This window comes from Streptomyces sp. RLA131 (assembly GCF_056270125.1).
Genome location: NZ_JBWDOQ010000002.1, coordinates 5891638 through 5949308 on the forward strand (window position 1 = coordinate 5891638; position 57671 = coordinate 5949308).

Here is a 57671-nt window from a genome sequence, read left to right on the forward strand (position 1 = left end):
CGCCCTGATGCTTTACGTGGTCGCCCTCGCTCAGACAACTCTCATTCCAGTCGCTTCCGCGGCGGATGTCACATACAACAACGTCGTGCCCGGCCGCACGATCCGCTTCTACATCGACCACTCGTCGATCTCGACCTTCCTCCTGGAGGTCGGTGGAAACCTGCTGCTCTGCGCCCCGCTCGGAATCCTGCTCCCGCTCTTCTCCCGCCGCCTTGACGGCGTGCGTCAGGTCACCCTCGTGACCGGAGCGGTGATGCTCGTCGTCGAGACCGTCCAGGGCCTGCTGCTGACCGGCCGCAGCTTCGACGTGGACGACCTCATCCTCAACACGGCGGGGGCCACGCTCGCGTACCTGCTGTACGCGGCCGTCAGACGATACGGCTGGCGAAGGCCGCGAAGGCCGACCACGCTTGCGGTGTGAAGGTCAGCGTCCCCACGGCCGGGTCCTTCGAATCACGGACATGCACGGCGGCGGGATGGGCGGCGACCTCGACGCAGGCGCCGCCCTCGTCACCGCTGTAGGTCGACTTGCGCCAGGCGTAGGCGACTTCGACGCAGGCGCCGCCCTCGTCGCTGCTGTGGCTGGACTTGAACCACTCCAGTGCGTCGTTCATCGCTCTCCTAGCAGCCGGTTCAACAGCCCCCTGGTGTCCTCGGGGTTGAGGGCCTGCGACCGCAGCATCGCATATTTCTGACCCAGGATGCTGACCTCGTCGGGGTCGGAGGTGAGCTGGCTGCCGCGCTGTGCCTCGGTGTAGACAAAGAGCAGATGGTCGGGGGTCTCCAGGAGAACGAAGGGGCCGTTGAGACCGGCATGGCTCTGGCGTCCGAACGGCATCACCTGGAGCGAGAGCCCCGGCAGGGTGGCGCATTCCCGCAGGTGGCGGAGCTGTTCCGCGTACACCTCCGGGCCGCCGAGGTGGTCCATGAGGATGGCCTGCGAGATGACGAAGCTGGCGGTCCTGGGCACCTTGCGGTGAAGGATGCCCTGCCGTGCGAGCCGGGCCGCGACCTGCTGCTCGATCTCGTCCTCGCTGAGGACGGGGACCCGGCTCCGGAACGTCGCGCGGGCGTAGGCCTCGGTCTGGAGCAGCCCTGGGAGGACCTGGTTCTCGTACCAGGAAAGGGCGATGGCCTCCCGTTCCAGGTCGATGAACTCCATCGCCCACACCGGGAATCTGTCGATCTCCGGCATGTTGTCGACGGCGACCTCCAAAGCGCGTTTGGTGTCCAGCAGTTCGTCCAGCTGCTCGGCCAGATCGCGCTTGAGGGGCCGCCGTCCCTGCTCGATGGACGCGACCAACTGCTCCGACACGCGCAGCCGCTCCGCCAGCTCACGCTGCGTAAGTCCGGCCGCCCGGCGGAAGTTACCCATTTGGGCGCCGACGACCCCGATGCTGGAGCCGAGCCTCTTCTTCGGTTTCTGCGAGGGGTGCATACGCGCTGAACTCCCCACCCCGACTCGTACCGGACCCCGAACGCACCCGTACGTCCCATCCGTACGGGCTGACGCACTGCTTCATCCTAGTGACAGAGAGCGACCCTTGATGCATGACCGGCGAATGTGAGTACTTCTACCCCCGCACCCGCAGGGCCGTCCCCGCTGCCCGCGAGTTCACCCGGCGCGCGCTGAAGGACTGGGGTGTCGCGGACCGGGTGGACGACATCATGGTCTGCGTCAGCGAGCTGGCCACGAACGCCGTGCTGCACGGCGTCCCGCCCGGCCGGGGCTTCCGCCTCCACCTGCGCCTGGACGCGTACGGTCTGCTGCGGATCGAGCTGCACGACAGTGGTTCCGGCGAGCCGCGCATCCCTGCGGCTGCAGACGACGAGTCCGGCCGGGGCCTGATCCTGGTCGAGGCGCTCTCCGACAAGTGGGGGGTCGGTCCGCGCCACCCGGGCAAGATCGTCTGGTGCGAGTTCGCCCTTTAGGTGGCGGCTCGCGCGGCCAGTCCGTGAGTCCATCGCCAGGGCCGGTATACCACCCATCCCGACCGGCGATGCCCGTGGACCTTGTCCATGGTTGTGGGCACTTCCTACGCTCCGAGCATTCCAGTCGGGCCTTTTGCCTCCGGGCCCCGGCACAGGCTCAAAGGAGAGTCCCCACGATGACCGCAAGACCGGCCACCGCGGCCACCGCCGGCCAGCACCGCACCCGTACGATCCGAGTCGCGGGCGCTCTCTGTGCCGCAGCCATGCTGACGCTCACAGCGGCGGCCTGCGACAAGTCCAGCTCCGACGCAGGCAGCGCCGGCACCGGTTCGTCCTCCTCGTCCGCCTGCGGAACCGTTCCGACGGCGAAGTTCACGGACCCGGCCGGCCTGGTCAAGGCGCTCGGCTCGGAGTACACGGCCGCGTACAGCGGCTACTCCGGGACCGTCCAGAAGAGCGCCTGGGCCAACTGGGAGGGCAAGCAGTCCGGGACGATCACCGTCGGGATCTCGGAATCGCAGCTGAGCAACCCGTACCAGACGCTGATCAACACGGCGCTGCAGAAGTACCTCAAGGCGCAGGGCTACAAGGTCGTCGACCTGGTGTCGACGAACGAGGTCACCAACCAGATCTCGCAGTTCAACCAGCTGATCACCGACAAGGTCGACCTGATCATCTACCAGCCGCTGGCGTCGGGCTTCGAGTCGGTGGTCGACAAGGCCGCCAAGGCCGGCATCCCCTCCATATCGGTGCTGAACAACGTGACGGACGCCAACACCGTCAACGTCGTCCCGAACGCCTTCGCCGCCGGTGAGGCGCAGGGCGCGGCGGTGGCCAAGGCCATGGGCGGCAAGGGCACCATCCTCGGCGTGCACGGGATCAAGGGCGTGCCGATCGACACGGACACCTTCAAGGGGGCGAAGGCGGCCCTGGCGAAGTGCTCGGGCATCACGCTGGACGACTCGATCTACACCGACTTCTCGCCCACCACCGCGCAGACCAAGGTCCAGCAGTACCTGGCGGCCAACCCGACCAAGACCGTCGGCGGCGTCCTGGAGGGCGGCCCGATGACCACCGGGATCATCTCCGCCTTCCAGAAGTCCAACGTCACCGTGCCCACCGTCTCCGACAACGGCCTGACCAAGGGCGGCGTGGCGTACTGGACCGCCAACAAGGCCAAGTACCAGGGCGTCGGCCTGTTCAACCCGGCCGACGGACTGGCCAAGGCCGTGGTCCAGGTCGCGAAGCACATGCTCGACGGTGACGGGGTCAAGGTCTCGGACATCGTCATCAACCCGCCGCTGGTCACGAGCGACAACCTGTCGAAGTTCTCCAAGTCGGCCTTCAAGACCGGCGACGCCTCCACGATCACCGTGGGCGATGTGGGCCAGACGTTCGCGGAGACCGGCTACATCGACGGGTTCTTCGGTTCATAGCCCGTCAGGCCGTCGAGCTGTCACACGAACGGAGAGCAGTACGTTGAGCGAGCAGAGCCAGGTGACGCTGGAAGTCACCGGCCTCGCGAAGTCGTTCGGGGCGACCAGGGCCTTGCGGTCCTGTTCGCTCCGGCTTCTCGCGGGTGAGGTGCACGCCCTGATGGGCGAGAACGGATCCGGGAAGAGCACCCTGGTCAAGATCCTGACCGGAGTCCACACCCCGGACACCGGCGGCCTCCAGGTCGGTGGCCACGCGGTCCGCTTCACCGGGCCGGCGGCGGCGATCAGCGCCGGTGTGATGGCCGTCTACCAGGAGGTCCTGGTCGTCGGGCCGCGCTCGGTACTGGAGAACATCTGGCTCGGGGCCGACGGGGTGTTCCGGCGCAGGGTGTCCGAGGCCGACAAGCGCGCGAAGGCCGCCGCCGTACTGGGCGAACTGCTGGAGCGGGTACCGGACCTGGACACCCCCGTGGAACATCTGTCGCTCAGCGACCGGCAGGCCTGCGGCATCGCCCGCGCCCTCGTACGGGAGCCCGGGGTGCTGATCCTCGACGAGGCCACCAGTGCCCTGGACGTGGCCACCCGGGACCGGCTGTTCGCCGCCGTCGCCCGCCGCAAGGCGGCCGGCATGTCGGTGCTGTTCGTCTCCCACCGGATGGACGAGGTCGACGCGATCTCCGACCGGGTCTCCGTGCTGCGCTCCGGCGAGTCCGTCGCCACCCTGGACGCCGCCGAGGCCACCACGGCGGAACTCGTACGGCTCATGACCGGTGCCGAGCACCTCACCGTCACCCCGGACGGCGGCAGCCTCGCCCACCGTTGCGGACCGCCCGCCGACGCGCCCGTACTGCTGAGGGTCCGCGGGCTGCGCCTGCGGCCGGACGCGGAACCGGTCGACTTCGAACTGCGGGCCGGTGAACTCGTCGGCCTGGCAGGACTGGAGGGCCACGGGCAGGACGCCTTCATCAAGGCCCTGTGGGAGGGCCCGTCCGGCGAGGGCTCCGTACAGCGGACGACGCAGGACGGAGCCGAGACCGAGATCCGGTCCTCGCAGCGCGCCGCGGCGGCCGGCATCGGCTACGTACCGCGTGACCGCCGGGCCGAGGCACTCTTCGGCACGCTGTCCATCCGGGAGAACTTCGCCGCCGCGACACCCGCCCGCGACGCCCGCTTCGGACTGCTGTCCCGCCGATCCGCACTGGCCCGCTTCTCGGACTACCGGGCGAGCCTGAAGGTCCGTATGGGCAGGGAGTCCGACCCGATCACCACCCTGTCCGGCGGCAACCAGCAGAAGGTCGTCATCGCCCGCTGGCTGGCCCGAGACCCCCAGGTGCTGCTGCTGAACGACCCCACCCGGGGCGTCGACATCGGTGCCAAGCGCGACATCTACGCCCTGCTGGACGAGCTGACCGGCAAGGGCGTGGCCGTCGTCATGCTCTCCACCGAGGTCGACGAGCACATCGAGCTGATGGACCGCGTCCTCGTCTTCCGCGAGGGCTCGCACTCCACGACGCTGCCCCGCACCGGACTGACCCGGCAGTCGCTGGTGGCCGCGTTCTTCGGCCGCACCGTCGAAGAGCGGACGGGCGCCGACCTCGGCCCTGGCCCCGGTGTCGGTGCCGGCGCTGCCGCAGGCGCCGGCCGCGTGTCCGCTGTTCCCGACCCGGCTGCCTCGGATGGTGCCTCATGACCGCGTTCGCCTCGTTCAGGGACCTGCTCGGCAAGCGCCCCTACGCCTTCGCGGGGCTGCTCACGCTGCTCCTGCTGCTCGTCGACACCGCCATCCAGCCGGCCTTCATCGCCTTCGACAACTGGGCCGCCGTTCTCGCCTCCTTCGCGCCGCTGGCCATCGCGGCCATGGCCAGCACCCCGGCGATCCTGTCCGGGGGCGGCGGCATCGACATCTCGATCGGCCCGCTGCTGACCCTGGTCGACATCGTCATCGTCGCCAACCTCCTTCCCAGCGGCCTCACTTCACCGCTGGTCGTGGTCCCGGTCTGCCTGGCGATCGGCCTGGTCATCGGCGCGCTCAACGGCTTCATGGTGGCGGTGCTGCGCTTCCAGCCGGTCGTCGCCACGCTGTGCGCCAACATCATCATCGGCGGCCTGGCCACCCAGGTGCAGGGCGACTCGGTGCCCTCCGGCAGCACGTCCTGGACCAAGGCCCTGGCCGGGTCGGTCGGTCCGGTCCCCGGCGCGGTGTTCACCATCGGGGCCCCGCTGCTGATCTGGTGGCTGCTGTCCCGTACGCCCTTCATCAAGGCGCTGTACGCCGTCGGCGGCGACGACGCCACGGCCTACTCCGCCGGGGTCAACGTCCCGCTGGTCCGTATCGCGGCCTACGCCCTGGGCGGCGTGTACGCCGGTATCGCGGGCATCGCCCTGATGTCGCTGATCAGCGAGGGCGCGGCCAGCATGGCCACGCAGTACACCCTGCTCGCCATCGCCGCCGTCGCCCTGGGCGGCACCTCCCTGGCCGGCGGGCGCGGCTCGCTGGTCGGCTCGCTGCTCGGCGCGGCCAGCATCTACCTGATCAACAACCTGCTCAACGAGGTGAAAGTGTCCACGCTGTGGTCCACCGCGATCTACGGCGTGATGCTGCTCTTCGCCGTGGTCGTCGGAGCCGTCCTGACCAACGCCCACCGGAGGGCCGCCGCATGACCACCGCCACCGTCACCGACACCGCGGGGGCCACCGCGCCCGGCCGGGTGCCCTTCGTCGCCCGGCTCGGCGAATGGCAGCGCCGGATCCCGCTGCTGCAGATCCTCGCCCTGGTCGTGCTCTACGGCTACGGCCTCGCCACCATCGACGGCTTCGGCTCCCAGCGGGTGCTGTACGCCATCCTCATCAACGCCTCCCTGCTGGGCCTGGCAGGTGCAGGGCAGACCATCGTCGTCCTGGTCGGCGGCATCGACTTCTCCATCGCGGCCTTCATCTCGGCGGGCAACGTCATCATCGCCGAACTGTGCGGTACCGAGCACTGGTCGCTGGGGGCGGCCGTGGCGGTGGCCCTGGCGGTCGGGGTCGCCGGCGGATTCGTCAACGGCCTGGTCTCGTACCGCTTCAAGGTCGAGCCGCTGATCGTCACCCTGGGCGTCAGCGCCCTGCTGTCCGGGCTGATCCTCAAGTGGATCAACGGTGCCGCCACCGGCGTCGCCCCCGCCTGGCTCGGCAAGCTCACCGCCGCCAACGGCACGACCCTGGGTGTCACCATCCCGCCGGTGATCGTCATCTGGGCCGTGGTCGCCCTGGCCATCGGCCTGGTGCTCACCCGCACCCGGGCCGGCCGCAGCCTCTACCTGACCGGCGTCAACCAGCGGGCCGCGGGGCTCGCCCTCGTCCGCGTCAGCCGCACCTGGATCTGCGCGTACGTGGCCAGCGCCGTGCTCGCCACCTGCGTCGGTATCCTCCTGGCCGGCTACTCCGGCTCGGGCAACGTCACCATCGGCGACCCGTACCTGTTCCAGTCGCTGGCCGCCGTCATCGTCGGCGGCACCATGTTCGGCGGGCGCGGCGACTACTGGCGTACCGTCCTCGGCGCCCTCGTGCTGTCCGTCGTCGCCCTGCTGCTGAGTGCCAACCAGCTCTCCTCGGCCTCCCAGGACATGATCACCGGCACGCTGATCCTCGCCGTCGTCGGCATGTACGGACGGGAGCGGCGGCTGCGCGACCGGATCTGACTCCGGCCGTCGGCACGCGATCTTGGCCACCCCGCCCCGGTGCGTTAGCGTTCGTCCGGGTACCGGAGCGGGGGAGGGATGCCTGGTGGCTCGTCGACGTAACGCGTCCTGCGCGGGGGCGCTGGTACTGCTGTTCGGGGCCGTCATGACCGGCTGTCTGCTGGCGGTGCCGGTGGTGCTGCCCGACCTGCTGTCGGTCCAGAACCCTCCGCAGAAACTGACCCGGTTCACCGACCACCTCGTGGTCTGGACCGTCGCGGCCGTGACGGCGGCCGTGCTCGCGGCCCTCGCGAGCCGGCGCCGCCCGTTCGTGTGGTGGGTGGTGCTCGCCCGTACCGTCCTGCTGCTCGCCCTCGCCTCGGTCGCCGCCCGGTGGGCCGAGTCCCAGGCGCACTCCATCCCGGCCTGGAACGTCCGCGCCCTCGCCGAGAGCGGCGCGGCCGGGGTGACCGCGCTGCTCTTCCACCGTGCCGTCGCGTGGTGGGACGCGGCCCGGGGCCGCCGAAGCGGCCGCCGGCCGGCCGGCCCCGACCGGCGGACCCGCCCGGGACGGCGCCCGGCGGCGGGCGAGATCTGGCTCGCCATGGTGCCCTTCAGCGAGTCGAAGGGGGAGGCCAGGCACTACTGCGTCGTCATGAAGGCCCGCTTCGGCCACGCCGACGTCCTGCAGATCACCACCAAGGACAAGGAAGGCCGCCGTGACCACATCCGGATGCCCAACGACGGCTGGGACGAGGTCTCCGGACGTGAACACTGGGTCGAGATCGGCGTCCCGCCCCGCAGGGTGCGCTACCGGAAGTTCCTGAAGTCCCGGCGCCAGGGGCTCTGTCCGGACCAGGTCTGGGCGCAGCTCCAGGCCCGTCGTCCGGCGGTGCCGCAGCCCTCCGGCATACGCGGGCGCCTCACGCCGTAGCCCGGCGCCGCCCGCGCGGTGCTGACCGTCGTTCGGCCCAACCGAGAGTGCGATCCCGGCGAATCCACATAATCTCGTACTGTCTGGGTCATTTGTTCGCCTGATCGTACTGACGATTCCGGGCGGCCACCACGAAGGGACAGCACCTCATGTCAGCTCGCCGAATTCTCGCCGGTACGGCTCTCGGACTCGCAACCCTGTGTACGGCCGCGACCGCCGCCCCGGCGGTCGCGGCCGCCGCCGCTCCGGTGCCGGTGACGGCGCTGAACTGCGACGGCGACACCGGTAAGTGCACGGCCAACCTCAAGTTCGGTGACGGCAAGTGGACCGCGGTGTGGGGAGTGAGTGTCTCGCACCAGGACAAGGCCGCCGCGGTCCCGGCCGCGGCTCTGGCGGCGGCTCCGGTGCCGGTGACGGCGCTGAACTGTGACGGCGACACGGGCAAGTGCACGGCCAACCTCAAGTTCGGTGACGGCAAGTGGATCGCCGTGTGGGCCGCCACCATCTCGCACCAGGACAAGGCCGCCGCGGTCTCGGCCGCCGCTGTGGCGGCGGCTCCGGTGCCGACGACGGCGCTGAACTGTGACGGCGACACGGGTAAGTGCACGGCCAATCTCAAGTTCGGTGACGGCAAGTGGATCGCCGTGTGGGCCGCCACCATCTCCCACCAGGGCTGATCCCGGCCGACCGGTTCACGACCGGTTCAGTACACGTCGCGGACGTAGCGTCTGTCGCCGGCGAGCTGTTTGACGTACGCGGCGGCCTCGGACTCCTCCAGGCCGCCGTGGGCGACGACGATGTCGCGCAGCGCCCGGTCGACGTCCTTGGCCATCCGGGACGCGTCGCCGCACACATAGAAGTGGGCGCCGTCCTGGAGCCAGGACCACAGTTGGGGGCCGTGTTCGCGGATGCGGTCCTGGACGTAGACCTTGGCCCGCTGGTCCCGGGAGAACGCGGTGTCCAGGCGGGTGAGGGTGCCGTCGGCGAGCAGGGCGGTGAGCTCCTGCTCGTAGTAGAAGTCCGTGGCACGGTGCTGTTCGCCGAAGAAGAGCCAGTTGGGACCGTGGTGGCCGCAGGCGCGGCGCTCGTCGAGGAAGCCCACGAAGGGGGCGACGCCGGTACCCGGGCCGACCATGATCATGGGGGTGGCGGGGTCGGCCGGGGGCCGGAAGTACGGCGCGGGCTGGACGAGGACCGGCACCGCCGTGCCGGGGGCGGAGTCGGCCAGGAAGGGCGAGCAGACGCCGTGGCGGGGGCGGCCGTCGAGGTTCTCGTAACGGACGACGGACACCGTCAGCGAGACCAGGCGGGGATCGGTGAGCGGACTGGACGATATGGAGTACAGCCGCGGCTGGAGACGGCCCAGCACACCGGCCCACTCCTGCGCGTCCGCGCGGACCGGGTGCTCGGTGACGACGTCCACGGCCTGCCGGCCGAAGGACCACTTCGCCAGCCCGTCCTTGTTGTCGGCGCGCAGCAGCTTCTTCAACTCGCGCGGGTCGTGGCTGCGTTCGCCGAGAAAACGCAGCAGGCCGGGGGTGATCCTGGTGATGTCCAGCTGCCGGTGCAGGGCTTCGGCGAACGGGACCGTGCCGACCCCCGCCACCTCCACGGGCGTTGCCGCGTGGAGGCCGGTCACCGCCAGCCATTCGGCCACCAGCGCCGGGCTGTTGACCGGGCGTACGCCGAGCGCGTCGCCCGCCTGGTAGGACAGCGGGGTCTCGCTGTCGGAGGTGTCGAAGGTGAAGCGGCGGACCTCCTTGCCGCCTCCCGGCAGGCTCAGCAGCCGGTTGCCGGTCAGGCGGGCGGTGACGGGAACCCGCTTCCTCGGAGCCTGGGAAGGGGCGGGGGCGGGGGCGGGCGCCGGTACGGGCGCCGGTACGGGGGCGGGTGCGGGCGCCGTCGCAAGGGCGGGCGCTGGCGCTGGTGAGGGCGCTCCGGTCAGGGCGGTCAGGATCTGGTCGAGCCAGGCCTGCGCGGACGGCTCGTAGTCCGGTTCGCAGTCGGTGCGCGGAGCCAGCCGCAGCGCGCCCAGCTCGTCCATGCGCTGGTCCAGCCGACGGCCGTGGCCGCAGAAGTCGTCGTACGAGGAGTCGCCGAAGGCCAGCACCGCGTACCGGACGCCGTCCAGGCGCGGGGCGTCCGGCGCGGTGAGGGCGTCCCAGAAGGCGGAGCCGTTGTCGGGGGCGTCGCCGTCGCCGAAGGTGCTGGTGACCAGCAGCAGGTCGGTGGCGGCCGGCAGCGCCCCCGGCCGGGCGTCGTCCATGCCGACCAGCCTCGCCCGGTGGCCGCCCGCCGTGAGCCGATCGGTGGTGGCCGCCGCGAACTCCTCGGCGTTACCGGTCTGCGAGGCCCACAGCACGACCACCTCCCGCACCTCCCGGCCGGGCGTCCGGCCGGCGGGCTCCGCCGCCGGCGGCGTGGTCCGCGAGTACATTCCGGCCAGCACCCCGTTGACCCAGAGCGCGTGCTCGGGGCTGAAGGGCGCCCCCGGCGGCAGCACCGGCACCCCGGGAGCGCCCGATTCCAGCCCGGCCAGGAAGCCCACCAGGTACTGGCGCTCGTGCTCGGCCAGCACGGGGGGCGGCGCGGCCGGCAACCCGAAGACGCCGGCCGTTCCGGCCGGTCCGGCCACGGACGGCCGCACGGGGGCCGCGGGGACGGCCGGGAGCGCGGGGGCCGCCTCGGGCGTCAGGGCCGCCGGGGCCGTCGGGGCCGCCTCGGGCGTCAGGGGCCGAACGGGCTGCTGCGGCGCCGCCACCCGGCTCAGCGACACCGCGCACACCTTGAACTCGGGCTGGAAGGAGACCGGGTCCACCGCGTCGTTCGTCACCGCGTTGACGCTGAGGTACTCGCCGAACAGGTCGTTCCAGTGGAAGGGCGCGAAGCAGCACCCCGGCCGGACCCGGTCCGTCACCACCGCCGGCAGCACCGCCCGCCCCCGCCGCGAGGCGATCTCCACCGAATCGCCCTCCGCGATGCCCAGCGCGGCCGCGTCCTGCGGATGCAGCTCCACGAACGGCCCGGGATTGAGCTTGTTGAGCTTGGCGACCCGGCCCGTCTTGGTGAGGGTGTGCCACTGGTGCTGCAACCGCCCGGTGTTGAGGACGTACGGGAAGTCGTCGTCCGGCATCTCGGCGGCCGGCATGTGCGGCCGGGCATGGAACACCGCCCGCCCGCTCGCCGTCGGGAAGACCGGGCCGCCGTTCCCGTTCCCGTCGCCGCTCCCGTTCCCCTCGGCGTTCACGTAACGGACGGGGTTGCGGTCCGGGCCGTCCGCGCGGGCCGCCGGCCACTGCACCGGTGTCCCGCGCAGCCGCTCGTAGCTCACCCCGCGCAGGTCCCAGCCGGTCTTCGGGTTCCAGGCGCCCCTGAGCTCCTCGAAGACCTGCTCCGCGCTGTCGTACGTGAACCCCTTCTCGTACCCCATCGCGCAGGCCACCTCCGCGATGATCCGCCAGTCCGCCATCGCCTCCCCGGGCGGCTCCACGGCCTGCCGGGCGAGGGTGAGATTGCGCTCGCTGTTGATCAGTACGCCCTCGGCCTCGGTCCACAGGGCGCCGGGCAGCACGATGTCGGCGTACGCGTTGGTCTCGGTCTCGGCGAAGACGTCCTGCGTGACGACGAACTCGGCCGCCTCCAGGCCCTCGATGACGGTCCGGCGGTTGGCGACCGAGGCCACCGGATTGGTGCAGATGATCCAGCAGGCCCTGATGTGGCCGTCCGCCAGCCGCTGGAACATCTCCACGGTGCCCTGCCCGACCCCGTCCGCCCGGATCGTGCCAGGGGGCAGCCCCCACAACTCCTCGGTGAACGCCCGCTCCTCGTCCACCAGCACCGACCGCTGGCCGGGCAGCCCCGGACCCATGTAACCCATCTCCCGGCCGCCCATGGCGTTGGGCTGCCCGGTCAGCGAGAACGGGCCGCTGCCGGGGCGGCAGATCGCGCCGGTCGCGAGGTGCAGGTTGACCAGCGCGTTGGTGTTCCAGGTGCCGTGCGTGGACTGGTTGAGGCCCATCGTCCAGCAGCTCATCCACTCGCCGGCCCGCCCGGCCTCGCCGATCAGCCGGGCGGCCTCGCGGATGTCGTCCTCCGGGATGCCGGTGATCGCGGCGACGGCGGCCGGCGCGTACTGCGCCAGGAACTCCGGCATCGCCTCCCAGCCCTCGGTGTGCTCCGCGATGAAGTCGGCGTCGGTGTGCCCGTTCTCGTACAGCAGGTGCAGCAGGCCGTTGAGCAGCGCCAGATCCGTACCCGGCCGGATCTGGAGGAACAGGTCGGCCTTGTCCGCGGTGGCGTTGCGCCGCGGATCGACGACGATCAGCCTGGCGCCGGCCTTCACCCGCTCCATGAGCCGAAGGAAGAGAACCGGGTGGCAGTCGGCCATGTTGGAGCCGATGACGAGGAAGACATCCGCCTTCTCGAAGTCCTGGTACGAGCCCGGCGGCCCGTCCGCCCCCAGCGACAGCTTGTAGCCGGTGCCCGCGCTGGCCATGCACAGCCGCGAGTTGGACTCGATCTGGTTGGTGCGGACGAAGCCCTTGGCCAGCTTGTTCACCAGGTACTGCGCTTCGAGGCTCATCTGCCCGGACACGTAGAACGCGACCGCGTCCGGCCCGTGCTCGTCGACGATCGCCCGCAGCCGCCGCGCCGTCTCCGCGATCGCCGTGGCCGCCGGCGCGGGCCCGGCCTCCTCGTCCCGCCTGGCCCGCACCAGCGCCGTGGTCAGCCGCCCGGGCGCGGCGAGCATGTCGGCCGTGGTGGCGCCCTTGGTGCACAGCCGCCCGAAGTTCGCCGGATGCGCCTTGTCGCCCGAGGCCTTCAGCACCGTACGCCGGCCGTCGGGCCCCATCCCGATGTCCAGGACCATCCCGCAGCCCACACCGCAGTACGAGCACACCGTCCGCACCTGCGTCGTGGTCGTGGTCCCGCTGCTGGTCACGCACGGCTCCCCTCGAGATGGCTCCATCCCGTCGACCGTACGAAATGCCCGTTACGCAGGCGTCACGCGAGCCGATCACCGCCGATTACACCCTCCGCACACCCACCCCGCCCCAGCCGTGAGACGGCCCCCGCCGTGCGATCCGGCCGGCCGGATCGCACGCGGCCGTCGCCAAGGCCCCGCCGCCGGCGCCCGGGAACCGCGTCAGCGGTCGGCGCTGCCGGGCGGGACGACCCATTCGGTGGGCTGGCCTGTGAGGGTGGCGATCATGTCGAAGTCGCCGTCGTAGTGGAGGACGGTCAGCCGGTTGAGCTCTGCGGTGGCGGCGATGAGCAGGTCAGGCAGGGAGAGGGCGCGGTGGAAGCCCGCGGTGAGTGCATGGCGCTGGACCTCCAGCGCGCGGGTGAAGGTGTCCTCGCTGCTGGGCAGGTAGTCGAAGGCGTGGAGCCAGGTGCTGATCCGTGTTGCCTCCGTGCTGTCCCTGGCCGAGTGGATCATTTCGTACTCGGTGGGTTGGCACACGGCGAGGAGGTAGCGCTCGTGGAGCGGTTTGAGCACTTCCTTGACGTTCGGTTTCGTCCAGCGTGCGAGGGCGGACTTGTCGATCAGGTACCGGTCCTGCATCAGGCGGCCCGGCCGCCGGCGTGCTTGAGGGATCCGTCGGCGTTGCGGGGTCCGGTGCTCTCGACGATCTCGCTGAAGTCGAGTTCGCCGGCGTCCATGGCGTCGAAGAACTCCTGGCGCAGATGGCGCTTGACGGCGTCCTCCATGGCGAGGCGTACGGCCTTGGCCTTCGTCTTGGTGCCGAAGATGCGCATGGCCTCGGCAACCATCTTCTCGTCGAGGTCGATGACGGTCCTGGCCATGTCGGCAGCCCTTCCTGAAGCATCTTGTCAAGGAAAACGATACCATTCATCAGCTTGAATCGATATCGTTATGGGCTCGGGCCCAGTGATCTTGAGCGTCGCCCGAGCGGCCGGTGTCGAAGAGCCTGTGCCATGGGCAGGCCCGTCCCGGTGGTGCTGCCGGGACGGGCCTGGGGGAGAGGGCTGCGTTTCTCAGTCGAGTTGGACAGCCTTGGGGGTGTCACCGGTGGCTGAGGCGTCGGCGGGGGGCAGGGCGGTGGGATAGATACGCACGTTGCTGATCGAGGCGTTGGCGTATTCGATGTAGCCGCCGCCGCTGACGGTGCGGCCGATCTGCAGGGGGCCGGTGGCGTTCCAGGGGGTGTAGGTCCAGTCCTGGGTGCCGGTGAGTTTGCCGTTGACGTAGAGGCGTAGTTCCTGGGCGGTGGCGTCATAGACGCCTACCAGATGCGTCCACTGACCGGTGGTGGGCTTGGTGCCGTAAGCGGCCCGCCAGGGATCGCCGGCGACATCGGCGCTACGGCGTCCGAAGGCCCAGGCCTGGAGGGTGGAGGAGTAGTACAGCTGGAGTCCGGGGCCGTAGTTGGCGGCGCCGGGTTGTGAGATGAAGGTGCTGTTGACGCTCAGGGAGTGAGTTTGACCCACGCGGAGACGGTGTAGCTCTTGGAGGTGTCGACGGCGGGTCCGGTGGCGGCGCCGTAGCCGGTGGTGCCGGTCAGGCTCAGGACCTTGCCGTGGGCGGCGTCGGTGGCCCAGCTGTATGCGCCGGACAGGGTGGCGCCCAGGGTGCCTGTGCTGTCCGCGGTGGTGGTGCCGGTGCCCTCGGCGAGTTTCCACCAGTGGGTGGCGGTGTCGGTCACGGACCCCAGGGATACCGGTGGGGCGAACCCGTAGGCGGGCGTGCCGAGGATGGTGCCCAGCCGGTACGGATATTCGATGAGCTGGCCGTAGGTGTCGACGGTGTACAGGTCGGGGATGCCGTCCGGTCCGCCGGGGTTGGTCGCGCCGGCCGTGACGGGGCTGTTGACGTCACCGGGCGAGGCGATGAGGGGGTAGCTCCCCGGGGGCAGGGTGAGCCCGAGACTGCTGTGCACGGTGGGGTGGAGCAGAGGAGGCAGTCCTGTTGAGCTGTCCGGGGCGATCTTGTAGCTGTACAGGGCACCGGTGGTGTTGTCGCGGGACCACAGGACGGGGGAGCCGTTCAGGGTGCCGGCGGCGATCAGGGTCTGGCCGGACCAGTCACCGTCGCCGAGGAGCAGCGGGAAACTCAGGCCGGGGCCGCCGGTGGACTGATAGAACCAGAGTTTGTTGTTCTCGACGGTGATGATGGCGGGGTACTGGCCGGATCCGTAGTTCTGCGCGATGAGTTGGGTGATGTTCCAGGGCGTCGACGAGTCGTATCCGGCGTCGCCGCAGCGGCTGTCCGGCACGTTACCTGTCACGTCGCAGCGGGGCTTGGCCAGCACGTTCGGGGACCGCTTGCCGAGGAACCCCGGGTAGGTGGAGTAGGTGCCCCCTCCGTCTGCCGGGTCGAGGTCGTTCTTGACCAGGTAGAGCTGTCCGGCTCCCTCGTCCGACTTCCTGTAGGCGAAGAGGTCGTCGAAATCCTGTCCGTGCAGATTGCCGCGGTGGGCGATGAGGTAGTTGTTCCAGCCGGTTCCGTCGGGGGATTCGTCCTTGGTGGAGACGATGGCCGGACCGGTGACCGGCGGGGGCGTAGTGGTGATGGGGCCGCTCTGAGCGGGGGCGGCGGACTGGGCGGGGTCGGTGTTGCCGGGGATCAGTTCCAGGTCGCCGGTCTTGGTGGTGGCGAGCAGGTCGGGGACTCCGTCGCCGGAGATGTCACCTGGGGTGACGGTGGTGGCGGGGTTCCAGGGGACGGAGTAGGTGTAGGCGGTGGGGCTGGTGGAGATGTTGCCGGCCTTGTCGACGCCAGCTACGTACAGGGTGTGGACGCCCCAGTTGGTGATCGGCACGGTCAGCGTGGCGGTGGACCGGCCCTGGCTGTCGGTGCCGGTGACGTCGGCGGCTGTGCCATCGGCGGCGGTGGGCTGGGAGTCCAGGCGCCACAGGAAGTGGTCCATGCCGCTGGACCTGCAGGGGCCGGGGTCGCAGGTGGTGTCGGAGGCCGGGTTGTCCACGGCGGCGACGGTGAAGTCGGCTGTCTTGCCCACTCCGGCGTAGACCGCCTTGTCGGCGGGGCCGGAGCCGACCGGCGGGAAGGACGGGTTGGTGGTCACGTCCGGGGTCTGGGGGGCGGTGAAGTCGGTGGTGAACCAGCAGTGGTCCGACTTCGCGGAGGTCAGATTGAGGGTCGAGTTGTCCTCGGCGTAGACGTCCCAGCCGTACTGGTGGCCGTCCTTGAGGGTGAAGCCGATGTTCATGACTGCATCGGTGTCAGTCTTGAGGAACGCGCTGTCCGGCGTGGACATGGCGGCGCCGTTGCCGTCGCCATCGGGGTCGACGGTGCGGTCCCAGACGTAGTAGTGGGCCTTGACCAGTTCGCCGGACATCTCGGTGGTCACGGTGGAGTGCAGCTGGATGTTGCTGCCGGCGTCGGAGTAGGTCGTCGCACCGATCCAGCCCACGCCGCTGGTGGTGCAGGCCGCGGCGGCACCGGTGGCGGCGGGGGTGGTGTGCAGGCTGGTGGGCACGGCGGGCGGGATGTCGAATTTGGTGGTGAGGGTCAGGGTGGTGGACATCCGCAGGTAGTCGTCGTTGCTGCTGGAGGTCGACTCGTTGCCGTAGAGGCCGAAGGTCCAGGTGTTGGTGCCCGCGCCGAAGGTGCCGTCCGCGTCATAGCCGTCGCCCGCGGCGTCGGCGATCTTCTGGGCTCCGTCGGTGACGTGGAAGGTGGCGGTGCTGTCGCTGCAGGAGCTGCCGGAGTTGGAGCCGCTGGGCACCGTGTCGGTCACTGGCGGGAAGGCGGTGTCGTGGGTACCGGGCCTGGAGAGCCAGTCGGTGCTGGAGCTGATCGCGTTGACGGTGTGCAGGGTGAGCGGCTGGTTCTGGCTGCAGTCCCAACTCGCCGCGTAGGTCGTGGAGATCTTCACATAGGCGTCGTAGACCACGAACGACGAGTGCAGGCCGCCGGTGTTCACGGCCCAGTAGGACCGCTCGAGGCCGGTGCCGCAGACGCCGCCCCAGCGTTGGTAGCCCGCGCCTTGGCCGTAGGTCTGCGCCTTGTCGTACTGCGGGGAGTTGTCGCAGGTGGAGCTGGAGTAGACCTCGGTGAAGTGGCCCGCTGTGCTGGAGACAGGGTTGGTGTAGGGGTCGATGAACACCGGGTAGGTGGTGTCCGGGCCGGTGAGCAGCCCGGCGTCCGGGGTGAGGGTGAGGGCGTCGCTGGTGGCGGTCATGGCTACCGGTGCGACGGCGGCGTCGGTGCCGGGGCCGTCCACGGAGGACGCCTGGACGGCGGTGGCGACCGGGCCGGTGGTGGGTGCCTCTGCGCTGGGCGCCTGGAGCAGCGCCGGCGGGGTGCTCGGGGCGCTGGAGTCCCACATCAGGGGCTCGGGACTGGTGTAGGCCAGGGAGCCGCCGGTGGCGGTGGCGTTCATGCCGCCGGTCGGGGTGGTGGCCAGAGCCAGGTCCTCGGTGTCGGCAGCCAGTGTGAGCTTCTTCAGCTCTGGGTCGGCCGCGGCGGCTGCGTTGTGGACGATGAGTACGTCGCTGAAGCCGCCCTGGTCGGTGACCGATACCGACAGGTCGACGCCGGGCAGCACGGACGCGTACAGGGCGGTGTCGCCGCTGACGGTCGGGGCCGGCAGCGTGAACGGCAGCGTGAGGGCAATGCTGGGGCCGTCCGCATGGGTCAGGGTGACCAGCGGGCCGCTGCCGCCACCGGACAGGGTGACCGCGTTGGGTGTGGCCTCGGGCGTATAGCCGCCGTTGCCGTCCGCGACGAGTGTGGGATCGACCGGGGTCCAGGCGTCGTCCTTGCGCACCCGGACCGGGAGCACGCTGGTGGTGCTCTCGAACGTGCCGTCCGGCAGCGCGTCGGTGGTGGAGGTCTCACTGGTGAGCGAGTCCACAGGGACGGTCTGGCCGGTGGATACGGCCAGCGTCTGAGCGGCCGTCAGCGGATCGGCGGGTGTCGCCTCGGCGGCGGGGGCGGGTTGGGCCGGAAGGGCGACCAGCAGACCGGCCAGGGCGGCCAGAAGCGCGGCTCGATGCGTCAATCTGCCCCAACTGCGACGAGTTCGGGTAGCTGAGGGCATCGAGGGAATTTCGTTCCCAACGATCACCGATCGGTGGGCCGGATCAGGGCGTCCGGCGCGTTTGGAGCGATCAGTGCCTCTGCGGATGAACGAGGACAGTACGAAATGACACCCCTTCGTACGACGGACATGGCAGACCTGAGATCTGCGATCATCCGCGCCCGACGAGGCAGGCCTACCGGGCGCGCTTGCGCCCGGACCGGCGTGCGGCGGTGATGTTCGCTCCCCCCGCACCGAACGTACACAGAGAGCACCAAGTTGACGCACGGTATTGATATGTAAATAGTAAAGAGCGTTGAGGTTAGTCAACTTCACTCATAGCGTCCCCCCTCGATCACTCTGATCGGGTGATCAATGATGCGACGGTCCGTCAGGGACCCGCGTTACGGGGGGATTTGGCAGTGAGCGACCGACGATTCCGGCATGCCGCCGTGCGCCGCCGCATCTGGGGAAGAGCGCTGACCGTCGCCACTGCGGCAACCGCGACGCTGGCGCTTCTGACCACCGCTGCCGTCGCCCAGGGCGTCGGGCCCTACCACTTCAAGGGCACCGTGTGGAATCCCAAGGCTCTGCCGGTCACCCCGGCGGTGGGCAGTCACGCCCTCCGTCAGCCGGTCGCGGTCCACCCGCACGGTCAGGCCCTGAAGCCCTATCGGGCCGCCGCTCCGGTGTGGCCGCACGCGGGCTCCAGCACGTTGTCCCTGACGCGGGCCGTCGCCGACTCCACCGGCTCCGCGAGCGCTCGGGTGGTGCCGGTCGCGGGTCCCGTCAAGGCGAGTGGTCTGCCGGTGTGGGTGGCCCCCGCAACGGCCGCCGGGCACAAGGCGCATACCGCGAGCGTGGCTTCCGGACCCGCTGCCGTACGGGTCCAGGTCGCCTCACACGCCAAGAGCCTGCGCGCCGGAGCCGACGGCATACTGCTGGGCCTGACGCCGACCGGCGGCGGCCGGGTGAAGGTGGTCATCGACTACTCGTCCCTGGCGAAGGCCTACGGCGGTGGCTTCGGCTCGCGTCTGCGGCTGGTCCAGGTCCCGGCCTGTGCACTGAGCACCCCGCAGCTGGCTTCCTGCCAAACCCGCACGCCGATCGCCTTCACCAACCGCGCCGGCGCGGCCCAGCTGACGGCGAACCTCACCCTGAGGTCAGCCCCCTCACCCCTTCTGAGCAGGCCCGCCGTGCCGTCCGCCATGGCGGCGGCGTCGTCGGACACCACAGCGCTGGCGGTGGTCTCGGGCAGCGGCGGTTCCCAGGGCGATTACGCGGCGACCTCGCTCAACCCCTCCGGGACCTGGCAGACCTCCGGGACCGGCGGGTACACCTACTCCTACCCGATCGATGTCCCGGCGGGGGTGGGCGGCAGCGCGCCGTCGGTGGGGCTCTCCTACGACTCGCAGTCCGTGGACGGGGAGACCTCGGCGCGTAACTCCCAGGCGTCCTGGATCGGTGACGGCTGGAGCTACCAGCCAGGGTTCGTGGAGCGGTCGTACCGCTCCTGCGGTTCGTTGCTGGACTCCGACGGGGACAAGATCCTCAAGGGTTCCGGTGACGAATGCTGGGGCGGCGACAACGCCACCGTGTCCTTCGGCTCGCACTCCGGTGTCCTGGTGCCGACGCTGACCACCTCCGGAGTGCCCGGCGAGATCAGGGAGTTCAAGCTCCAGGGCGATGACGGCACCATCGTGCAGGAGCTGTCCGGTGCCGCCAACGGCCTGCACGACGGCGTGTACTACCGGGTCCTGACCACCGACGGCACCGCCGCCTACTTCGGCGCCGACCACTCCCCGACCGGTCCCGGCACCTCCGGCCTGGCATCGTCGGACTCCGGGGACGACTCCACGCACGCCGCGTGGGGCGTGCCGGTGCTCCACCCGCGCTCCTCCGACCCCTGCTACACCTCCGACAAGGGCAAGGCCTCGCGCTGCGACAAGGCGGAGGGCTGGCGCTGGAATCTCGACTTCGTGGTCTCGCCGACCGGTTTCGTGCAGCGCTACGACTACTCCACCGAGGCGGCCTACTACGACCTGGGCGGCGGCCAGGCCGCCACCGGCGACTCGGGCACCCTGACCTCGTACACCCGTGGCGGCACGCTGACCGCCATCTCGTACGGTTACACACTCGCCGACGAACAGGCCGGGCGTACGCCTTCCGCCCAGGTCGCCTTCACCTCCAGCCAGCGCTGCCAGACCACGTCCTGGTTCACGGACTGCTCCGCCTCGAATCTGGACGACAACACGGCCCCGCACTGGCCGGACGTCCCCTACGACCTGCATTGCGACTCCTCCGACGGCACCAAGGTCCCGGACGGGGCCACTTCGGTGCCCACCGACGTGTGCATCGTCTCCTCGCCCACCTTCTGGTCCACCACCCGCCTGGACAGCATCACCACCAAGGTTCACGTCAAGGACGCGAGCACTGACAAGCTGGTCGCGGTCGACAGCTACGACTTCGGGCAGACCTACTCCGACGCCGGCGGCACGGTCGACCCGGTCACCGGTACCACCGTCGACCCGAAGGACGCCGGTTCGCTGCAGGCCGTGATGTGGTTGCAGTCGATCAAGCACACCGGCAAGGACACGTACGGCAACGGCAACAGCGACATCGCCCTGAACCAGGTGTCCTTCACCGGCACGGAGATCGACAACCGGGTCAACGACGATTCGCCGTCCGCGCCTCCGCTGTACCGGCCCCGGATCTCCTCGGTCCAGACCGAGACCGGTGAGTCCATCGCGGTCGACTACAACCAGAACCCCTGCGCGGGCAAGACGCTGACCATCGCGTCCGCGGACTCCAACACCGCGTCCTGCTACCCGGTGTACTGGACGGTGCCCGGCGCCTCCAAGCCCATAGCGGACTGGTTCAACAAGACCACCGTCCACACCGTCGCCGTCTCCGACCTGACCATCGCGAGCCAGTACGACCCCAACGCCTCCAAGATCCCCGCCGGTTCGGAGACCCAGCTCTCCACCTACTCCTACGCCGGCGCCGCCTGGCACCGCGACGACTCGGCACAGACGGACGACCAGTACCGCACCTGGGACCAGTTCCGCGGCTTCCGCACCGTCACCGTCCAGACCGGCCAGGCACCCGAGCCGGTCACCCAGCAGACCACCACCTACCTCCAGGGCATGGACGGCGACTACCAGGCCGACGGCTCCCGCCGCTCGGTCAGCCTCGTCGCCAAGGTCGGCGGAAGCACCGTCGAGACCGTCACCGATGTTGACCAACTCGCCGGCACCGCACTGGAGTCCGATACCTACACCGCCGCCGGCGGCACCATCAACGCCGAGACGGTCAACGGTCCGTTCACCTTCAGCACCACCGTGGGCGCCGGCCAGATCCCCTGGACCGACTGGACCCAGGAGGACAACCCCGGCGACACCAAGCCGGCCCTGTCCACCCTGCCCGACCTCACCGCCCACCGCATCAGGTCCAGCCAGTCGCACGGCTACGCGCTGCTCGCCAACGGCACCTGGCGTCATACCCGCACCGACACCGCCTACGACGACCAGGGTCGCATCTCCACAGTCGACGCCCACGGCGACGTATCCGTAGCCGCGCAGGAGAAGTGCACCACCACCGGCTACGCGGCCCCCTCGGCGACCAACGCGATGCTGCTCGGCTACCCCGACCAGGTGACCACCGTCTCCGGTCCGTGCGGCACCGCGACGTCCGCGAGCACCCTGCTGTCCGACAAGAAGATCTACTACGACGGCGACGGCTCCCTCACCAGCCTCGGCACCTTCGGACAACTGGACCAGAGTGCCCAGCCGCTCACCACCCCGGCCGCCGCCCAGGTCAGCGCCATCCGCATCGCCACCGGCTTCGCCGCCGACGGCACCGAGAACTGGCGTACCACCAGCGGCATCGTGTATGACGGCGCCGGACGCGTCACCGACGCCCTCGACGCCGCCGGCCAGAACACCCACACCGACTTCTCCCCGAAGTGGAGCACCGCCGGCGGAAACACCAACGCCACCGGCATCGTCTCCACCAACCCCAAGAGCTGGACGGTCACCTCCACCCTCGACCCGTTGCGCGGGCTCACCACCGAGAACGTCGACACCAACAACCGCGTCACCGACATCACCTACGACGCCCTCGGCCGCCGCACCGCCGTCTGGCTGCCCGGACGCGACCGTAAGACGCAGAGCGCGGACATGACGTTCGCCTACTCCATCAACCCCGGCGCCATTCCGGCGCCGGGCGGCACGATCACCCAGCCGGGCGCGCCCTCCACTGTCACCTCCAAGACACTTCGTGAGGACGGCACGTACTCCACCTCGGTCAGCATCTATGACGGGATGCTCCAGCCGAGGCAGACGCAGACCACCGCGGCGGGCGACTCAAGTACGGGTCGGATCATCTCCGACAGCTTCTACGACTCCCACGGCTGGCTCGCCGCCTCCTACGCCCCGTACTCCGAGCCCACCAGCGATCCGTCCACCACGCTGTACGCGGCCAACGAGAACGAGATCCCGGCCGAGACCACCACCGCGTACGACGGCCAGGGGCGCCCCACCACGGGGACCCTGTGGCACCAGGCCGTCAAGCAGTGGAGCACCGCCACCGCCTACAAGGGCGCCGACGAGACCGACAGCACCCCGCCCGCCGGCGGCCCCGCCACCGCTGCCTTCACCAACGCCCTCGGGCAGACCACCAGCACGGTGGTGAAGAACACCGGCGCCACCGTCACCCTCAAGGGCGGCAGCGTGATCCCGTCCGGGACCTCGCTCACCTCCGACAGCGTCCGGCTGACCATGCAGGCCGACGGCAACCTGGTGCTCACGGCGCTGTCGTCGGGCAAGTCCGTCTGGTCCAGCGGGACCAGCGGAAACGCTGGCGCCTACGCCCAGTTCGGCACCGACGGCAACCTGGTCGTGTACACCACCGCCGGCGTCTCGAAGTGGACCAGCGGCCTGATCGCTGTCACCGGTGCGACCCTTCAGGTGCGCAACGACTCCACCCTGGCCGTCGTCGGCAGTGACGGCAGCACGGTGCTGTGGAAGCAGGGCACGGCGGGCGCCGTCCCCGCCGCCGATTCCACCACCCGCTACACCTACAGCCCGGCCGGGCAGGTCTCCACGATCAGCGACACCGCCGGCAACACCTGGTCGTACACCTACGACCTGCTGGGCCAGAAGAAATCCCAGACCGACCCCAACACCGGTACCAGCACCTTCGACAAGTACGACGTCCTGGGCAATCTGCAGCAGGTCACCGACCCGCGCGGGCAGGTGCTGTCCTACGCGTACGACTGGGACAACCGCCTCACCGCCGAGTACAGCGGCGCGTGGTCCGCCACCCCGGACCCGGCCACGCAGCTCATCTCCCGGCTCTACGACACGCTGGCCAAGGGCTACCCCACATCCTCCACCCGCTACGTCGGCGGAGCCAGCGGCAGCGCCTACACCGAGGCCGTGACCGGGTACAACACCGCCTACCAGCCGCTCGGCAGCACTCTGACCATCCCGGCCGCCGACGGATTCCCCGCCGCAGGGCAGACCACCGCACCCACCAGCGGCACCGTCACCTACACCACAACGGCCGACTACACCCCCACGATCGGGCTGCTGTCCAGCGCCCACTACAAGGCCGACGGCAACCTCCCCGCCGAAACCGTGAACTACGGCTACACCCAGAACGGCAACCTGGACGGCTTCGGCGGCGCCATCAGCCTGTCCAACCTCCCGTCCTACCTGGACACCACCGCCCACGACCCGTTCGGCCGGGTCCTGCAGGCCAACTACGGGCCCACGGGCAAGGAACTGGCCACCTTCGCCCAGTACGACGCGACCACCGGCCGCACCACCCAGACATCCAGCATGCTCCAGACGTCGACCACCGCCCTGGACGTCGTCAACTACCGCTACAACCAGGCCGGCGAGGTCACCGCCACCGACGACCTGCAGAACAACACCACCCACGACACCCAGTGCTTCACCTATGACTCCTTCCAGCGCCTGACCGCCGCCTGGACGGACACCGCAGGCATCACCACACCCACCGCAGCCACCCCCGGAGCTGTCGGCGGCTGCACCACCGCCTCGGCGCAGACCACCACCTCACCGGTCAAGACCACCACGGTCGGCGGCCCCGCCCCCTACTGGCAGACCTACACCTACGACCTGCTCGGCGACCGCACGGGCATGGTCAACCACGACACCACCGGCAACGCACTCGCCGACACCACCCAGGCCACCGCCTACCCCGGCACCGACGGCACCGCGAAGGCCACCCTCCCCGACCAGGCGGGCGCCACCACCACCGGCAACCCCGGCACCGGCACCGCGACCCAGACCCCGGTGTACGCGGACGCCAGCGGCAAGAACGCCGGCAACACGCTGAGCCGGTCGACGACCACCACGGGCCCGCTGGCCACCGGGTTCACGATCACCGGCGGCGGCAAACTGTGCGTCGAGGACGCCGCCAACTCCACCACCGCCGGCGCCAAGGTCCAGATCAACACCTGCGGCACCGGCACCGGCCAGAAATGGACCATCGGCACCGACGGCACCGTCAAGGCGGCCGGCCTGTGCCTGGACACCGCCAGTAACGCCACCACCGCCGGCACCTTGGTGATCGTCGACACCTGCTCCACCGACGCCACCCAGAAATGGCGGGTCACCACCACCGGCACCCTGGTCAACGCCGCCAAGACCACCCTGTGCCTGACCGACCCCGCGGCCAGCGCCACCAAGGCCACCCAGCTCACCCTGGCCACCTGCGGCAGCACGGGCCAGACCTGGACCACCATCACCGCCGGCGCCCTGCCCCCGGGCCAGACCCAGACCCTCACCTACGACGCCGAGGGCCGTACCGCCACCGTCTCCACACCGTCCGGCACCACCACCAACACCAGCAAGTACCTCTACGACGCCGACGGCAACCTGCTGGAGCAGACCGCCGCCACCGGCAGCACCGACAAGACCCGCGTCCTCTACCTCTTTGGCGGCACCGAACAGATCACCCAGGACGTCGCCGCCAAGACCTGCACCGCCCTGCGCAACTACACCGGCCCCGGCGGCACCACCATCACCCGCTCCAGCTCCGGCACCGTCACCTACCAGGTCGCCAACGCCCAGGGCACCGCCACCACCGCCGTCGACGCCTCCACCCTCGCCGTCACCCGCCGCTTCTACGACCCCTACGGCAACCCCCGCGGCACCAAACCCACCACCTGGGTCGCCGCCGACGAGAACCACGGCTTCCTCGGCAAACCCACCGACCCCACCACCGGCCTCAACCTCCTCGGCGCCCGCAACTACGACGCCACCCTCGGCCGCTTCCTCACCCCAGACCCCCTCTTCGAGGCCGGCGACCCCAACCAGATGGGCGGCTACACCTACGCCGCCGACAACCCCGCCAGCGGATCCGACCCCACGGGCCTGGACCCGGCAGGGTCGGAGACCGAGTGCGAGTACACCGGCAACTGCGGGACCAGCCGATCCGCCGGTGGCGTCGCCGGTACCGGTACTGGCACCTCCAGCGGCGGAACCACCGCTGCACCCAGCCCCTCGGCGTCCTCCTCCGCCTCCACAGGCACCGCCACACCCAGCTCGACCCAGACCCCTACCCCCACCCTCGGCGAAACCCCGTGCCAGCCCGCCGACTTCGGCACCAGCCGCTGCGAAAGTTACGGCGGAGACGGCACAATCCCCTTCCTCCTCGGAGTCGCGCTTGCGGGGTCTGTAGCAGCTGGCGTCTACGCATGCGTTGTAACCGGAGTCGCGGACTGTGTCTTCGGCGTCGTTGCCGGTTCAGCGGACGCCGATGCCGGCGGAAGCATGCTCCTCGGAGTCCGGGTGATCATCGGTTTCGGCGGTGGTCTGCTTCGGGTAGGCGAAGAGGCCGCCGACAGTGCCGCCGCCGATTCCAGCGCTCTCGCCAAGGCCGACAGGTCGTCGTCGGGCCACGACCCCGCCGCCAACGACGCGCAGGCGGAGACCAGGGCAGCAGACGACTCGGCTGCAAGGCCCAGTAAACCGGCCGTAGGAACCAGCGGCACCAAGGCCGTGTGCAGTTTCTCTCCCGAGACTCCCGTCCTGATGGACAAGGGCAAGACCAAGCCGATCGGTCAGATCGAGACCGGCGACAAGGTCGAGTCCGCTGACCCCAAGACCGGCAAGCACCAGGGCGCGCGCACCGTCACCGCCACCTGGGTCCACCATGACAACGACCTGATCGACCTGACCATCCGCACCCCAGACGGCCACAACGCCACTCTCCACACCACCTCCAAACATCCCTTCTGGGACCGGACCACCCGCACGTGGGTCCCCGCAGGAAAGCTCAAGAACGGCCACGCGCTCACTACCGAGACCGACCGCGACGCGTATGTCGTTGCTGTCCACAAGACCCCTGGCACCGCCAACCGCTACAACCTCACGGTCGCCCAACTCCACACGTACTATGTGCTGGCCGGGACCACGCCGGTCCTGGTGCACAACACGTGCGGTGAAGAGGGTGACTATCTCTATCGTGGGCTTCCTAAGGGGATGTCGGATGAGCATCCCGCATATCAGGACGCCCTCCAGGGGCGCGCAGTGCCCAAGGGAGGTCATTCCGACCCGGCACTTCACGCGGGAGGGAATACCGACAGTGAATTCACTTCATGGACTCATGATTACGAAGGTGTAGCGCTGGATGCTGCCGAAGAATTCGGTGTCGAGCACGGACTCGTTCTCAGGATTCCGCGTTCGAGCATTCCTGAAGATATAGACTTCCAGATCCACGATACTGATCGTGAAACATACGAGGAGATGGAGCACTCACTGCTCGGGACAACAGAAGGTGCTGAAATCAGCATTGGAAGAGGACCCTGGACCCGCCCTGGCCGGTAGTTCCTGGCGTGTTTAACAGTCTCGCCGGGGTCAAGACTGGACTTTGACCCCGGCAGGTGTGACCTGGAGGTGGTCGTTGTGAACAGGCAGGAGCTTGCTGATCTCCTTGTAGGCGGAAGTCAGGTATTCACGCTGTGCCGATCTGCCTTGATCGGTGGTGCAGAGTTCAAGGTGTGGAGTGAGGCCACGTCGACTCCGAGCCTAGTTTCTATCTACTCTCGTCGAATGAGAACTATTGGTAGAACTGGGCAGCCGTCAATTGGGCTAGAGGATGCTGTGGTCGATTTGAGAGCACGCGTGGAGGCGGAACTTTCTCTCGGGTATGTAGATAATCGGCCTGAGGGTGGTTACTACTTTCAGCTTTTCCTGACTACTGACCTGACACAGGTTGTTGCGTGTCTAGGTGTGCGGTCCTCTAAGGGTGAATGTCAGGCAATTGATTCCGTTTAACGGGTCCTGAATTGCGGCTCTATGGGATATTTCATTCGAGGTGAACACGTATAAGGGTAGGTGCTCTCTTTGTTGTCGGTCCATCTTTGATGGATTTCATAGTGATCTACGCGATTGATCGCGCTCGGTTGACTGTTTGGGGTCGTGAACTTCGAAAGGTCTGGCGTGTTATACGCTTGGCTCGGCTTTTCGGGGGTGACGGTGTTGTGATGCTTGCCGAATGTGCGCGTAAATACACTTATTCTGTAGACGGTGGGGGAAATTCGTGAAATTGTCCAGGTTCTCCTTGGGGACCGCGCTCGCGGTTCTGGCGGGGGTGACCGGCGGCATCGCGCCGGTTGCGAGTGCCGCGGGTGCGGATGCCGCTGTACCGTTGCCGTTCGCGCACTTCGCGGACATGGTGGTGGACGCGGCGCACGGTCATGTGTTCATCAGCGGCGGCTCCGGCAGCGACAGTCTGCTCGTCACCGATCTGGACGGGAACACGGTCACCACCATCCCCTCGGAGCCCGGGGCGACGGCCTTGGCCCTGTCCGGTGACGGTGGCACGTTGTACGCGGCGCTCACGGACGGCGACGCGATATCGGTGATCGACACCGGCACGCTGGAGGAGACCGTTCGCGACGACACCGGCGTCGGGACGCATCCGGCCTCGCTGGCGGTCGCCGGGGGGCGGGTGTGGTTCGGCTACGGGACGGCCGGGGCCGGGGGCATCGGCTCGTTGGATGCCACCGGGGCCGGGGCCGGGGCCGGGGGCGATGTGGTGGCGCTGGACCAGGATCCCGCCGGTACGTGGGCGACGACGCCAGGACAGGCTGGCTCGTCCGGGATCCTGGTGGCCGGCGCGCAGGGTGCGGATGCCGCTGACTTCGCGGTGTTCGACGTGTCGTCAGGGGTGGCCGAGCGTACGGCGTCCTCGACGCTGGCCATGACCGGCCTGGCGGAGTTCGCAGTCACGGCGGACGGCAAGGATGTTCTGATCGGGCGTTCTGGCCAGGATCTGATGACGAGCGATTACCGCACCTCCGACCTCGCACCGGATCCTGATGGCGAGGGCAGGTGGTTCTACCCCACGGCCGTGGGCGTCGCTCCCGACGGCGTTGTGGCCGTGAGCTACAGTGCCCATCAATTGGCGATCTACCGGGGCGACAGCGGGTCGCCGATGAACTGGTTCATCGGTCCGGACTTCTCCTACTTCGCGGACCATGGCGTGGCGTGGGATCCCGATGGCAGCAGGCTGTTCGTCGTGACGATCGACAACGACTCGGGCAAGCCGACACTGCGGGTCGTCAAGGGCCCGGAAGTGGCGCTCACTGACGTCTGGGCCTTCGCGACGTCGAAGAGCGAGGTCAAGCCGGGTGAGGCGATCACGGGCCGGCTCCGCATCGTGACGGAGGGCGCCCCGTTCGTCAGTACGGTCGCGCATGTCACGCGGATCGACCCGGCCCACCCGGACGGCATCGCGCTGCCGGACCCGGTCTACACCGCCGTGTCCGGCAGGGCCGGATCCTTCAGCTTCTCGGACACCCCGCCTGCGGAGGGCGAGTTCACCTACCGGATCGACTACACCGGCGACACCTCCCACCAGCCGGCCGGCGGCAGCATCGACGCCACCGTCACCAAGGGTGTCCCCGCCATCAGACTCACCGCTCCGGCCAAGAGCCGCCGCGCGGCAGCGCTCACGATCCCCGGGCGGCTGACCACGGGGCCGTTCGCCGCGGGTGAGGTCGTCCACGTCACCAGGACCGACCTGGCCCATCCCAAGGGCACGGCACTGAAGGACGTCCCGCTGTCCGCCGACGGTACGTTCACGATCGCGGACACCCCGGCCGTCGGGGCCACCAACACCTACGCCGTGACCTACCCCGGGGACAGCGCCCACAAGTCCGCCTCCGGCTCGGCCACCGTCCAGGTCTCCCGCGCCGCCACGACTCTGAAGGTGTCCACCAACGCCAAGACGTACGCCTACCACGCCCGGGCCACCGTCACCGCCCACCTCGGCACGACCCACAACAGCCGCACCGTCGCGATCTACGCCCAGCGCAGCGGCAGCGCCAAGAAGACGCTGGTGAAGTCCGGCAAGGTCGACGCCCACGGCAACCTCGTCATCCACTACAAGCTCACCCACAGCACCACCTTCAGCGCCGCCTTCACCGGGGACTACCGCTACGCGCCGGCGACCGCCACGGTCTCGGTCGGGGTCCACGCCAAGGTCACCGACAAAATGCGGCTGTACGACCACAGCACCCGCATCGGCGGCCACCTCTACCGCGTCTACATCCGCGACGTCGACCCGGCCCCGCAGTTCACGGCGACGGTCGCCCCCGATCACGCCGGTCAGTGCGTGTACGTCACGCTGCAGCGCCTCCGCTCCGACGGGCACTGGCACACCGTCAGCAGCTCCACCTGCCAGGCATTCGGCGGCTCAGGCAGCGGGGTCGTGGACAACCTCCCCTGGAAGAACATGCCCAACGGGGCCCGTTACCGGATCAGGGCGCACTACGTGCATGACAGCAGTGACCCGGGCAACCTGAACACCTACGGCGCCTGGCAGTACCTCACCATCGTGCAGCACGCCTCCTGACCGACCGGCCCGACGCGCGAGGCCCCGCCATACGCCGGCGCTGGGGAAACCCACGCCCTGGCGGCGGCCGGCTCAGTTCGTGCGGGAGGTGCCCTGGCTCTCACACTGGCCTTTGGCGTCTCCGGTTCGGCGGGGAAGGGCGTGTTGGTGGGGTGGGGGGGGGGGGGGGGGGCGGTGCTCGGAGCGACGGCCGGAGTGTGGCGTCTGGTGCGGGTGCTGCTTCGGTTCGACGCGCAGGGCCGCAAAGGCCGCTGACTACTGAACTTGATCGGGTGATGTCGGGTCGTTCGGCTGAGAGTTGAGCCCCCTGCGCTGTACTGCTGTGACAGTGAGGTACGCGCAGGGTGGCGGCTTGACCGACGCCGAGAGGGAAGCCCGGGAGCGAGTGCGGCTGGATGCTGTGGCTCGGTTCGAAGCCGGGGACAGGAACAAATTCATCGCCGCCACTCTGCGGGTGTCTGAAAGATCGGTGGAACGGTGGCGGCGGCAGTGGCGTGAGGGTGGGTCGGCTGGTGTCGCCTCGAAGGGGTCGCCCGGTAGGCCGAGGCTCAGCGGTGCCCAGGTCGCCAGGCTGGAGCGGGAGTTGGAGCGTGGACCGCTCGCACACGGCTGGGCTGACCAGCGATGGACCCTGGCGCGGGTCAAGAAACTGATCGGTCGGCTCTTCCGCATCTCGTACACGGTGGAGGGCACGTGGCGACTGCTCAAGCGTCACGGCTGGTCGTGGCAGCAGCCCGCGCGCCGCGCGATCGAGCGTGACGATGACGCGGTGGAGCTGTGGAAGAGAGAGGTCTGGCCGCGGGTAAGAGCACCGCGGCGGCTCCGAGCGCGAACCACGAACCCCGAGGCCGGACGTCCAATCCCGTGGGCTTTCCCGGGGACTTACGGGGACTTTCACGGCTGCCCCAAAGATCGCCGCGTAAGCAGGGAAGGCCCTGACAGTTCCGAAGGGTACGAAGGAGCAGGCCGGGGCCGTTCCCGTCAGCACTCGATGACGTGACCGCGAGTCCGCGGCGGGGGTCTCCAGGGACTGTCGGCGCACAACCGGAGTCCACGTTCACGTGTGCGCCGACAGGGACTCTCATGGGGGCTTGCCGCCGGCGTTCGGGGCGAGCGGGGCACCGGTTGTGGTCCGGACCGGGTCATAGGTCGTCGGGCAGTAGGCGGAATGCCTTGTGCGGGGTGAGGGGGCGCACGGCGCGGAAATCGCGGCGGTCGAGTGTCAGCACGGAATTGGTCCGGTATTCGGCGGCCAGTGCGATGTTCACGGCGTCAGCGAAGTCAAGATCCAGGTCGGCATAGTGCCGTTGGACGGTCTGTGCTGCCTCGAGGATCTCTGTGGTGGTCTGCGGGACCTGGAAGCGCATACGGCGGACCTGGTCGAGGATGAACGCGATGATCGTGGTCCGGGCGGCGGCCCCGAACCTCGCCTTGGCCAGATGGTCGAGTTCCGCGAGCACCAGGGGAGAGACGATCACTGTTCCGGCTTCGCGCAGCACGCCCTGGCAAGCGGTGGCTTCGGGAGCTTTCCGGTCGGAAGCGGCGATGATGCCTGAGGTGTCGGCGATCACGATCACCGGTCGGCAGCCCCTTCGGCGACCGCTGTGGTGACTTCTTCGCTCGTCGCCGGCTCGCCGCTGCCTTCGAAGGTGGGCCAGTCGAAGGCCTCGTCCCAGACCCGGTTGGCCATGGCTGCCAGGTGGATGCCTTCCCGGATGATCTCGGCCTCAGAGATGCCGCGACGGCTCGCGGCTTCCTTGATGAGGGCAAGGTCCTCGGGATCAGCGTAGACGTTGGTCCGTTTCATTGACATGTACCAACGCTAACGTATGTACCGGAAGATGCCGTCTGCGATCGGGGTGACGCACTGGCACCCGTGGTTGACGAGCGGCTGGTCGGCGGGAGGGTTCAGCGCGCCGGGGCACCGATGACGGTGGCCGTCTGGGCCGTCCGGTGCTTTCCCCCCGGAGGTGCGCGAAGTGGGTCAAAGGTCCTGAACACCCTGGTCAGACGCCCATCTGCCGGGGATTTCCCGAGGACTTTCCGGGGGACTTCTCGCCGAGCAAGCAGGGAAGGCCCTGACGGCTCCGAAAGAATCGAAGGAGCAGGTCAGGGCCGGTTCCCCTAGCACTCGATGACGTTGACCGCGAGGCCGCCGCGGGCGGTCTCCTTGTACTTGACCTTCATGTCGGCGCCGGTCTCCTTCATGGTCTTGATGACCTTGTCGAGGGAGACGTGGTGCCGTCCGTCGCCGCGCATCGCCATCCGGGCGGCGGTGACGGCCTTGACGGCGGCCATGCCGTTGCGTTCGATGCAGGGGATCTGGACGAGGCCGCCGACGGGGTCGCAGGTGAGGCCGAGGTTGTGCTCCATGCCGATCTCGGCTGCGTTCTCGACCTTTTCCGGGGAGCCGCCGAGTACCTCGGCGAGGCCGCCGGCGGCCATGGAGCAGGCGGAGCCGACCTCGCCCTGGCAGCCGACCTCGGCGCCGGAGATGGAGGCGTTCTCCTTGAAGAGCATGCCGATCGCGCCGGCGGCGAGCAGGAAGCGGACCACGCCCTCGTCGTCGGCGCCGGGGACGAAGTTGACGTAGTAGTGGAGGACCGCCGGGATGATGCCGGCGGCGCCGTTGGTGGGGGCGGTGACGACCCGGCCGCCGGCGGCGTTCTCCTCGTTGACGGCCATGGCGTAGAGCGTGGTCCACTCCATGGCGTGGGCGAGGGCGTCACCCTCGGTGCGGAGCTGGCGGGCGGTGTTGGCGGCGCGGCGGCGGACCTTGAGGCCGCCGGGGAGGATGCCCTCGCGGGACATGCCGCGGGCGACGCAGGACCGCATGACGCGCCAGATCTCCAGGAGGCCCTCGTGGATCTCGGCCTCGGTGCGCCAGGACTTCTCGTTCTCCAGCATGAGGCCGGAGATGGACAGCCCGGTCTCCCGGGACAGCCGGAGCAGCTCGTCGCCGGTGCGGAAGGGGTACTTCAGCACGGTGTCGTCGAGCTTGATGCGGTCCTCGCCGACCGCGTCCTCGTCGACGACGAAGCCGCCGCCCACGGAGTAGTACGTCTTCTCCAGCACGGGCGCGCCGGACGCGTCGTACGCGAAGAGGGTCATGCCGTTGGCGTGGTACGGCAGGGAGCGGCGGCGGTGCAGGACCAGGTCGGTGTCGGCGGCGAAGGGGATCTCGTGGGTGCCGAGCAGGTTGAGCCGGCCGGAGGTGCGGATGCGCTCGACCTCGGCGTCGGCGTTCTCGACGTCGACGGTGCGCGGGGAGGCGCCTTCGAGGCCGAGGAGGACGGCCTTGGGGGTGCCGTGGCCGTGGCCGGTGGCGCCGAGGGAGCCGAAGAGTTCGGCTCGGACGGCGGCCGTACGGGCGAGCAGGCCTTCGTTCCTGAGCCGGCGGGAGAACATACGGGCGGCGCGCATCGGGCCCACGGTGTGGGAGCTGGACGGGCCTATGCCGATCGAGAAGAGGTCGAAGACCGAGATGGCCACGGGGTGACTCCCTGGGGTGGGGTTGGTGGGGGCGCGCGGCCGTCGGGACGGCGGACGGGCGCCCCCACCGGGACGTACGTGTTACTTGTTCAGGCCGGGGTAGAGCGGGTGCTTGGCTGCCAGCGCCGAGACCCGGGCGCCCAGCGCCTTGGACGTGTCGGCGTCGAAGCCGGGCTTGAGCGTGGCGGCGATGATGTCGGCGACCTCGCGGAAGTCCTCGGCGCCGAAGCCGCGGGTGGCCAGTGCCGGGGTGCCGATGCGCAGACCCGAGGTGACCATGGGCGGCCGGGGGTCGTTGGGGATCGCGTTGCGGTTGACGGTGATGCCGACCTCGTGGAGGCGGTCCTCGGCCTGCTGCCCGTCCAGTTCGCTGTCGCGCAGGTCGACCAGGACGAGGTGGACGTCGGTGCCGCCGGACAGCACCGAGACGCCGGCCTCGGCCAGGTCGGGCTGGACCAGGCGGTCGGCGAGGATCTTCGCGCCTTCGAGGGTACGGACCTGGCGGTCCTTGAAGTCCTCGCTCGCGGCGACCTTGAAGGCGACGGCCTTGGCCGCGATGACGTGCTCCAGCGGGCCGCCCTGCTGGCCGGGGAAGACCGCGGAGTTGATCTTCTTGGCGAGCTCGGCCCTGGACAGGATGACGCCGCCGCGCGGGCCGCCCAGGGTCTTGTGGGTCGTGGTGGTGACCACGTCCGCGTACGGGACCGGGGAGGGGTGGAGCCCCGCCGCGACCAGGCCCGCGAAGTGCGCCATGTCGACCATCAGATAGGCGCCGACCTCGTCGGCGATCCGGCGGAAGGCGGCGAAGTCGAGCTGGCGCGGGTAGGCGGACCAGCCGGCGACGATCAGCTTGGGGCTGTTCTCCTTGGCGAGGCGCTCGACCTCGTCCATGTCGACCAGACCGGTCTCGGCGTCCACGTGGTACGGGACCACGTTGTAGAGCTTGCCGGAGAAGTTGATCTTCATGCCGTGGGTGAGGTGCCCGCCGTGGGCCAGGCTCAGGCCGAGGATCGTGTCGCCGGGGGAGAGCAGCGCGAACATCGCGGCCGCGTTGGCCTGCGCGCCCGAGTGCGGCTGTACGTTGGCGTGCTCGGCGCCGAAGAGCGCCTTGACGCGGTCGATGGCGAGCTGCTCGACGACGTCGACGTGCTCGCAGCCGCCGTAGTAGCGGCGGCCGGGGTAGCCCTCGGCGTACTTGTTGGTGAGGACCGAGCCCTGGGCCTGGAGGACCGCCACGGGGGCGAAGTTCTCGGAGGCGATCATCTCGAGGGTGGACTGCTGGCGGTGGAGCTCGGCGTCGACGGCGGCGGCGACGTCGGGGTCGAGCTCGTGCAGGGAACTGTTGAGGAGAGACATCATCATCCCGAGGGGCTGAGGGTCAGAAAGGCCAGGAGGGCCAGGAGGATCAGTTGCCGGTGAAGGCGGCGTACTCGTCGGCGGAGAGCAGGTCGCCCGGCTCCTCGCCCACCTTCACCTTGAACAGCCAACCGCCCTCGAACGGGGCGGAGTTCACCAGTGCCGGGTCGTCCACGACGTCCTGGTTGACCTCGGTGACCTCTCCGGTGACCGGCGCGTACAGGTCGCTGACCGACTTGGTCGACTCCAGCTCGCCGCAGGTGTCGCCCGCGGTGACCGTGGAGCCGACCTCCGGGAGCTGGACGTACACGACGTCACCGAGCGCGTCGGCGGCGTGCGAGGTGATGCCCACGGTGGAGACGCCCGCCTCGGCGGCGGAGACCCACTCGTGCTCCTTGCTGTAGCGCAGCTGCTGGGGGTTGCTCATGTCCTGATTCTCCTGGATGCGGTGAGGTGCTGGTGAAAAGGGTCAGCGGGTGCGCTTGTAGAAGGGCAGGGCCACGACCTCGTACGGTTCGTGGCTGCCCCGGATGTCCACGGCGATACCCGACGCGGAGGCGGCAGCGGGAGCGGCGTACGCGGCGTCCACGTACGCCATCGCGATCGGCCGGCCCAGGGTCGGGGACGGGGCGCCGGAGGTGACCTCGCCGACCACCGCGCCGCCCGCCACCACCGGGTAGCCCGCGCGGGGGACCCGGCGGCCCTCGGCGACCAGGCCGACCAGCGAGCGGACCGGCCGGTCCGCGGCCGCCAGCAGCGCCTCGCGGCCCACGAAGTCACCCGGCTTGCCGAACTTCACGACCCGGCCCAGCCCGGCGTCGAAGGGGGTGAGCGCGGTGCTCAGCTCGTGCCCGTACAGCGGCATCCCGGCCTCCAGGCGCAGGGTGTCCCGGCAGGACAGCCCGCACGGGACCAGGCCCGCGGGGGCGCCCGCGTCGGTGATCGCCTGCCAGAGCTTCTCCGCGTCGGCGGGGGCCACGAACAGTTCGAAGCCGTCCTCGCCGGTGTAGCCGGTGCGGGCGATCAGCGCCGGGACGCCGGCGACGGTGCCGGGCAGCCCGGCGTAGTACTTCAGGCCGTCCAGGTCGGCGTCGGTCAGCGACTTCACGATGCCCGGCGACTGAGGCCCCTGGACGGCGATCAGCGCGTACGCGTCCCGGTCGTCCCGTACCTCCGCCGTGAAACCGGCGGCCCGTTCGGTGACGGCGTCGAGCACGACCTGGGCGTTGGAGGCATTGGCGACGATCATGAACTCGGTGTCGCCCAGCCGGTAGACGATCAGGTCGTCCAGGATGCCGCCGTCCTCCCGGCAGATCATCGTGTAGCGGGCCCGGCCGACGGCGACCGCGGAGATGTGGCCGACCAGCGCGAAGTCCAGCGCCTCGGCCGCCTGCGGGCCGGTGACGGTGATCTCGCCCATGTGGGAGAGGTCGAAGAGCCCGGCCCGGGTCCGTACCGCGTGGTGCTCGTCGCGCTCGCTGCCGTAGCGCAGCGGCATGTCCCAGCCGGCGAAGTCGGTCATGGTGGCGCCGAGCGCGCGGTGCAGCGCGTCGAGCGCGGTACGGCGCGGAAGGGCGACGTCGGTCATGGGGCTCCCAATGCAGGCGTGGCGAGGACTCCTCCCCATCTGTCATCGGAACCTGAGAGGTTCACCGTGAGCCCTGCGGCCACGGTTTGCACCTTGGGTGGGGCGGAGTCCGGTGCCGGATGCCGCCCGCTTTTCAGATGTGCCTCGTCCGCGCGGTAACGGTGCCTGAGAGATTCAAGGGAGGACTTGCTCCTTCGGCGCCCTTCCGGTTGACCCGGACGGAGCTCTCCCGCGCGGCCTCGAACGGCCTGTATGAGATTGAGCCGCCATCATTGCACGGGCTCCGGGTCTTGTCGCGATCGTGTCCCGGCCCCGTCCCGGCCCGGTCCCGATCCCGGTCGGGCGATAGGGGATCCGTTGGTCTTCCCATTACCATTTCTTGAAACTCTGGGACCGGGGGAGGGCGATCGCTGTGCTGGTGCGATCCGGCGGTGCGTACGCGGTACGGACGCTGTCCGGAACCGGGACAAGAGCCGGAGCCGGCGCCCGGCCGCGGCCGCTGACCGACCTGCGGGAGCGGGCCGTGCACACCCTCAACTACCCCGCCGGTGACGTGCTGGTCGTCTCCGGCCTGCCCGGCGGCGGCAAGAGCACCCTGATGCGGCGCGCCACGGGTGCCCGGCTGGTCGACTCCCAGGAGGTACGGCTGCGCTGGGCGGCCCGGATGCCGGCCCGCCTGCCCTACGCCCTGTACCGGCCGCTGGTGCGGATCGCGCACTACGCCGGGATGCGGCGGGCGCTGCGCTCCGGCGAGAGCGTCGTCGTCCACGACTGCGGGACGCTGCCGTGGGTACGGAACTGGCTCGCCCGGCAGGCCGCCGGGCGCGGCCGGGGCCTGCATCTGCTGCTGCTCGACGTGACCGAGGAGGCCGCCCGCGACGGGCAGCGCTCGCGTGGCCGACGGGTGTCCGCGTACGCGATGGCCCGGCACCGCAGGGCGTCACGGCGGCTGCTGGCGGCGGCCGAGGCCGGGAGGCTGCCGGGCGCGTGCGAATCGACGGTGCTGCTGGACCGCGCGGCGGCCCGGGCGCTCGGTGCCATCACGTTCGACGGCTGAGCGGCCCGGGCCGCGGCGGTACGGCGGTACGGCGGTGGAGCGGCCGGTGATCAGTTGGCGCCCGCACCGCCGCCCTGCGGGAGCTGCGCCACGGCGGGGGCGCCGGCGACCTGCTGGTCCGCCGGAGCGGCCTGGTCCGCCGGGGCGGCCGGAGCAGCCGGGGCGGCCTGGTCGGCCGGGGCGGCCGGGGTCGCCGGAGCAGCCTGGTCCGCCGGGGCGGCCTGGTCCGCCGGAGCAGCCGGGGTGGTCTGGTCGGCCGGGGACGCGCCGTTCTCGAGCCCGATCGGCAGCGGGAAGGGCAGCAGCCCGGCGAGCAGGGCGTTCAGGATGGCCGGCACCGAGGTCACCAGGGCGGTCAGGTCCGCGAGGATCTTGGGGATCAGGGCCGTGATCTTGGCGAAGTCCTTGTTGCCGATCGCCGCGACGAGCGCGGTGACATCCGTGGTCAGCGTCTTGAGCTGGTCGTTGACCTTGGTCATCGCGTCATCGATCGGCGTGGCGTGGCCCTCGCCCTGGGTGCCGGCGGCTGCCTTGGCGGCGGCCGCCGCCATGCCCAGCGAGCTGGAGAGCTGCTCGGTCGCCGCCGTCAGGTTGCGCTGCATCTCCTGGAGGCGGGCACTGTCCGGCTGGTCGGCCTGGGCCTCCTGGCTCAGCTTCGCGCCGGCCGAGAGGGTGTCGGCCAGCTTGGCGAGGACATCCGTGACCGGGCCGGCGGCGGGCGTCTGGGCCGGGTCGGAGACCACGGCGGAGGCGTGGGTACGGGACGGAGCGTGGGCGGTCGCGCCTGCGGCACCGGTGACGCCCAGGACGAGCGATCCGCTGAGCGCGGCGGCTATGGCGGCGGCGGCGAGCTTGCTGGTACGCATGTCCGTGTTTCTCCCAAAAGGTAGGGGTTGATGCCTTCCTGCTCCATCCTGAGAAGATGACGTGACTCTCCGCAACTCGACAGTCACCATACGTGTCCGTCGAGGCCGCTCGGCTTACCCGATAGGGTTTCCATATGGAGATCCCGGCGCAGCGCATACCGGACGGAATCGCCCCGGCGGTGGCCTACGGCGGCTGGCCCGCCAATGAACTCGAAGAGGTCCTCTCCGCCGCCATGGGCGACCCCGGCGCGACCGCCCGGGTCCTGGAGGTCCTCGGCCGCTCCCAGGTGTGGGTGCCGCTGCCCGCGGGCGGCGGCCCGGACAGCCGTGACCTCGACCTGGCCACCGTCGAGCTCGACGGTGTCGTCTACGTACCGGTCTTCAGCTCCGAGCAGCAGTTCCTGCAGGCGGCCAACGGACTGTCCTTCGCGGTCGCCCCGGTACGGGAGTTCGCCCGCGGGCTGCCCCCCAAGGTGGGCATCGTCCTCAACCCCGGTGGCGCGGTGGGCATCCCGCTGCCCCCGGCCGCGGTGATGGAGCTGTGCCGTACCGACCGGGCGCCCGGTTCCCCGTCCGGTGCCCGGGTGCGGCTGTGGGAGCCGGGATGGGACGAGGAACCGGTGGAGTTCCTGGCCGTGGCGGCGGGGGAGTTCGCCGTCACGCCGGTCGTGCTGAGCGCCCGCCGGGCCCTGGCGAGCGTCGAGGGGGACCCGCCCGCGCTCTTCGTCGGCGTGGAGCTCGACCGCTGGCAGGAGGAGGACCGCACCGCCGCGATGACCGCGCTCGGGCGCTCGCTCGGTGCGGTGCCCGTGCCCTGGCCGGTCAACCTGGTACTTCTCGACATCGCCCAGGACCCGGTCGGCGACTGGATGCTGGAGCACGTACGCCCCTTCTTCACGCGAGACTGAGGGCGAATAACCTGGTTTGATGAGCGAAGACAGGGCTTGAGTTCGACAGAAGGGGCGGGCCACGTGAGCGCGGGCGTGGGAGGGGGCGGCGGCGGTCTGGAGCATGCGCTCCGGCAAGTGACCCCCGGCAGATACGACTCCTACGAAGACCTCCTGAGGGCACTGGCCGAAAGCCGGCTCTGGATGCTGCTGTGGCACGGCGCCCCCGGTTCCTCCGAGGCGCAGTACGGCAACATGGAGGTCGCCGGCTACGGCTACGCGCCCTGTGTGACCTCGCCGCAGGAGCTGTCCGCCTGCGGCTGGGGCAGGGCCCACGAGGTGGTCACCGGGCGGGAGATCGCCGCGTCCCTCTTCCCGGACCGCTGGGGCCTGTGGCTGAATCCGCACGCCCCCGGCGGCGGTGTCGGCATTCCCTGGCTCGACCTGCGGCGGGTCGCCGCCGGCCTCGACCGCCTTCCCGCCGGGCCCCTGACCATCAGTGAGCCCGCCGTCCAGATCCCGCAGTACTACGCCCTGCTGGTCCAGCACGCCCACCGCACCCCCGCCGTGCGGGCGCTGCGGCGGGCCTGGGTGCAGCCCGCCCTCGGCGAGCCGTATCTCGCGATCGGCCTCGACATGTACGACACGGGTCCGGCCGCCGTCGAGGCCGTCCGCGTCATGATGCAGCAGTCCATCGGCGGCGTACCGCCGGGCCTGCCCGTCTCCACCGTCGCCATGGCCGACGAGTACGACCCCGTCGCGATGTGGATGCGGGTGCGGGCGCAGCCCTTCTACGACCGTGACGCCCACGCCGGTGCCCCCGACGCGGGCCAGTCCGGACGGACAGGGCAGGCGGGACAGGTCTGGGGCTGGGGCAGCCCCACGGCGCCGCGCTGACAGCGCGGGTCGGCGCGGGTCGGCTCAAGTCGCCGTAGGTCGGGGCAGGTCAGCGCAGCGCCGCGCCGATCAGGCCGAGCGGTGGGCTGCCCAGCCCCAGCAGGGCCCCGTGGAACCGCTCCAGGGAGAAGCCGGCGCCCCACTCCCGCCGGGCCCGGTCGCGCAGGCGCAGGATCTCCAGCTTGCCCCAGGTGTAGCGGCCGTAGCCCGCGTCGAACGTCCCGCGCCGGGCCTCCGAGGCGGCCCCGGCCCGCGCCAGGTGGGCGTCGCGCATGAACAGCGCGGTCGCGTCGTCCAGGGACAGGGCCCCGGTGTGCAGCCCGATGGCGCAGGTCAGCCGGGTCACCCGGACGAGCGCCTCAAGGGCCACACCGATGGCGAAGCGCGGGTCGCGGGCCCGGAACCCCTCCTCCAGGCAGACCTCCTCGACGTAGTGGGCCCAGCCCTCGCAGAAGGACAGCGAGTGCAGGACCCGCCGTACGTCGGTGGGAGCGTGCCGCAGGGCCCGCCCGTGGGCGAAGTGCCCGGGGGCGACCTCGTGCACCGTGATCGCCGGCAGGCTGGTGCGGCTGAAGACCGAGAGCCACTCCTCGCGCTCGTCCTCCGGCCAGTCGGGCTCGGGCGGGGTGACGTGGTACCAGGAGACGGTGTCGGGTTCGCCGGGCGCGGCCCAGGTCATCATCGCCGTGGACCAGCGGCGCGAGGGCGGGGCCGGCCCGACCAGGCAGTCGCCGTCGAGCCAGGGCACCAGCTTCCGGTCGCGGGTGAACTCGATCACCTCCTCGGTGAGCCGGGCGGCCTCGGGGATCACCCCGTCCGCGTCCGGGTGGTCCGCGAGGAGTTCCGGAACGAGTTCACCGACACCGCGGCGGGGGTCGAGCCGGGCGCAGGACTCGGTCAGCAGCCCGGTCAGCCGGTCGCGTTCGCGGGCTGCCTCGTCGGCGAGCGCGGACAGGTCGACGGGCATGCCCTCCTGACTGCCCATCAGCGCGGCCAGCGCGGCCCCGCCCAGCCGCGGGTCCGGGTCGCCGGTCTCGGCGGCCCGGGCGATGTGGGCCACCAGCCGGCCGTGCGCGGCCAGCGCCGGGCCGGCCTCGGGCTCGCGGTCCGCGTCCAGCCCGGCGGCCAGCCCCCGTACCGCCCCGAGCAGCGCGCCCGCCACCGGTGCGCTGACCCGGTCCAGCGAGGCGATGGCGGCGTCGACGGCGTCGGGCCACTGGAGCAGATGCCTGAGCCGGGCCTCGTCGCGCTGCTCGCGGGGCGCGTACTCGCGGTCGTAGGAGGTCAGTTCGAGGTTGGACAGATGGGGATAGGGATCGCGGCGGTGCAGCTCCAGGTCGCCGTACTGGGTCTTGAGGGTGTCCTCGAAGACGGACAGATGGGCCTCGTCGTGCGGGTCGGGACGGGCGCCGCCGGCGAGCCGGGCGTGGGCGAGCGCCGCGAGCCCCCGGCGGACGCCGTCGGGGGAGAGGTCCTGCACCCGGCCGTCGTAGTCGTGCAGTCCCGCCATCTCCCGGACCAGGGGAACCATGAGGTCGCACACCGCGCGGAGCCGATCATCCATGGCACCGAACCGTAGCGATTCGGGGCCCGCACGGCGATCCGCCGGCTCCGGGTCGACGCGCGTAACAGTGCGGTAATAACGGACGATGGCGCACCACATCACGGTTGCGCATCCATTCGCTGTGAGGCCTGGTGCGTGATCGCGCGGGCCATGGAGACTCACGCCCCAGAGGCGCTTCACAGAATTACTTTGTCGCCTTGACGATTCCACCAGGCACAACCACAGAGCTCCGCCCGACAGTGCCGGCCCACTCCGTCGACCCGGACGGGCCGACCAGGCGAGCCGGCCACCGCCGGCAGGGGGATGCACGAGGAGACATGACAGCACCGCTGCACGACACCGCCGAGACGTCGCTGGCCGACGTCACCGCCGATGTTCCGGCCAAGGAGATCGTGGGCCGCTCACCCGGCCGGATCGCCTGGACCCGGCTCAAGCGCGACAAGGTCGCCCTGGCCGGTGGCGTGGTGGTGGTGCTGCTGGTCCTCGTGGCGGTCTTCGCCCCCCTGATCGTGAGCGCGCTGGGCCACCCGCCGAACGACTTCCACGAGTCGAAGATCGACCCGCTGTTCGGCACGCCGACCTCCAAGTGGGGCGGTATGAGCGGCGACTACCTGCTGGGAGTGGAGCCGGTCAACGGCCGGGACGTCTTCAGCCGGATCGTCTACGGCGCCCGGGTCTCCCTGCTGGTGGCGTTCCTCTCGGCCATCGTCGCGGTCGCGATCGGCACCGTCTTCGGCATCGTGGCCGGGTACTTCGGCGGCTGGGTCGACACCCTCATCAGCCGGGTCATGGACCTGCTGCTCGCCTTCCCGCAGCTGCTCTTCATCATCGCGCTGGTCTCCGTCATGCCGAACACCCTGCTGGGCTTCAGCGGGTCCGGTGTCCGGATGGGCGTACTCATCGTGGTCATCGGCTTCTTCGGCTGGCCGTACATCGGCCGTATCGTGCGCGGGCAGACCCTGAGCCTGAGGGAGCGCGAGTACGTGGAGGCGGCCCGCAGCCTGGGGGCCGGCCGTACGTACATCCTCTTCCGTGAGCTGCTGCCGAACCTGGTCGCGCCGATCACCGTCTACGCGACGTTGATGATCCCGACCAACGTCCTCACCGAGGCGGCGCTGAGCTTCCTGGGGGTGGGTGTCAAGCCGCCCACCTCGTCGTGGGGGCAGATGCTCAACAAGGCTGTCAGTTTCTACGACACGGACCCGATCTTCATGATCATCCCGGGTCTGGCGATCTTCATCACCGTGCTGGCCTTCAATCTCTTCGGCGACGGCGTGCGCGATGCGCTGGACCCGAAGGGCAATCGCTAGCAGCACCACGGCACCACCCGCCCCTGCCGTTTCGTCAGGAGGCTCTTCACCGATTACGGAGGTTGCGAGAAAGTGACATTCCCACGCTCATCGAGGCGCAGACTGGCTGCGGGTACGGTCTTCACCGTCGCGGCTCTGCTGTCCACCGCCGCTTGTGGCGGCAGTGACTCCGGCGGCGGCACCGCGAAGGCGCCCGGTTTCAACGCGGCCGTGAACAAGGTGGCGAGCGCGTCCGACAAGGCCGGCGGCACCCTGAAGTTCATCGGTACCCAGGATGCGGACTCCTGGGACCCCCAGCGCGGGTACTACGGCTTCGTGTGGGACTTCGACCGTTACTTCGCGCGCCAGCTGATCACGTACGCACCGCAGGCGGGCACCAAGAGCACCACGCTCGTACCGGACATGGCCACCTCCACGGCCAAGATCACGGACGGCGGCAAGACCTACACGTACACCCTCAAGGACGGCATCAAGTGGGAGGACGGCACGGCCGTCACCTCCAAGGACGTCAAGTACGGCATCGAGCGCATCTGGGCGCAGGACGTCATCTCCGGCGGCCCGGTCTACCTGCAGCAGGTGCTGGACCCCAAGGGTGAGTACAAGGGCCCGTACAAGGACACCTCCGCCGACAAGCTCGGTCTGAAGGCGGTCGACACCCCGGACGACAAGACCATCGTCTTCCACCTGCCGAAGCCCAACAGCGACTTCGAGCAGATGCTGGCGATGCCGACGGGCACCCCGGTCAAGGCGTCCAAGGACACCGCGGCCAAGTACGGGCTCAAGCCGTTCTCCAACGGCCCGTACAAGTTCCAGTCCTACACCCCGAACAAGTCGCTGGTGCTGGTGCGGAACAAGTACTGGAAGGCCTCCACGGACACCGTCCGCAAGGCGCTCCCGGACAAGATCACGGTCACGCTCACCACCAACGCCGACGACATGGACAAGCGTCTGATCAACGGCGACTACGACCTGGACATCAACGCCACCGGCGTCGGCCAGGCCGCCCGGTCCGAGGTGCTGACCAAGAACAAGGCCAACGCGGACAACCCCAACACCGGCTTCATCCGGTACGCGGTCTTCCCGACCACGGTCAAGCCGCTGGACAACATCCACTGCCGCAAGGCGGTCATCTACGGCGCCGACCACAAGTCGCTGCAGACCGCCCGCGGCGGCCCGCAGGCCGGTGGCGCCGTCGCCCCGAACATGCTGCCCCTGGCCATCAAGGGCGCTGACGGCAGCTACGACCCGTACGACGTCCTCAAGGACACCTCGGGCAACGTGACCAAGGCCAAGGAAGAGCTCAAGGCCTGCGGCAAGCCGAACGGCTTCAAGACCACGATCGCGGTCCGCAACAACAAGCCGATCGAGGTCGCCACCGCCGAGTCGCTCCAGGCCTCGCTGAAGAAGGTCGGCATCGTCGTCGACATCGACGAGTTCGACGGCGCCCAGACCTCCGGCATCATCGGCAGCCCGAAGACCGTCAAGTCCAAGGGCTACGGCATCATCATCATGGGCTGGGGCGCCGACTTCCCGACCGGTCAGGGCTTCCTGCAGCCGCTGGTCGACAGCCGGTTCACCCTGCAGAGCGGCAACAACAACTTCGCCGAGATCAACGACAAGTCGATCGACGGGCTGTTCGACAAGGCCCTGGTGGAGACCGACGCCAACAAGGCCGGCGAGTACTACAAGCAGATCAACGAGAAGGTGTCGGAAGGCGCGTACTACCTGCCCTTCACCTTCGAGAAGAACATCATCTGGCGCAGCTCCCGCCTGACGAACGTCTACACGGCCGACTCGTACAACGGCCGCTACGACTACAGCGCCCTCGGCGTCGTGCAGTAGTCGAGTAACACCCGACACCCTCCGAAGGGCAGGTGACGGCCGCGTGCGGCGGCCCGGGGATCCTCGCAAGGGGTTCCCGGGCCGCCCGCCGGGCCAAGCGCAGTGCTTGCATATCTCATCCGGCGTTTGTTCGCCGTCATCGTCATGCTGCTGGTCATCACACTGGTGACCTTCGGGATCTTCTTCCTGATCCCCAAGTGGGTCGGCGTCGACCCTGCCACCTATTTCATAGGCAAGCAGGCCGACCCCGCCTCCCTGGAGGGCATCCGCCAGAAGATGGGCCTGGACGACCCGATCCTGGTCCAGTTCTGGAAGTTCGTCGAAGGCCTGTTCGCGGGCCGCGACTACGCCAACGGCACGGACGTCACGCACTGCGCGGCGCCCTGCTTCGGCTACTCCTTCCGCAACGAGCAGGAGATCTGGCCGGTTCTGCTGGACCGCCTCCCGGTCACCCTGGCGCTGGCCGGCGGAGCCTGTGTGCTCTGGCTGTTCGGCGGCATCACCACCGGTGTGGTCTCCGCGCTCAAGCGCGGCAGCGTGCTGGACCGTACGTCGATGGGCGTGGCCCTGGCCGCTGTCTCGCTTCCCATCTACTTCACCGCGCTCCTGTCGCTCGCGATCTTCGTCTACGGACTCAAGTGGTTCGACGGGCAGTACACACCCTTCACGGAGGATCCGGCCGGCTGGTTCGGCGGCATGATCCTGCCCTGGGTGACACTGGCCTTCCTCTACGCGGCCATGTACGCCCGGCTCACCCGGGCCACCATGCTCGAAGTCCTGGGCGAGGACTACATCCGTACCGCCCGCGCCAAGGGCCTGAGCGAGCCGGTGGTCATCGGCAAGCACGCCATGCGCTCCACGATGACCCCCATCCTGACCATCCTCGGTATGGACCTCGGCGCCCTCATCGGCGGCGCCATCCTCACCGAGACCGCGTTCAACCTGCCGGGTCTCGGCCAGGCGGCCGTCAAGGCCATCGGTGACAAGGACTTCCCGCTGATCCTCGGCGTCACCCTGATCGCGGCGTTCGCGGTCGCCCTGGCCAACCTCGTCGTGGACCTTCTGTACGCGGTGATCGACCCCCGAGTGAGGCTCACATGACGGACCTCCCCATCAGCCAGAGCGGCACCGTCGTCAACGAGCCGGTCGCCGGATCGCCCGCGCCGACGGCGTTCCTGGAGGTCCGTGACCTCAAGGTGCACTTCCCGACCGACGACGGCCTGGTCAAGTCCGTCGACGGGGTCTCCTTCCAGCTGGAGAAGGGCAGGACCCTCGGCATCGTCGGCGAGTCCGGCTCCGGCAAGTCCGTCACCTCGCTGGCCGTCATGGGCCTGCACCGGGTGGGCCAGTACGGACGCAGCAAGGCCCGGATGTCCGGCGAGATCTGGCTGGACGGCAAGGAACTGCTGTCCGCCGATCCCGACGAGGTCCGGCGGCTGCGCGGCCGCGAGATGGCGATGATCTTCCAGGATCCGCTGTCGGCCCTCCACCCGTACTTCACCATCGGCGCGCAGATCGTCGAGGCGTACCGCACCCACCACCCGAAGGCCTCGAAGAAGGACGCCCGCAAGCGGACCGTCGAACTCCTCGACCGGGTCGGCATCCCGCAGCCGGACAAGCGGGTGGACGACTACCCGCACCAGTTCTCCGGCGGTATGCGCCAGCGCGTGATGATCGCGATGTCGCTGGTCAACAACCCCGAACTGCTGATCGCCGACGAGCCGACCACCGCGCTGGACGTCACCGTCCAGGCGCAGATCCTGGACCTGATCCGGGACCTGCAGAAGGAGTTCGGCTCCGCCGTCATCATCATCACCCACGACCTGGGCGTCGTCGCCGAACTCGCCGACGACATCCTGGTGATGTACGGCGGCCGCTGCATCGAGCGCGGCCCGGCCGAGAAGGTCTTCTACGAACCGCAGCACCCCTACACCTGGGGCCTGCTGGGTTCGATGCCCCGCCTGGACCGGGAACGCACCGAGCGGCTGAACCCCGTCAAGGGCTCCCCGCCCAGCCTCATCAACATCCCGTCCGGCTGCGCCTTCCACCCGCGCTGCCCGTACGCGGAACTGACCGGCGGGGCGAGCGAGACCGTCGTACCCGAACTGCGCGAGGTCGGCGAACGGCACCACGCCGCCTGCCACCTGAGCACGGCGGACCGGGAGCGCATCTGGACCGAAGAGATTGCGCCCAAGCTGTGAAAGGCCAGGAGATGACGATCCCCCAGCAGACGACCGCCGAGGGGGCAGAGCCGCTGCTCAGGGTGAGCGGCCTGGTCAAGCACTTCCCGATCACCAAAGGGCTGCTGCGCCGCCAGGCCGGCGCGGTCAGGGCGGTCGACGGCATCGACTTCGAGGTCCGGCCCGGCGAGACCCTCGGTGTGGTCGGTGAGTCCGGCTGCGGCAAGTCGACCATGGGGCGGCTGATCACCCGGCTGCTCGAACCGACCGGCGGGAAGATCGAGTTCGAGGGCCGGGACATCACGCACCTGGGCACGGCGGGCATGCGCCCGCTGCGCCGCGACGTCCAGATGATCTTCCAGGACCCGTACTCCTCGCTGAACCCCCGGCACACGGTCGGCTCGATCGTCGGCGCGCCGTTCAAGCTGCAGAAGGTGCAGACCGAGAACGGGGTGAAGAAGGAGGTCCAGAACCTGCTGGAGCTCGTCGGCCTCAACCCCGAGCACTACAACCGCTACCCGCACGAGTTCTCCGGCGGGCAGCGGCAGCGCATCGGCATCGCCAGGGCCCTGGCCCTCAAGCCCAAGCTGGTCGTCGCCGACGAGCCGGTCTCGGCGCTGGACGTCTCCATCCAGGCCCAGGTCGTCAACCTCCTCGACGACCTGCAGAGCGAGCTCGGGCTCACGTATGTGATCATCGCGCACGACCTGTCGGTCATCCGGCACGTGTCCGACCGCATCGCCGTGATGTACCTCGGCAAGATCGTCGAGATCGCCGACCGCGAGACCCTCTACCGCAAGCCGATGCACCCGTACACCAACGCGCTGCTGTCGGCGGTGCCGGTACCCGACCCCAAGCGGCGCGCCAAGCGCGAGCGGATCCTGCTGACCGGTGACGTGCCGTCGCCGATCGCCCCGCCGCCGGGCTGCCGCTTCCACACCCGGTGCTGGAAGGCGACCGAGGTCTGCCGGACCACCGAGCCGCCGCTGGTCGCCCTGGCGACCGGGCACCAGGTGGCCTGCCACCACCCGGAGAACGCCCCGGACGGTGTCCCGGACAGCGCCCCGGACAGCGCCCCGGACGGTGACCCGCGGAACGCCGCCGGGAACGCCGCCGGGAACGCCGCCGGGAACGCCGCCGGGAACGCCGCCGGGAACGCCCCGGAGTAGCGGTCGGGCCCGTTCGGGTAGAACGGTGCAGTGCACACCGACCTGTTCAGCCACTCCGTTCAGCACGCCCTGGATATCGTCGGGATCTTCGTCTTCGCGATCTCCGGGGCGCTGCTCGCCGTCCGCAAGAACTTCGACGTGTTCGGGATGGCCGTGCTGGCCGAGATCACGGCGCTGGGCGGCGGGCTGATCCGGGACCTGATCATCGGGGCGGTGCCACCGGCCGCCTTCACCGACCAGGGGTACTTCCTCACACCGCTGATCGCCACCGTGGTGGTGTTCTTCCTCCACCCCCAGGTGGAACGGATCAACACCACCATCAACGTCTTCGACGCGGCCGGCCTCGGCCTCTTCTGCGTCATCGGCACCACCAAGGCGTACGCCTACGGGCTCAACCTCACCGCCTCCGCCACCCTCGGCCTCGCCACGGCAGTGGGCGGCGGTGTGCTGCGCGACGTACTGGGCAACGAGGTGCCGTCGCTGCTGCGGTGGGACCGTGACCTCTACGCGGTGCCGGCCATCGTCGGCGCGACCATGGTCGCGGTCCTCATCCGGTTCGACGCGCTGACCCCGACTACCGGCGTCACCGCCGTGATCTGCGCCTTCCTGGTGCGGCTGCTGGCCATGCGGTTCCACTGGCGGGCGCCGAGGGCCTGGCACCGCAGCAGCACGGTGGTGGAGGAGGCCTGAGAGCCCGTGTCCGGGCCCCGGGGCCGGACCTGGACTCCGGCCTCAGGACTGCGGGGGCGGTCCGAAGCCGGCGCCGGGCGGCGGGACCGGCGGCGCGGAGTGCCCATGGTCGTAGTCGTAGTCGTAGTCGTGGCCGTGGCTTTGGCTGTGGCTTTGGCCGTATCCGGCCGGGGGCTGCTGGGGCGGGGGCGGCGGCTGCCAGCCGGGGGAGGGCGCCGGGACGTGCGGCGGCGCCACCGGCTGTTCCGGCGCCGACCGGCCGCGGCGGGCCATCAGCGGGATCACCAGGACCGGGCCGGCGACCTCCAGCACGGTCTCCAGACGGCCGAAGAACGCCGCCTTCGGCGAGGTGCCGCCGAGTTCCAGGAGCGTGCCGGTCCTCAGGTACGCCACGAGTGCGGCCGCCCCGATCACCAGCATGAACACCGACACCGCGATGGTGAAGCCGCGGGCCGCCACCGAGCGGGTACCGGCCAGCACCGCGGCCGCCGCGCAGACCAGGGCCTGCAGCGTCCACAGCCAGGCGGGACCCGCGCCGAGCCCGGCGGTGATCATGTCCTCGCCGGTGAGGGACCGAAGCCACAGCGTGCCGCCGGCCTCCGTGGCCAGGTGGAGGTTCCAGCCCACCCCGAACGCGGCGAACGCCGCCAGCAGCACCGCCGAGGTGAGCGCCGCACCCCGGCCCGGCCGGGCCGGACACACCCGGGCCGGACCGCGCCCGGCCAGCAGCAGGACCACGCAGACCGCCAGGAAGAACAGCGACTGGACGGCGTCGAGGCCGCTCCAGGCGGCCGCCGAGGAGCCGCCGCGGTCCGGCCGGTACCAGGGCGTCCACGCGGTGCTGCGCAGTGCCGACCACACCACCGGCACCCGCAGGGTGATCGCGATCCACACGGTGGCGGCCAGCGCCCCGCCCGCCGTACGGGCCCCGGCCAGCGCCATCAGACCGGCCACGACCAGGGCCGTGCCGATCGCGAGGTCGTTGACGGTGCTCATCGGCATCCCGGCCACGTCCCCGGCCACGGCCCTGGCCGAGACGCCTGCCGAGATCCGGGTTGTACCGGTCCACAGCGACCAGGAGTCATGGAGACCCAGCTGCCGCAGGTCGTGAAGGACCGCCGCCCAGGCCCCCAGGGCGATCCACAGCGCGAGCAGGCCGAGAACGACCGCGGGCCCGCGCCTCAGCACCCGAATCTGCCGCATCCGGACTCAAATCCCCTCGTGTCCGTGCCCCGTACGCGGCCCTGCCGGGCCTGTGTGGCGGCGGACACGCTATCAGCGGCGCAGCCGCCCCGGACCCGGTCCGGCCGCCGCCCTGTCCGGCCCGGTCCGCCGGGCACCCCCTAGAATCGTGCACATCATGGCCTACCTCGACCACGCCGCCACCACTCCGATGCTGCCGGAGGCGGTGCGGGCGATGACCGACCTGCTCGCAGTCACGGGCAACGCCTCCTCCCTCCACGGCTCCGGCCGTCGTGCCCGCCGGCAGGTCGAGGAGTCCCGGGAATCCCTGGCCGCCGCGCTCGGGGCCCGGCCCAGTGAGGTCGTCTTCACCGGCGGCGGCACCGAGTCCGACAACCTCGCCGTCAAGGGCCTGTTCTGGGCCCGCCGGGACGCCGACCCGCGCCGCACCCGGGTGCTGGTCAGCCCCGTCGAGCACCACGCGGTGCTCGACGCCGTCGAGTGGCTCGCCGAGCACGAGGGCGCCCGGGTCGAATGGCTCCCCGTCGACGCGTACGGCCGGGTCCACCCCGAGGCGCTGCGGGAGGCCGTCGCCCGCGACCCGGGCGATGTCGCCCTGGCCACCGTGATGTGGGCCAACAACGAGGTCGGCACCATCATGCCGATAGCTGAACTGAGCGCGGTGGCACGAGAGTTCGGCATCCCGCTGCATTCCGACGCGGTGCAGGCCTTCGGTCAGGTGGAGGTCGACTTCACGGCCTCCGGGCTCGACGCGATGACCGTCACCGGGCACAAGGTCGGCGGCCCGTACGGGGTCGGGGCGCTGCTGCTGCGCCGCGAGATCGCCCCGGTGCCGCAGCTGCACGGCGGCGGCCAGGAACGGCACGTACGGTCCGGCACGCTCGACGTACCGGCGGTCGCCGCGTTCGCCGTGGCCGGCGCGCTGGCCGCCGAGCGGCGCGCCGGCTTCGCCCGGGAGGTCGGCGCCCTGCGGGACGATCTGGTCGCCAGGGTCCGGGCGGCGGTGCCCGACGCGATCCTCAACGGTGATCCGGCGCCCGGCGGCCGGCTCCCGGCCAACGCGCACTTCTCCTTCCCCGGCTGCGAGGGCGACTCCCTGCTGCTGCTGCTCGACGCCCAGGGCATCGAGTGCTCCACCGGCTCCGCCTGTACCGCCGGGGTGCCCCAGCCCAGCCATGTGCTGCTCGCTCAGGGCTCCGACCCCGACCTGGCCCGCGGCTCCCTGCGCTTCTCGCTCGGCCACACCAGCACCCGGGCCGACGTCGACGCCCTCGCGGTGGCGATCGGCCCGGTGGCCGACCGCGCCCGCAGCGCGGGCCTGATGTAGCGGGCCTGATACATCAGATCTCATACATCGGATCTCATACATCAGATCTCATACATCGGGTCTGCCACATCAGGTCTCATACATCGGGTCTGACACAGCGGCCCCGACACGGCGCTCCGGGGAGGCCATTACCCTGGTAGGGCTATGACTGACTTCCCCGGCGCACCCACCACCCCGAACGACGGCCGTCGCCTCCGCGTGCTCGCCGCGATGAGCGGCGGTGTGGACTCCGCCGTCGCCGCCGCCCGCGCCGCCGACGCCGGCCACGACGTGACCGGCGTCCACCTCGCCCTGTCCGCGAACCCCAAGTCCTTCCGTACCGGCGCCCGTGGCTGCTGCACCATCGAGGACAGCCACGACGCCCGCCGGGCCGCGGACGTGATCGGTATCCCCTTCTACGTATGGGATCTCGCCGACCGCTTCCGGGAGGACGTGGTCGAGGACTTCTTCGCCGAGTACGCGGCCGGGCGCACGCCCAACCCCTGCCTGCGCTGCAACGAGAAGATCAAGTTCGCCGCCCTGCTCGACAAGGCGCTCGCCCTCGGCTTCGACGCCGTCTGCACCGGGCACTACGCGACGGTCGTGGTCAACCCCGACGGCACCCGCGAGCTGCACCGGGCCTCGGACGCGGCCAAGGACCAGTCGTACGTCCTGGGGGTCCTCGACGAACGCCAGCTGGCGCACGCGCTGTTCCCGCTGGGCGACACGCTCACCACGAAGGACGAGATCCGCGCCGAGGCGGCACGGCGCCGGCTGTCCGTGGCGAAGAAGCCCGACAGCCACGACATCTGCTTCATCGCGGACGGCGACACCCAGGGCTTCCTGGCCACCCGGCTGGGCACCGCCGACGGCGACATCCTCGACGAGGACGGTACGAAGCTCGGCACCCACACCGGCGCCTACGGGTACACCGTCGGCCAGCGCAAGGGCCTACGGCTGGGCGTGCCCGCCGCGGACGGCAAGCCCCGCTACGTGCTGGACATCTCCCCGGTGGACAACACGGTCACCGTCGGTCCGGCCGACGCCCTCGACGTCGTCGGGCTGACCGCCGTCCGCCCCCGCTGGTGCGGCACCGCTCCGGCGGCCGGGACGGCCGCGCGGTACACCGCCCAGTTGCGCGCCCACGGCGCCGATGTGCCGGTCACCGCCGAGCTCGCCGAGGACGGCGGACTGCGGGTCCGCTTCACCGCCGAACCGGTGCGCGGGGTCGCGCCCGGCCAGGCCGTGGTGCTGTACGACGGCACCCGGGTCGTCGGCTCGGCGACGATCGCCACCACGCAGCGCCGGACGGCCGCCGTCACCGGCTAGCCGTAGGCTCGCGGCCATGAACATCTGCGTCTTCCTGTCCGCCGCCGACCTGGACGCCCGCTACACCGAACCCGCCCGTGAGTTCGCCGAGCTGATCGGCAGGGGCGGCCACACCCTGGTGTGGGGCGGCTCGGACGTCGGCCTGATGAAACTGATGGCCGACGGGGTCCAGCGGCACGGCGGCCGGCTGGTCGGGGTCTCCGTCGGATTCCTGGCCGCCAAGGCCCGGAAGAACGCCGACGAGATGGTGATCGCCGCCGATCTGGCCGAACGCAAGGCGGAGTTGCTGGCCCGCGCCGACGCCTTCGTGATCATGGTCGGTGGGACGGGCACGCTCGACGAGGCGACCGAGATCCTGGAGCTGAAGAAGCACGGGCTGCACGCCAAGCCGGTCGTCCTGCTCAACACGGCCGGCTTCTACGACGGGCTCAAGCAGCAGTTCCAGCGGATGGAGGACGAGGGCTTCCTGCCGCTGCCGCTCACCGAACTCGTCCTGTTCGCGCAGGACGGCGTGTCGGCGCTGGCGTACCTGGAGGAGGCCGCCGGCGTCCGGTGACCGGGTGCGAGGATGGGACCATGGCGACTCATCTGATCACCGGGGCCGGTTCCGGCATCGGCGCCGCCCTCGCGCGGCGCCTCGCCGAGCGGGGCGACGAACTGTGGCTGCTGGCCCGCGACGCGGGCCGCGCCAGGGAACTGGCGGCGGCCTTCCCCGGCGCCCGTACGCTGGTCGGCGACCTGGCCGAGCCGGAGCGGCTGTCGTGGGCGCTGTCCCACCAGGAACTGCCCGAACGGCTGGACTCGCTCCAGCACGTCGCCGGAATCGTGGAACTCGGTCCGGTCGGGGACACCACGCCCAGGACCTGGAACCAGACCCTGGCCGCCAATCTCGTCTCCCCGGCCGAGCTGACCCGCCTGCTGCTGCCCCAACTGCGCCTGGCGCGCGGCCATGTGGTCTTCGTCAACTCCGGCGCCGGCCTCAACGCGCACGCCGAGTGGGGCGCGTACGCCGCCAGCAAGCACGGCCTCAAGGCCCTGGCCGACGCCCTGCGGCAGGAGGAGCACGGCAACGGGGTGCGCGTCACGACCGTCTACCCGGGCCGCACCGCGACCCCCATGCAGGCCAAGGTGCACAGCCAGGAGGGCAAGGAGTACGACCCCTCGCGCTGGATCGCCCCGGAGTCGGTGGCCACGGCCGTCCTCACCGCGATCGACCTGCCCCGCGACGCGGAGATCAACGACCTGACGGTCCGGCCGGGAAGCTAGCGCCGCGATCACCGCACCGCCCGGGTCTCGTACGCTTCGTGCGTGAGTACGGAAGAGTTTGTGCTGCCCGAAGGGGCGGCCACGGGGATCGGGTCCATGCCGGGCGGCGACGCCCGCGAGGCGGCGCGTACGGCGACGGGGGCACTGGACGCGCTGCCGTTCCTGCCGGAACTGCCCGCCCGGGGGCCCGGCGCGGACATGCTGGGGCGCACCCTGGGCATGCTGGTCGAGCTGTACGCCCGGGTGGAGCCCAGCGGCTGGCGGTTCGGGGACCGGCCGGGCCGCGACACCCGGCGGGCCCGGGCCTGGCTGGGCGAGGACCTGGACGCGCTGGAGGAGTTCACGCAGGGGTACGACGGTGTGCTCAAGCTCCAGGCCGTCGGGCCCTGGACCCTGGCGGCCGGCGTCGAGCTGCGCAACGGCGAGGCCGCGCTGTCCGACCCCGGGGCCTGTCGGGACCTCACGGAGTCGCTGGCCGAGGGGCTGCGGCTGCACGTCGCCGACGTACGCCGCCGGATCCCCGGCGCCCGGCCGGTGCTCCAGCTCGACGAGCCGTCGCTGACGGCGGTGCTGCTCGGGCAGGTGAGGTCCGCCAGCGGCTACCGCACCCACCGCGCGGTCGACCGCCAGGTCGTCGAGGGCGCCCTGCGCGACATCATCGGGGCCGTCGGGGCGCCGGTGATCGCCCACTCCTGCGCGCCGGACGTACCGTTCGCGCTGCTGCGCCGCTCCGGGGTCGCCGGGATCTCCTTCGACTTCGACCTGCTCACGGAGCGTGACTGGGACGCCTTCGGGGAGGCCGTCGAGGCGGGCACCGCACTCCTGGCCGGTGTCGTGCCGGGCACGGACGCCCCGTTGTCAGACCCTGCCGGTAGCGTCAGTGGTGTTCGGACGCTGTGGCGCAGGCTGGGGCTGGCACCGGGCGCTCTGGGGCGCTCCGTTGCCGTGACCCCGTCCTGTGGTCTGGCGGGGGCCTCACCGGCCTATGCCCGTGCCGCGCTGGCGCACTGCGCGAAGGCGGCGCGGTCGCTCGTCGACAACCCGGAGTGAGGAAGGACGGGGAAGTGGAGAATCCTGCCGAGGTACCCGCCGAGGTATCCGCCGAGGTACGTGAGCAGCACGGCCGGCTGGCCGAAGAGGTCGAGGAGCACCGCTTCCGCTACTACGTCAACGACGCGCCGGTCGTCAGCGACGCCGACTTCGACCGGCTGCTGCGGCGCCTGGAGGCCCTGGAGGAGCAGTATCCGGAGCTGCGCACCCCGGATTCCCCGACCCAGAAGGTCGCCGGTGCCTACGCCACCGAGTTCACGTCGGTGCGGCACCGCGAGCGCCTGCTCTCGCTCGACAACGCCTTCGACGACGAGGAGCTGGACGCCTGGGCCGAGCGCGTCGCCGCCGAACTCGACGCCATCCCGTACCACTTCCTGTGCGAGCTGAAGGTGGACGGCCTCGCGGTCAACCTCACGTACGAGCACGGCCGGCTGACCCGGGCCGCCACCCGTGGCGACGGCCGCACCGGCGAGGACATCACGCCCAACGTCCGGACCATCGCCGAGATCCCCGACCGGCTGTCGGGCGAGCGGATCCCGGAGCTGGTCGAGATCCGCGGCGAGGTCTACTTCCCGATGGAGCAGTTCCAGGAGCTCAACGCCCGGCTGGTCGAGGCCGGTGACAAGCCCTTCGCCAACCCGCGCAACGCCGCCGCCGGATCGCTGCGCCAGAAGGACCCCCGGGTCACCGCGAGCCGCCCGCTGCACATGGTGGTGCACGGCATCGGCGCCCGGGAGGGCTTCGACATCCAGCGGCTGTCGCACGCCTACGACCTGCTGCGCGAGTGGGGCCTGCCGACCACCACCCACGCCCGGGTGGTCGGCACGGTCGCCGGCGTCAAGGAGGTCATCGCCTACTACGGCGAGCACCGCCACGACGTCGAGCACGAGATCGACGGCATCGTGGTCAAGGTCGACGAGGTCCCGCTCCAGGGCCGGCTCGGCTCCACCGCCCGCGCCCCCCGCTGGGCCATCGCCTGGAAGTACGCCCCGGAGGAGGTCAACACCCGGCTGGTCGACATCCGGGTCGGCGTGGGCCGCACCGGCCGCGTCACGCCGTACGCCGTGGTCGAGCCGGTCAAGGTCGCCGGTTCCGAGGTCGAGTTCGCCACCCTGCACAACCAGGACGTCGTCAAGGCCAAGGGCGTGCTCATCGGCGACACGGTGGTGCTGCGCAAGGCGGGCGACGTCATCCCCGAGATCCTCGGCCCGGTGGCCGATCTGCGGGACGGCACCGAGCGCGAGTTCGTGATGCCCTCCGAGTGCCCGGAGTGCGGCACCGGCCTGCGGCCCATGAAGGAGGGGGACATCGACCTGAGATGCCCCAACGCCCGCTCCTGCCCCGCCCAGTTGCGTGAACGTCTCTTCTACCTGGCCGGCCGCCGCTGCCTCGACATCGAGAGCTTCGGCTATGTCGCCGCCGCCGCCCTCACCAGGCCGCTGGAGCCGTCCGAGCCGCCGCTGCGCGACGAGGGCGACCTGTTCGACCTCAAGGCCGAGGACCTGCTGCCGATCCGGGCGTACGTACTCGACCAGGACAGCGGCCTGCCCAAGCGGGACCCGGAGACCGGCGAACCGAAGATCGCCACGGTCTTCGCCAACCAGAAGGGCGAGCCGAAGAAGAACACCCTCGCCATGCTGGACAACATCGCCGCCGCCAGACAGCGCCCGCTCGCCCGGATCATCGCCGGGCTGTCGATCCGTCACGTCGGGCCGGTCGCCGCCGAGGCCCTGGCCCGCGAGTTCCGCGACCTCGACCGAATCAAGGACGCGAGCGAGGAGGAGCTGGCGGCCGTCGAGGGAGTCGGACCGACCATCGCGGCCTCGCTCATCCAGTGGTTCGCCGAGGACTGGCACCTGGAGATCATCGAGAAGTGGCGCCGGGCCGGGGTGACCTTCACCGAGGAGGGCTCGCAGGAGGGGCCGCGTCCGCTCGAAGGGCTCACCGTGGTGGTCACCGGCACCCTGGCCACCCACACCCGGGACGGCGCCAAGGAGGCGCTGGGCAGCCGCGGGGCCAAGGTCACCGGATCGGTCTCCAAGAAGACCGGTTTCGTGGTCGTCGGCGACAACCCCGGCTCCAAGTACGACAAGGCCGTCCAGCTCAAGGTGCCGGTGCTCGACGAGGACGGCTTCGCCGTCCTGCTCGAACAGGGCGCCGACGCGGCCCGGGCGGTGGCCGTCAACCCGGCGGAGCCCGACTCACCCCCGCTCGAATGACGGCCCGTCATCACCCGTTCGGCCGATAACGGAAGCTTCCGGGCGGGTGTGTCCCATTCGGGCAACAGCAGCCGATCGGTGCCCGTGACAGCCTTATCCGGCCTACTGTTGAGAAGCGCGTCTGCGTTCCCCCGGGCAGAAGGCGTGGTGGATCAACCGGCACATGGCTGCGAGAGGGCTGGGCATGGAACCGACGGAGCGCGCCGGACCGGCGCGGCGGCTGAGCCAGCCGGCCGCCACGCCGTCGCTGCCCCCGGCAGCACTCAGGTACGCGGTGGTCGGCGCCGCCGCCGTGGCACTCGGCGCCGGCGTCGCCCGGATACGGCTGGACGGCGACGCGCTCTTCCCCGGCTCCACCGCGGGCTGGTCCTTCGCCGTCCTGACCGGCGTGATCGTCGGCCATCTCGTCGCCATGGGCCGCGACCGGTGGTGGGGCGGCACCGGCTCCGGCGCCGCCCTCACGCTGGCCATGCTGCTCCTGTACGGCTGGGTGCCGGCCGTCCTGGTCAGCCTCGCCGTCGTCGTGCTCGTCGGCTG

General features: G+C 70.3%; 43 protein-coding genes, 1 pseudogene and 1 riboswitch (1 of these 45 running past the window's edge). Of the genes and pseudogenes, 28 read left to right on the forward strand and 16 right to left on the reverse strand.

Features of this window, described 5'->3' with window-relative positions; translation table 11 throughout:
* The first annotated feature begins 7 nt into the window (after positions 1-7).
* On the forward strand, positions 8-421 hold the full coding sequence (locus RWE79_RS27700; protein WP_475946142.1) for a VanZ family protein: 414 nt from the start codon (positions 8-10) through the stop codon (positions 419-421).
* Here the strand turns inward: RWE79_RS27700 and RWE79_RS27705 are convergent.
* Positions 369-614 (reverse strand): DUF397 domain-containing protein, encoded by a 246-nt coding sequence (locus tag RWE79_RS27705; protein WP_475942789.1) that lies wholly within the window; start codon positions 612-614, stop codon positions 369-371. The two genes, RWE79_RS27700 and RWE79_RS27705, sit on opposite strands and share 53 nt — an antisense overlap.
* Complete coding sequence (locus RWE79_RS27710; RefSeq protein ID WP_475942790.1) at positions 611-1438, reverse strand: helix-turn-helix domain-containing protein; 828 nt, start codon at positions 1436-1438, stop codon at positions 611-613. Before RWE79_RS27710 ends, RWE79_RS27705 begins: the two co-directional genes overlap by 4 nt.
* Before the next feature lie 113 nt (positions 1439-1551).
* Here RWE79_RS27710 and RWE79_RS27715 point away from each other — a divergent pair, with 113 nt between their 5' ends.
* The 7 genes from RWE79_RS27715 to RWE79_RS27745 all read left to right on the forward strand — a co-directional run bounded on the left by RWE79_RS27715 (position 1552) and on the right by RWE79_RS27745 (position 8638).
* Positions 1552-1932 carry an ATP-binding protein gene (locus tag RWE79_RS27715; RefSeq protein ID WP_475942791.1) on the forward strand — a complete coding sequence of 127 codons (381 nt, stop codon included), beginning with the start codon at positions 1552-1554 and terminating at the stop codon, positions 1930-1932.
* 176 nt (positions 1933-2108) lie between these two features.
* Positions 2109-3368: a substrate-binding domain-containing protein gene (locus tag RWE79_RS27720; RefSeq protein WP_475942792.1), complete on the forward strand. Its 1260-nt coding sequence runs from the start codon at positions 2109-2111 to the stop codon at positions 3366-3368.
* Between the two features lie 43 nt (positions 3369-3411).
* On the forward strand, positions 3412-5058 hold the full coding sequence (locus RWE79_RS27725) for a sugar ABC transporter ATP-binding protein (RefSeq protein ID WP_475942793.1): 1647 nt from the start codon (positions 3412-3414) through the stop codon (positions 5056-5058).
* Positions 5055-6029 (forward strand): ABC transporter permease, encoded by a 975-nt coding sequence (locus RWE79_RS27730; RefSeq protein ID WP_475942794.1) that lies wholly within the window; start codon positions 5055-5057, stop codon positions 6027-6029. Before RWE79_RS27725 ends, RWE79_RS27730 begins: the two co-directional genes overlap by 4 nt.
* Positions 6026-7048, forward strand: coding sequence for an ABC transporter permease (locus RWE79_RS27735; protein WP_475942795.1), 1023 nt, complete (start codon positions 6026-6028; stop codon positions 7046-7048). The genes RWE79_RS27730 and RWE79_RS27735 overlap by 4 nt, the downstream gene beginning before the upstream one ends.
* An 85-nt stretch (positions 7049-7133) precedes the next feature.
* Positions 7134-7961, forward strand: coding sequence for a hypothetical protein (locus RWE79_RS27740; RefSeq protein WP_475942796.1), 828 nt, complete (start codon positions 7134-7136; stop codon positions 7959-7961).
* Between the two features lie 149 nt (positions 7962-8110).
* Complete coding sequence (locus RWE79_RS27745) at positions 8111-8638, forward strand: hypothetical protein (RefSeq protein ID WP_475942797.1); 528 nt, start codon at positions 8111-8113, stop codon at positions 8636-8638.
* Between the two features lie 26 nt (positions 8639-8664).
* Here the strand turns inward: RWE79_RS27745 and RWE79_RS27750 are convergent, their stop codons facing one another.
* The 5 genes from RWE79_RS27750 to RWE79_RS27770 form a co-directional block, all read right to left on the reverse strand.
* A complete protein-coding gene (locus tag RWE79_RS27750; RefSeq protein ID WP_475946144.1) occupies positions 8665-12831 on the reverse strand; it encodes a molybdopterin-dependent oxidoreductase in 4167 nt (1388 codons plus the stop codon).
* Between the two features lie 276 nt (positions 12832-13107).
* Positions 13108-13527, reverse strand: a complete 420-nt coding sequence (locus RWE79_RS27755; RefSeq protein WP_475942798.1) for a PIN domain-containing protein — start codon at positions 13525-13527, stop codon at positions 13108-13110.
* Entirely contained in the window at positions 13527-13769 is a 243-nt protein-coding gene (locus tag RWE79_RS27760) for a type II toxin-antitoxin system VapB family antitoxin (RefSeq protein ID WP_475942799.1), read from the reverse strand. Before RWE79_RS27760 ends, RWE79_RS27755 begins: the two co-directional genes overlap by 1 nt.
* Before the next feature lie 192 nt (positions 13770-13961).
* Positions 13962-14414: a LamG domain-containing protein gene (locus RWE79_RS27765; RefSeq protein ID WP_475942800.1), complete on the reverse strand. Its 453-nt coding sequence runs from the start codon at positions 14412-14414 to the stop codon at positions 13962-13964.
* Positions 14393-17950 carry a hypothetical protein gene (locus RWE79_RS27770; protein ID WP_475942801.1) on the reverse strand — a complete coding sequence of 1186 codons (3558 nt, stop codon included), beginning with the start codon at positions 17948-17950 and terminating at the stop codon, positions 14393-14395. The genes RWE79_RS27765 and RWE79_RS27770 overlap by 22 nt, the downstream gene beginning before the upstream one ends.
* A 440-nt stretch (positions 17951-18390) precedes the next feature.
* On the opposite strand from RWE79_RS27770, the gene RWE79_RS27775 reads away from it, so the two are divergent.
* The 4 genes and pseudogenes from RWE79_RS27775 to RWE79_RS27790 form a co-directional block, all read left to right on the forward strand.
* On the forward strand, positions 18391-26829 hold the full coding sequence (locus tag RWE79_RS27775; RefSeq protein ID WP_475942802.1) for a polymorphic toxin-type HINT domain-containing protein: 8439 nt from the start codon (positions 18391-18393) through the stop codon (positions 26827-26829).
* Between the two features lie 823 nt (positions 26830-27652).
* The gene (locus RWE79_RS27780; RefSeq protein ID WP_475942803.1) at positions 27653-29863 is read left to right on the forward strand and encodes a YncE family protein; all 2211 of its coding nucleotides are present in this window, start codon (positions 27653-27655) and stop codon (positions 29861-29863) included.
* Between the two features lie 57 nt (positions 29864-29920).
* On the forward strand, positions 29921-30118 hold the full coding sequence (locus RWE79_RS27785) for a DUF6332 family protein (protein WP_475946146.1): 198 nt from the start codon (positions 29921-29923) through the stop codon (positions 30116-30118).
* Between the two features lie 73 nt (positions 30119-30191).
* Positions 30192-30685: pseudogene (locus RWE79_RS27790) on the forward strand (winged helix-turn-helix domain-containing protein); the annotation flags it as partial.
* Between the two features lie 320 nt (positions 30686-31005).
* On the opposite strand, the gene RWE79_RS27795 reads toward RWE79_RS27790, so the two are convergent.
* The 6 genes from RWE79_RS27795 to gcvT all read right to left on the reverse strand — a co-directional run bounded on the left by RWE79_RS27795 (position 31006) and on the right by gcvT (position 36299).
* Positions 31006-31440 (reverse strand): PIN domain-containing protein, encoded by a 435-nt coding sequence (locus tag RWE79_RS27795; protein ID WP_475942804.1) that lies wholly within the window; start codon positions 31438-31440, stop codon positions 31006-31008.
* The gene (locus RWE79_RS27800; RefSeq protein WP_475942805.1) at positions 31437-31676 is read right to left on the reverse strand and encodes a ribbon-helix-helix domain-containing protein; all 240 of its coding nucleotides are present in this window, start codon (positions 31674-31676) and stop codon (positions 31437-31439) included. Before RWE79_RS27800 ends, RWE79_RS27795 begins: the two co-directional genes overlap by 4 nt.
* A gap of 311 nt (positions 31677-31987) precedes the next feature.
* Entirely contained in the window at positions 31988-33355 is a 1368-nt protein-coding gene (locus tag RWE79_RS27805; RefSeq protein ID WP_475942806.1) for an L-serine ammonia-lyase, read from the reverse strand.
* Positions 33356-33436: 81 nt separating this feature from the next.
* On the reverse strand, positions 33437-34711 hold the full coding sequence (gene glyA, locus RWE79_RS27810) for a serine hydroxymethyltransferase (protein ID WP_475946148.1): 1275 nt from the start codon (positions 34709-34711) through the stop codon (positions 33437-33439).
* Positions 34712-34760: 49 nt separating this feature from the next.
* On the reverse strand, positions 34761-35138 hold the full coding sequence (gene gcvH / locus RWE79_RS27815) for a glycine cleavage system protein GcvH (RefSeq protein ID WP_475942807.1): 378 nt from the start codon (positions 35136-35138) through the stop codon (positions 34761-34763).
* Between the two features lie 42 nt (positions 35139-35180).
* Complete coding sequence (gene gcvT / locus RWE79_RS27820) at positions 35181-36299, reverse strand: glycine cleavage system aminomethyltransferase GcvT (RefSeq protein WP_475942808.1); 1119 nt, start codon at positions 36297-36299, stop codon at positions 35181-35183.
* A 143-nt stretch (positions 36300-36442) separates the two neighbouring features.
* Positions 36443-36541, reverse strand: a riboswitch (glycine riboswitch).
* Between the two features lie 170 nt (positions 36542-36711).
* On the opposite strand from gcvT, the gene RWE79_RS27825 reads away from it, so the two are divergent.
* Entirely contained in the window at positions 36712-37356 is a 645-nt protein-coding gene (locus RWE79_RS27825; protein WP_475942809.1) for an AAA family ATPase, read from the forward strand.
* A gap of 50 nt (positions 37357-37406) precedes the next feature.
* Here RWE79_RS27825 and RWE79_RS27830 read toward each other — a convergent pair whose 3' ends face one another.
* Entirely contained in the window at positions 37407-38222 is an 816-nt protein-coding gene (locus tag RWE79_RS27830; protein ID WP_475942810.1) for a hypothetical protein, read from the reverse strand.
* Between the two features lie 134 nt (positions 38223-38356).
* Between RWE79_RS27830 and RWE79_RS27835 the strand changes: the two genes are divergently transcribed.
* Both RWE79_RS27835 and RWE79_RS27840 read left to right on the forward strand, forming a co-directional pair.
* Positions 38357-39130 (forward strand): enhanced serine sensitivity protein SseB, encoded by a 774-nt coding sequence (locus RWE79_RS27835; RefSeq protein WP_475942811.1) that lies wholly within the window; start codon positions 38357-38359, stop codon positions 39128-39130.
* A gap of 63 nt (positions 39131-39193) precedes the next feature.
* Entirely contained in the window at positions 39194-40006 is an 813-nt protein-coding gene (locus RWE79_RS27840) for an enhanced serine sensitivity protein SseB C-terminal domain-containing protein (RefSeq protein WP_475942812.1), read from the forward strand.
* A gap of 49 nt (positions 40007-40055) precedes the next feature.
* Here RWE79_RS27840 and RWE79_RS27845 read toward each other — a convergent pair whose 3' ends face one another.
* Positions 40056-41570 (reverse strand): DUF885 family protein, encoded by a 1515-nt coding sequence (locus tag RWE79_RS27845; RefSeq protein WP_475942813.1) that lies wholly within the window; start codon positions 41568-41570, stop codon positions 40056-40058.
* Positions 41571-41887: 317 nt separating this feature from the next.
* On the opposite strand from RWE79_RS27845, the gene RWE79_RS27850 reads away from it, so the two are divergent.
* The 6 genes from RWE79_RS27850 to RWE79_RS27875 all read left to right on the forward strand — a co-directional run bounded on the left by RWE79_RS27850 (position 41888) and on the right by RWE79_RS27875 (position 48761).
* On the forward strand, positions 41888-42880 hold the full coding sequence (locus RWE79_RS27850; RefSeq protein ID WP_475942814.1) for an ABC transporter permease: 993 nt from the start codon (positions 41888-41890) through the stop codon (positions 42878-42880).
* A 72-nt stretch (positions 42881-42952) separates the two neighbouring features.
* Positions 42953-44722, forward strand: a complete 1770-nt coding sequence (locus RWE79_RS27855) for an ABC transporter substrate-binding protein (RefSeq protein WP_475942815.1) — start codon at positions 42953-42955, stop codon at positions 44720-44722.
* 102 nt (positions 44723-44824) lie between these two features.
* Positions 44825-45823 (forward strand): ABC transporter permease, encoded by a 999-nt coding sequence (locus RWE79_RS27860; RefSeq protein WP_475942816.1) that lies wholly within the window; start codon positions 44825-44827, stop codon positions 45821-45823.
* Positions 45820-46923, forward strand: a complete 1104-nt coding sequence (locus RWE79_RS27865) for an ABC transporter ATP-binding protein (protein WP_475942817.1) — start codon at positions 45820-45822, stop codon at positions 46921-46923. The genes RWE79_RS27860 and RWE79_RS27865 overlap by 4 nt, the downstream gene beginning before the upstream one ends.
* An 11-nt stretch (positions 46924-46934) precedes the next feature.
* Positions 46935-48071, forward strand: a complete 1137-nt coding sequence (locus RWE79_RS27870; RefSeq protein ID WP_475942818.1) for an ABC transporter ATP-binding protein — start codon at positions 46935-46937, stop codon at positions 48069-48071.
* 30 nt (positions 48072-48101) lie between these two features.
* Complete coding sequence (locus RWE79_RS27875; protein ID WP_475942819.1) at positions 48102-48761, forward strand: trimeric intracellular cation channel family protein; 660 nt, start codon at positions 48102-48104, stop codon at positions 48759-48761.
* A 42-nt stretch (positions 48762-48803) separates the two neighbouring features.
* Here RWE79_RS27875 and RWE79_RS27880 read toward each other — a convergent pair whose 3' ends face one another.
* Entirely contained in the window at positions 48804-49964 is a 1161-nt protein-coding gene (locus RWE79_RS27880; RefSeq protein ID WP_475942820.1) for a hypothetical protein, read from the reverse strand.
* 157 nt (positions 49965-50121) lie between these two features.
* Here RWE79_RS27880 and RWE79_RS27885 point away from each other — a divergent pair, with 157 nt between their 5' ends.
* The 7 genes from RWE79_RS27885 to RWE79_RS27915 all read left to right on the forward strand — a co-directional run.
* Positions 50122-51291: a cysteine desulfurase family protein gene (locus RWE79_RS27885; RefSeq protein ID WP_475942821.1), complete on the forward strand. Its 1170-nt coding sequence runs from the start codon at positions 50122-50124 to the stop codon at positions 51289-51291.
* Between the two features lie 144 nt (positions 51292-51435).
* Positions 51436-52599, forward strand: a complete 1164-nt coding sequence (gene mnmA / locus RWE79_RS27890; RefSeq protein WP_475942822.1) for a tRNA 2-thiouridine(34) synthase MnmA — start codon at positions 51436-51438, stop codon at positions 52597-52599.
* 16 nt (positions 52600-52615) lie between these two features.
* On the forward strand, positions 52616-53155 hold the full coding sequence (locus tag RWE79_RS27895; protein ID WP_475942823.1) for an LOG family protein: 540 nt from the start codon (positions 52616-52618) through the stop codon (positions 53153-53155).
* A 20-nt stretch (positions 53156-53175) separates the two neighbouring features.
* Positions 53176-53865: an SDR family oxidoreductase gene (locus tag RWE79_RS27900; protein WP_475942824.1), complete on the forward strand. Its 690-nt coding sequence runs from the start codon at positions 53176-53178 to the stop codon at positions 53863-53865.
* Between the two features lie 42 nt (positions 53866-53907).
* Positions 53908-54915, forward strand: a complete 1008-nt coding sequence (locus RWE79_RS27905) for a methionine synthase (protein ID WP_475942825.1) — start codon at positions 53908-53910, stop codon at positions 54913-54915.
* 14 nt (positions 54916-54929) lie between these two features.
* Positions 54930-57134 (forward strand): NAD-dependent DNA ligase LigA, encoded by a 2205-nt coding sequence (gene ligA, locus RWE79_RS27910; protein WP_475942826.1) that lies wholly within the window; start codon positions 54930-54932, stop codon positions 57132-57134.
* Positions 57135-57318: 184 nt separating this feature from the next.
* Positions 57319-57671 carry the beginning of a putative bifunctional diguanylate cyclase/phosphodiesterase gene (locus RWE79_RS27915; RefSeq protein ID WP_475946150.1) on the forward strand. It continues 1843 nt past the right edge of the window, so 353 of the gene's 2196 nt are visible here — the first part of the coding sequence; the start codon lies at positions 57319-57321; the stop codon falls past the right edge of the window.

Excerpts from the sequence above, each read along its gene's own strand:
- RWE79_RS27700 (WP_475946142.1), top strand. The coding sequence starts at position 8 with ATGCTTTACGTGGTCGCCCTCGCTCAGACAACTCTCATTCCAGTCGCT.
- RWE79_RS27705 (WP_475942789.1), bottom strand. The coding sequence starts at position 614 with ATGAACGACGCACTGGAGTGGTTCAAGTCCAGCCACAGCAGCGACGAG.
- RWE79_RS27710 (WP_475942790.1), bottom strand. The coding sequence starts at position 1,438 with ATGCACCCCTCGCAGAAACCGAAGAAGAGGCTCGGCTCCAGCATCGGG.
- RWE79_RS27715 (WP_475942791.1), top strand. The coding sequence starts at position 1,552 with ATGACCGGCGAATGTGAGTACTTCTACCCCCGCACCCGCAGGGCCGTC.
- RWE79_RS27720 (WP_475942792.1), top strand. The coding sequence starts at position 2,109 with ATGACCGCAAGACCGGCCACCGCGGCCACCGCCGGCCAGCACCGCACC.
- RWE79_RS27730 (WP_475942794.1), top strand. The coding sequence starts at position 5,055 with ATGACCGCGTTCGCCTCGTTCAGGGACCTGCTCGGCAAGCGCCCCTAC.
- RWE79_RS27735 (WP_475942795.1), top strand. The coding sequence starts at position 6,026 with ATGACCACCGCCACCGTCACCGACACCGCGGGGGCCACCGCGCCCGGC.
- RWE79_RS27745 (WP_475942797.1), top strand. The coding sequence starts at position 8,111 with ATGTCAGCTCGCCGAATTCTCGCCGGTACGGCTCTCGGACTCGCAACC.
- RWE79_RS27750 (WP_475946144.1), bottom strand. The coding sequence starts at position 12,831 with ATGGTCCTGGACATCGGGATGGGGCCCGACGGCCGGCGTACGGTGCTG.
- RWE79_RS27755 (WP_475942798.1), bottom strand. The coding sequence starts at position 13,527 with ATGCAGGACCGGTACCTGATCGACAAGTCCGCCCTCGCACGCTGGACG.
- RWE79_RS27760 (WP_475942799.1), bottom strand. The coding sequence starts at position 13,769 with ATGGCCAGGACCGTCATCGACCTCGACGAGAAGATGGTTGCCGAGGCC.
- RWE79_RS27800 (WP_475942805.1), bottom strand. The coding sequence starts at position 31,676 with ATGTCAATGAAACGGACCAACGTCTACGCTGATCCCGAGGACCTTGCC.
- glyA (WP_475946148.1), bottom strand. The coding sequence starts at position 34,711 with ATGTCTCTCCTCAACAGTTCCCTGCACGAGCTCGACCCCGACGTCGCC.
- gcvH (WP_475942807.1), bottom strand. The coding sequence starts at position 35,138 with ATGAGCAACCCCCAGCAGCTGCGCTACAGCAAGGAGCACGAGTGGGTC.
- gcvT (WP_475942808.1), bottom strand. The coding sequence starts at position 36,299 with ATGACCGACGTCGCCCTTCCGCGCCGTACCGCGCTCGACGCGCTGCAC.
- RWE79_RS27830 (WP_475942810.1), bottom strand. The coding sequence starts at position 38,222 with ATGCGTACCAGCAAGCTCGCCGCCGCCGCCATAGCCGCCGCGCTCAGC.
- RWE79_RS27835 (WP_475942811.1), top strand. The coding sequence starts at position 38,357 with ATGGAGATCCCGGCGCAGCGCATACCGGACGGAATCGCCCCGGCGGTG.
- RWE79_RS27845 (WP_475942813.1), bottom strand. The coding sequence starts at position 41,570 with ATGGATGATCGGCTCCGCGCGGTGTGCGACCTCATGGTTCCCCTGGTC.
- RWE79_RS27850 (WP_475942814.1), top strand. The coding sequence starts at position 41,888 with ATGACAGCACCGCTGCACGACACCGCCGAGACGTCGCTGGCCGACGTC.
- RWE79_RS27865 (WP_475942817.1), top strand. The coding sequence starts at position 45,820 with ATGACGGACCTCCCCATCAGCCAGAGCGGCACCGTCGTCAACGAGCCG.
- RWE79_RS27870 (WP_475942818.1), top strand. The coding sequence starts at position 46,935 with ATGACGATCCCCCAGCAGACGACCGCCGAGGGGGCAGAGCCGCTGCTC.
- RWE79_RS27880 (WP_475942820.1), bottom strand. The coding sequence starts at position 49,964 with ATGCGGCAGATTCGGGTGCTGAGGCGCGGGCCCGCGGTCGTTCTCGGC.
- RWE79_RS27885 (WP_475942821.1), top strand. The coding sequence starts at position 50,122 with ATGGCCTACCTCGACCACGCCGCCACCACTCCGATGCTGCCGGAGGCG.
- mnmA (WP_475942822.1), top strand. The coding sequence starts at position 51,436 with ATGACTGACTTCCCCGGCGCACCCACCACCCCGAACGACGGCCGTCGC.
- RWE79_RS27895 (WP_475942823.1), top strand. The coding sequence starts at position 52,616 with ATGAACATCTGCGTCTTCCTGTCCGCCGCCGACCTGGACGCCCGCTAC.
- RWE79_RS27900 (WP_475942824.1), top strand. The coding sequence starts at position 53,176 with ATGGCGACTCATCTGATCACCGGGGCCGGTTCCGGCATCGGCGCCGCC.